Origin of the sequence: Aeromonas sp. FDAARGOS 1409, from assembly GCF_019048705.1 — a bacterium.
Taxonomy (GTDB): Bacteria; Pseudomonadota; Gammaproteobacteria; order Enterobacterales; family Aeromonadaceae; genus Aeromonas; species Aeromonas sanarellii.
The window spans coordinates 3,009,788-3,066,943 of record NZ_CP077395.1; the positions used below are offsets into that span (position 1 = coordinate 3,009,788).

A 57,156-nucleotide genomic window follows, 5' to 3' on the forward strand; every position below is an offset into this window, starting at 1 on the left:
GCCAAGACCCTGACCGACGACCAGGTGGCGCATTTCATGGCCGATCGGGTGAAGCGCCAGCAGGAGCGCCAGCACGATTTTGCCACCGAGTCGAAGGCCGAGATGATCAAGGGCTTTCGGGAGAAGATGAACGAGCGCCTGGTGTTCTGGATTGGCAAGGTGAAACCGGCCCAGGCGCCCCTCGTCAACCAGTGGGCCGAGTGGCAATACGAGATGATGGCCCCCTGGCTCGATTTCCAGGAGGCCTGGACAAAGGAGCTGGACCGGCTGATGAAGCAGCGCCAGAGTCCGAATTTCGGCCAGGAGCTGACCCGGTTGCTGCAACAGGGGGACGGGCTGATGGATGGCCGCTTCACCGGCTATACGGACCAGTCACGCCAGCGCACCATCCAGTGGCTGAGCGATCTCAGCCAGTCCATGGATCTCTCCCAGCGGGCTCATCTCTATACCCTGCTCAAGGACTATGCCGAGGACTTCGAGGGCATGACCCGCAGCCGCTGAGGGCGCGGGACCTGAGCGCAAGGGCGGCGGGCCTGCCGCCCTTGTTCTTGTGGGGCAGGCTGTGGTAGCTTGCCCTTTCTATTGTTTGGGAATTAACTTTTTGAGCCTGACTGACAACGTGAAACTGGCGGCGATGACCCTGCTCATCACCCTCGCTCTGTTGTTCTCTACCCTCTCGGTGGAGGGGCTCAGGGTTCCCGCGTCCCAGCCCTCGGCCCAGCAGGCCCACTCGCTGGCGGAGGGGGCGGCGTCTTCCGATGCAAGCCTGGCGGCCCACGGCGTCAGCGGCAGTGACGACGGCATCGTCAAGTTCGTCGGTTCCCACCAGAATCACCTGCTGCGCCTCGAGCACTCCCTGAGTCGCGATCATCAGCCCGGCAGCGTGGTCTACGAGCTGGTAACGAGCTGGTCCCAGCAGGCCATCCTGCTGTTGCTGTGCGGCCTGCTGCTCTATGCCGCCCTGTCGTATCCCCGAACCAGTTTCCGCGACAGGTTTGCCACCCTTCACCAGCGGCGCTTGCAGCGCCGGCATCTGCAGTATCGTTTCGCCCAGAGCTTCCTCGCCTGATCCCGATGGGGTCAGCTTGCCACCTGTTGCCTCATCTTCTCTCTGTTGCTGTTCACCTTCAGTGAACGGCTAGGCTGTCTTGTTTCATTTTTTTGCACGGTGCGACCCGGTGTCGCCCCCTGCCATCGCCTGACAGAGGCCGATTTCATGAGAAAAAAGAGTCATACCGTGTTGAACCGCATGAGCCTGTGGCAGTACGCTCTGTTGCTGCTGATGCTGGTCACCTTCGCGTTCTATTCCCTGCCCACCTTCTTCGGTGAGCAGCCCTCCCTCGGCCTGCACGGTCAGTCGCGCCTGAGCGACGCGCAGCGCACCCTGCTGGCCGACAACCGCATCGAGCCGCTCAAGCAGGTCGCCCAGGGCGATCGGATGGAGCTGGTGTTCGCCAGCCAGGGGGAGCAGCAACTGGCCAAGCAGTTGCTGGAGCTGCAGGGGCTGGACAGCGCCGCCCTGACCCTGGAGTTCTACTCCAACGCCCCGACCTGGATAAGCCGGCTCGGCGCAGACCCCATCAAGCTCGGGCTGGACCTGCGCGGCGGCTCCCAGCTGCTGATCGGGGTGGACGTGGACTTCGTCATCGACAACCAGACCAAGAACCTGGTGGATACCCTGCGCACCCGCTTTCGCGAGGCCAACCTGCGCGGTGCCAGCGTGATGCGCACCGCCCAGGGGAGCGTGACCGTCACCCTGCCCGACGTGGCGGGGCAGGAGGCCTGGCTCGCCATCATCAAGGAGAGCGCCGGTACCCGCCAGGATCAGTGGACGCTGACCCGCTCCGGCAACGCGCTGACCCTGGTGCTGAGCGACGCCGAGCGCACCCTGCTGGTGAACAACGCCGTGACCCAGAACCTGTCGATCCTGAAAAAAAGGATCAACGAGCTCGGCATCGTCGAGGCCTCGGTGGTGCGCCAGGGGCAGGACGGCATCCGCATCGAGCTGCCGGGGGTGCACAACCCCAGGCAGGCGAAAGAGGTGATCGGTGCCACCGCGTCCCTGGCCTTCTATGAAGCCAAGGCCGACAGCCGCTTCGTGATGGCGGATCGCAACGGCCAGTCGGTGGGACTGGCCCGCCAGCCGGTGCTGAGCGGCGAGCACATCGTCGATGCCCGCGCCAACATGGGGGAGATGGGGCAGCCCCAGGTCAACATAGTGCTGGACACCCTGGGGGGGAGCAAGATGAACCAGTTCAGCCGCCAGCACGTGGGCAAGCCCATGGCCACCGTCTTCACCGAGTACAAGACCAATGCCGAGGGCAAGCTGCGCGCCCGCAGCGAGGTGATCAACGTCGCCACCATCCAAACCGCCCTTGGCAACCAGTTCCGCATCACCGGGATTGGCAGCCTGCCTGAGGCCCAGGAGCTCGCCATGCTGCTGCGGGCCGGTGCCCTCACCGCGCCGCTGAAGATCCTGGAGGAGCGCAGCATTGGCCCGACTCTGGGTCTGCAGAACATAGAGGCGGGTTTCACCGCCCTGGCGTTCGGCATGGCGGGCATGATGCTGTTCATGATGGCCTGGTATCGCAAGTTCGGCTGGGTCGCCATCACGGCGCTGGTTGCCAACCTCCTGATGCAGGTGGGGATGCTGGCAGTGCTGCCGGGGGCCGTGCTGACCCTGCCGGGGATCGCCGGTCTGGTGCTCACCGTGGGCATGGCGGTGGATACCCATGTGCTCATCTTCGAGCGGATCAAGGACCGGCTGCGGGAGGGGGGAAGCCTTGCCAACGCCATCGACTTTGGCTATCGCTCGGCGTTTCGCACCATCTTCGATGCCAACATCACCACCCTCATCTGCGCCGTGGTGCTCTATGCCATCGGCTCCGGGCCGCTGCAGGGCTTTTCCATCACCCTGATCCTGGGGCTCATCTCCAGCATGGTGACCGGCATCTGGGGCACCCGCGCCATCATCAACCCCCTGTGGGGCAACAGCCGCGCCAAGCTGCTGAGGGTATGACCATGAACCGACTTCATCACCATGATGCCGCGCCCGTGAGTCTGCATGACCTGCGCACCGACCGCTTCCTGCCGGGAAGCCTGAACCACCTGACGTCGAGGGAAGAACAATGCTGAGAATGATCCTGGCCATGGGGCTGACCCGCTGGCGCTATATCGGGCTGTGGGCCTCCGTGCTGCTGACCCTGGCCTGCGTGGCCGTCCTTGCGACAAAAGGGCTCGCCCTCGGGCTCGATTTCACCGGCGGGATCCTGCTGGAGTTTCGCATCCAGACCCTGAAGGAGGCCCATGAGCTCAACGCCCTGATGACGGCGCCCCTAGCGGGGGTGGTGGAGCTGCACGGCGCCGGTGTGCCCGGCGAGTGGCTCATCAAGCTGCCCCCCCACGAGCTGCCCTGGGCGGCGGAGGATCTGGCGACCATGCTGGGGCAGCAACTCGCCCTGCCGGTGGAGCTCTTGCGCACCACCATAGTCGGGCCCCAGGTGGGCGCGGAGCTGTTCCAGCAGGGGATGCTGGCGGTGCTGGTGGCCTCGCTCGCCATCTCCGCCTACCTGGCGGTGCGCTTCGAGTGGCGCCAGGCCATCGGCATCCTGGTGTCGGTGCTGCACGACGGTCTGGTGGCCATCGGGCTGCTCGCGCTCTTTGACATCGAGTTCGACCTCAACGTCATCGCGGGCCTGATGGCGGTGATAGGCTACTCCCTCAACGACAGCATCGTCATTTCGGACCGGTTGCGGGACTTGCTGGGGTCGCGTACCCGCATGGGGATCCACGAGTGCTCGGACGTGGCCATCAAGGCCACTTTCAGCCGCACCATGATCACCTCGGGCACCACCCTCTTCACCGTGGGGGCCCTGCTCCTGTTCGGCGGCGACGCACTCTACGGCTTCTCCTTCACCCTGTTCGCCGGCATCCTGGTGGGGACACTCTCCTCCATCACGGTGGCCTCCACCGTGCAGGAGCTGCTGGGACTCTCCCCCCAGGCCTACCAGAAACAGGAAGAGGAGCTGGCAGAGGCGGCATGACCGCAGGCCAAGCCATGAGAAACGGGCCCTAAGGCCCGTTTTTTTATGCACGTCTGGCCGCGCGGCTCAGAAGCCGGAGCCCGGCTGGCGCAGAAATGCCACCTCCTCCGGGGTGCTCTCGCGCCCCAGGATGGCGTTGCGGTGGGGGAAGCGGCCAAAGTGCTGGATGATGACCTGATGGCGGCGGGCGAAGTCGGCGAACCCCTCGAAGGTCTCCCGGGCCGGGCCCTGTGCCTGCTCGGCGGCCAGCGCCTCGAACAGGGCCACGCTTCTGGCCTGCTGTTCCCGGGACTCCGCATGCTCGAGGGGCAGATAGAAGAAGACCCGGGCCAGCGGCGAGAGCCCCCTGTCCGCCCCGAACGACAGCCCCTTGAGGCACAGAGCCCGCGCCTTGTCGTCCTGGGCGAAGGCGGCGGGGGTGCCGCGATGGAGGTTTCGCGGCAACTGGTCGAGCAGCAGGATGAGCCCCAGGCGGCCCGCGGGGTGATCCGCCCAACCGGCGAGCTCGCCCGCCGCGGCGCTGGCCGCCAGCTCGCCGAAGCGCCGGGCCAGCAGGGCGTCGGTCTCGCTGCTCTTGCCCCACCAGAGGGGGGCCTGGCGCGCCGCACGGCGGGCGTCATCGGCATCGTCACCAAACCAGAAATCGATCAGAGGTTGCCAGGGTTGCATGGAAAACTCCTCGGGCCCGGGGCCTTGAAGTGAACATGGGGCAGGGGAACCCTGCCATGGGGGGCTGCCGCCGTGGCGGCTTCCCGTTACACTGTGCCATCTTTTGCCCCAAAGGGTGATCCCCGGATGGGCCCGTGATCCCCTGCCCCCCTCATCACCCTGACCGGGGCAGCCCGGATGTGTCCCACTGAATAGAAGGAATGCCAGATATGGCCGGAACCAGTTTGTTGGCCCTGCTCGACGATATTGCCAGCGTGCTCGATGACGTGGCGCTGATGACCAAGATGGCGGCGAAGAAGACCGCCGGGGTGCTGGGGGACGATCTCGCCCTCAACGCGGAGCAGGTCTCCGGGGTGCGGGCCGAGCGGGAGCTGCCCGTGGTGTGGGCGGTGGCCAAGGGGTCGTTTCGCAACAAGCTCATCCTGGTGCCTGCCGCCATCGCCATCAGCGCCCTGGTGCCCTGGCTCATCACCCCGCTGCTGATGCTGGGGGGGGCCTACCTCTGTTTCGAGGGGGCCGAGAAGCTGGCGCACAAGTTCCTGCCCCATGAGGCCGGGGAGGAGGCCCAGGCCGCCCCCATCCCCGACGATCTGGCGGCCTTCGAGCAGCAGAAGATCAAGGGGGCCATCCGCACCGACTTCATCCTCTCCGCCGAGATCATCGTCATCGCCCTCGGCACCGTACAGGGGTCGAGCCTGGGGCTGCAGATCGCCGTGGTGGCGGGCATCGCCCTGCTGATGACCATAGGCGTCTACGGCCTGGTGGGGCTCATCGTCAAGCTGGACGACATCGGCCTGCACCTGCTGCAGGCCCCCGATGCCAGCGCCCTGCGCCGCGCCCTGGGGCGAGGTCTGCTGGTCACGGCGCCGCGCCTGATGCACATGCTGGCCCTGGTCGGCACCATCGCCATGTTCATGGTTGGCGGCGGCATCCTGGTCCACGGCTGGCCCTTCGTCCACCACCTGATCGAGGGGGCCGCGGCGGCTGTCGCCTCCCTGCCCGGCATGGGGGCGGCCCTCGCCCTAGTGACGCCGACCCTGCTGAACGCCCTGGTGGGTGTGTTGGCTGGCCTGCTGCTGGTGCTGGCCATGACCCTGGTGAGCAAGCTCAAACCCGCCAAGTAAGGCGTTGTTGTGCGGGGCGGCCGACAGGGGCCGTCGCACCGCGCCTTCCTCGTGATTCCGGTTGCCTCGAATGGGGGCTAGGCAAGTGCCTGGCCCCCTTCGTACTATCCGGGCTGTCACCCGCCCGCAGAGGCGGGGCCCCGATATGGACGCAAACAGACAAGGACAACCATGAAACCACCCGTTTGGCAGGATGATCACATCTATGCCGCCCCCGACGATACGGCCATCGACGCCGCTTTCTCGCAGGCCGCCCGCGCCCTCACCGGGCTCGACGCCCTGCTGGCGGACCTGCCGGATCCCGCTCACCCCATCCCAGACCCCAACGCCCTGCGCCACCTGCTGCGGGCCATCCGACGCCAGGCCAACGGGGTGAAGACCCTGGCCTGGAACAGCCAGACCTATGGCTACAACCGCCTCAGCCGGGACGGTCGCGACGAGGCCGCCAGGGTGCTGCTCTCCCGGGGCCAGCAGTTGCAGGCGACCCTGGCCCAGCGCTGCAAGCCGGTGGCCCTGTTCTGGGTGCGTGCCCCCGAGGCGCTGGTGCGCACCCTGCTGCAGGATCCCGAGCTCTTCGAGCTGGCCTACCACATCCATCACGACAGGGCGCAGCAGGATCAGTGGCTGTCGCTCGAGAGCGAGCAGCTCATCGAGGGGCTGGCGGTGGACGGCCTGCAGGGGTGGGGGGATCTCTACGACAACCTGGTGGGCCGGCTGATGCCGGTGGTGGAGGGGGTTCCCATGGGGCTGGCCCAGGCGGACAACCTGCTCGCCCACCCGGACAGGGCACGCCGCGCCGCCGCCTGGCACGCCATCCAGACCGCCTGGGCCGCGGAACAGGAGACGGTGGCCGCCATCCTCAACGCCATCAACGGCTGGCGCAACGAGATCGTCCGTCAGCGCGGCAGGGGAGGCAGGCTGGATGCCCTGGCGGTCTCCTGCCATCAGGAGCACCTCACGGGCGCCACCCTGGAGACCCTGATGGCGGTGGCCGACGAGCACAAGGCGCTGGGGCGCCGCGCCCTGCGGGCCATGGCCTGTGCCCGGCAGATCACCGATTTTGCCCCCTGGGATCTCTATGCCCCGGCCCCGCTCGCCGTGCAAGGCAGGATGAGCTTCGAGCAGGCGCTGAATCTGGTGGTGGAGGCCTTTGCGGCCTTCGATCCCGAGATGGGGGCCTTCGCCCGCATGATGGCGGATCGGGGCTGGATAGATGCCGCTCCGAGCGACCACAGACGCAGTGGCGCCTACAGCACCGAGTATGCCGACCCGCCGGAGCCGCGTGTCTTCCTCACCTTCGAGGGGACCATGGACAACGTCATCACCCTGGCCCACGAGCTTGGCCACGCCTGGCACAGCTGGCTCTTGCGAGACCTGCCCCTGGAGCAGCGCGACTACCCCAGGACGCTGGCGGAGACCGCCTCCCTCTTTGCCGAGACCCTGGTGCGCGACGCCCTGCTGGCCGCCACCGACAAGGTGGAGCAGCGCCGGGCCATCGCCTGGTTGGACGGGGAGCGGGCTGCGAGCCTGCTGCTCGACATCCCCGCCCGGTTCACCTTCGAGCGGGTCCTGGTGGCGGCGCGGGAGCAGGGGTATGTGGGGGCGGGGCAGTTGCGGGAGATGATGAAATCGGCGCAGCAGCAGTGGTATGGTGACGCCCTCAGCCAGTATGACGAGCTGTTCTGGGCCAGCAAGGGCCATTTCTCCATCGCCGAGTCCGGGTTCTACAACTACCCCTATCTGTTTGGCTATCTCTTCAGCCTGGGGCTCTATGCCCAGCAGGCGCGGGCCGGGCGGGCGTTTGTCCCCGCCTATCGCGCCCTGCTGCAAGATACCGGCCGCATGAGTGCCGAGGCGCTGGTGGAGAAGCACCTGGGGGTCGACATCCGTGCGCCCGGGTTCTGGCAGGAGAGCCTGCGTTATGTGGAAGAGGCGGTGGAGCGCCTCGAGCGGCTGGTGTGAGGCCAGCCCGCGAAGTTCGTGGCCCTCGGGTCACCCCGGTTTCACGACGGGCCTGGCCCGTCCCTGACGATGAGCGTTCGATGCAACAACGAGTCTACCCACAGCAGTGGCAAAATGAGCATATCTACCCCTCCCTCGACAGCAGCGTGCTGGAGGCGGACATGAGCCTGGCCCGCGCCAGCCTGGCGGAGCTTGGCGGCTTTATCGAGGGGCTGGCGCAGGCGCAAACCAGCCTGCCGGCCCTGCAGGACTTCCTGCGGGAAGTGCGCCTGCGGGCCCGGCGTATTCGCGACATCGGCTGGAACATCGCCGTGCTGGCGGCCTGCAAGGGGAGCCAGGATGCCCGGGACGGGCTGGCCAAGCAGCAGGCCTCCCGCGCCCGCGCCCTCAACGCCGATCTGTTCAAGACGCTTGCCCCCATCGAAGATCTGATGCTGGCGCTGCCTGCGCCCGAGTTTGAGCAGCTGATGGCCGATCCCCTGCTGGGGGAAGAGGCGTACCGGCTGCGCCATGAGCGCCGATTGCAGGATCAGCGCCTGCCGGTGGAGGCGGAGCAACTGGTCATCGGCCTGGGCACCGACGGCCTGCACGCCTGGGGCAACCTCTACAACGATCTGGTGGGCAAGATCCGGTTGGTGATCGACGGCCGCGAGATGGGGCTGGCAGAGGCGAGCAACCTGCTCTCCAGCCCGGATCGGGTCCTGCGCAAAGAGGCCTTCGATGCCATCAGCGCCGGCTGGGAGGGGGAGCAGGAGACGGTGGCCGCCATCCTCAACGCCCTCAACGGCTGGCGCCTGGAGCTCTCGCGCCAGCGCGGCAAGGTTCGGACCCTCGATGCCCTGGATCTCTCCTGTCACCAGAGCCATATCGAGCGGGCGACCCTGGATACCCTGATGCAGGAGACCTGGCAGGCCCGCCACCTGGGCCAGCGGGCCCTGGGGTTGATGGCCGGGCGTCTCGGCCTCGAGGTGCTGGGGCCCGAGGATCTGTTTGCGCCGCCCCCCGCCGCCAGCCGCCGGGAGATCCCCTTCGAGGAGGCGATCGGGATCATCGCCGAGGCCTTCGCCCGCTTCGACCCCGAGATGGGCGACTTTGCCCGCATGATGGCCGAGCGCGGCTGGATCGATGCCGCCCCCACCCCGAACCGGCGCACCGGTGCCTATTGCACCAAGTTTGCCGAGCCGGTGGAGCCGCGAGTCTTCATCACCTATGCGGGCACCATGGACAACGTCATCACGCTGGCCCACGAGCTGGGGCACGCCTGGCACAACTGGCTCATACGAGACTTGCCCATGAGCCAGCGCAGCTACCCCATGACGCTCGCCGAGACCGCCTCCATCTTCGCCGAGACCCTGGTGCGCTGCGCCCTGTTCGAGCAGGCGCAGAGCCCCGAGGAGCGCCTTGCCATCGCCTGGGCGGAGGCCGACGGCGCCGCCACCTTCCTGGTCAACATCCCGGCCCGCTTCGACTTCGAGCGCGCCCTGGTGGCCGAGCGGGAGTCGGGCTATGTCTCGCCGGCGCGGCTCAAGGCGCTGACCGACGAGGCCTGGGGGCGCTGGTATGAAAAGAGCCTCAGCCGCTATCACCCTATGTTCTGGGCCGCCAAGGCGCACTTCTCCATCGCGGGCTTCGGCTTTTACAACTACCCCTATCTCTTTGGCTATCTGTTCAGCCTCGGGGTCTATCAGCAGCTGATGGGCCGCCAGGCGGCGGGGGAGGAGAACGTAGCCGGGGCCTATCGCGCCCTGCTGCGGGACACCGGCCGCATGAGCGCCGAGGCGCTGGTGGAGAAACACCTGGGGCAGGACATTCGCCAGAGCGCCTTCTGGCAGGGGAGCCTGGCCCTGGTGGCCGGCGCGGTGGAGCGCTTCGCCCAAAGCGGCGGCTGAGTCACGACAGACCCGGTTCCCGCCATGTTCCTTGCAGGGGCATGGCGGGGCAAAGGGTTCTGCCCCGCGGTTTTCCGGCCCGGACGGGCGTGATCCAAAGCAAGAAAGTCAGATGTTTTGGTGGCGCAAGGCCCTGTCGCTGGGGTAGTTTCGATAGAACCGACACAGTTTTTGAGGTCTTGTCCATGATCATCTATCTGCATGGCTTTGATGCCACCAGCCCCGGCAATCATGAAAAAGTGCTGCAGTTGCAGTTTATCGATGATGATGTGCGCTTCGTGCACTACAGCACGGTTCATCCCCGCCACGACATGAGCCACCTGCTCAAGGAAGTGAAGAAACAGCTCGACATGAGCACGGACCCCAAGCCCCTCATCTGCGGCGTGGGGCTTGGCGGTTACTGGAGCGAGCGGATCGGGTTTCTGTGCGGCATCAAGCAGGTGATCTTCAACCCCAATCTGCACCCGGAAGAGAACATGCAGGGCAAGATCGACAGGCCGGAGGAGTACGAGGACATCGGCACCAAGTGTGTAACCGAATTTCGTAATAAAAATTCAGGAAACTGCCTGTGCATCCTTTCCGTTCAGGATGAAATCCGCGATAATCGGGACACTGAACGTGAATTGAAGAACTATTACGACATCGTATGGGATGAGCGCGAGACCCATAAGTTCAAGAACATCTCGCACCATCTGCAACGGATGAAGGCCTTCAAGGAAGCCTGAGCCATCACGTCAACCGATTTCGTTTTAGGGAGCCAATGGCTCCCTTTCGTTTTGAGGAACCAAGGAAAATCATCATGATGAATATTGTCGTTGTAGGCGGTGGCGCCGGCGGTCTCGAGCTTGCGACCAGCCTGGGTCGCAAGCTGGGCAAGAAGAACAAGGCCAAGGTCACCCTGGTGGATCGCAACCGCACCCACCTGTGGAAACCCCTGCTGCACGAAGTGGCCACCGGCTCCATGGACGCGGGCATCGACGCCCTGAGCTACCAGTCCCACGCCAAGAACCACGGCTTCGAATTCCAGCTCGGCAGCCTGACCGACATCAAGCGCGACGAGAAACGCATCGTGCTGGCCCCCATCCACGACGACAGTGGCGCCCTGGTGGTCAACGAGCGGGAAGTCCCTTACGACATCCTGGTGATGGCCATCGGCTCCGTCTCCAACGACTTCAACACCAAGGGCATCAAGGATCACTGCATCTTCCTGGACAGCCCCTCCCAGGCGCACCGCTTCTACAACAGCATGATGAACCGCTTCCTGCAGTTCGCCACCGAATACCAGCCCGGTGACAAGGTGAAGATCGCCATCGTCGGCGGCGGCGCCACCGGCGTCGAACTCTCCGCCGAGCTCTACAACGCGGTGGAGCAGCTCTATGCCTACGGCTTCAAGAATCTCACCACCGACAGCCTCAAGGTGACCCTGGTGGAAGCGGGCCCCCGCATCCTGCCGGCGCTGCCGGAGCGCATCAGCGGCTCCGCCCACCAGGAGCTGGTGAAACTGGGCGTGGACGTGCGCACCGCCACCATGATCACCGAAGCGACCGCCGAGGGTCTGCACACCAAGGATGGGGAGCTGATTGAAGCAGACCTCATGGTGTGGGCCGCGGGCATCAAGGCGCCGGACTTCATGAAGGAGATCGCGGGCCTCGAGACCAACCGCATCAACCAGCTGGTGGTCCACGAGACCCTGCAGACCACCCGTGACGAGAACATCTTCGTCATCGGCGACTGCGCCGCCTGCCCGCAGCCGGACGGCAAGTTCGTGCCGCCGCGCGCCCAGTCCGCCCACCAGATGGCGACCCAGGCGTTCAAGAACATCCTGGCCAAGATGAACGGCGGCGAGATGAAGCCCTACCGCTACCACGATCACGGCTCCCTGGTCTCCTTGAGCCGCTTCTCCACCGTGGGCAGCCTGATGGGCAACCTGATGCGGGGCTCCATGATGGTGGAGGGCTACATCGCCCGCATCGTCTACATCTCCCTGTACCGGATGCACCAGGTGGCCCTGCACGGCTACATCAAGACCGGCCTCATCATGCTGGTGGGTCGCATCAACCGGGTGCTGCGCCCGAGCATGAAGCTGCACTGAGTGGTATTGGTAGACACTCAGATCAGAAGGAGAGGCCAGGGCCTCTCCTTTTTTATGGCCGAAGCGGTGCGGCAGATCCCGAAGTGGCGCGGCAGGGGGATGTCCCTTGGCGACGGTTTGGGGTAGTCTGAAACCCGTTTTCACCCCAAGGAGCGCAAGATGATCCTCTCAACCACCCCCACCCTGGAAGGCAAGAGCATTCGCGAGTACCGCGGCATCGTCGTGGGCGAAGCCATCCTCGGCGCCAACATCTTCAAGGATCTGTTCGCCGGCATCCGCGACATCATCGGCGGTCGCTCAGGTGCCTATGAAAAGGAGCTGGCCCGGGCCCGGGAGATCGCCTTCGAGGAGCTCAGGGAGCGTGCCGCCGCCCTGGGTGCCAACGCCGTGGTCGGCATCGACATCGACTACGAGGTGGTGGGCCAGAACGGCAGCATGCTGATGGTCAGCATCAGCGGCACCGCCGTGGTGGTGTGAGCCCGTTTTCACCCCTTGCCAGCCAGCGCCCCGAGCCGATCCTGAGATCGGCTTTTTTGTGCGTGTTTTCCACTGGTCTGGTGAATGAGAGATGGATTAGGATGAGACCTCTTACCTGGGTTTTCCCGGCGCCCCCTCTTGGCTACAGAGATCTATCCATGACCTTACTCAGGCCGCCGGGGCTCAAACCCGGTGACACCATAGGTTTTTTCTCTCCTTCCAGCGCAGCGACCGCCTGGGCCCCCCACCGTTTCGAACGCGCACAGCACTTCCTGGCCGCGCAAGGCTTCGGGCTCAAGGCCGGCAGCCTGACCGGGGAGCAGGATCACTGGCGCTCCGGCTCCATCGCGGCGCGGGCCGCCGAGCTCAACGCGCTGATCCGCGACCCGCAGGTGCGCGCAATCATGTCGGTCATCGGCGGCAACAATTCCAACTCCCTGCTGCCCTATCTGGATTACGAGGCGCTGAAACGGGATCCCAAGATCCTCATCGGCTACTCCGACGTGACGGCGCTGTTGCTCGGCATCCACGCCAGAACCGGGCTGGTCACCTTCTACGGTCCGGCGCTGGTGGCCTCGTTCGGCGAGTTGCCCCCGCTGGTGGACGAGACCCTGGCCGGCTTCCTGCCGATCTGCATGGCCGGTGGTGCAGAGGTGCCCCACCGGCTGCCGACACCGACGCACTGGAGCGAGGAGCGGCTCGATTGGGAGCACCAGACGCGTGCCAAACGGTGCCATCCCAATCGGCTTCACTCGGTGGGGACGGGCAGGGTGCGGGGCCGGCTGATGGGCGGCAACCTCAACACAATGGCGGGGATCTGGGGCTCCCCCTATATGCCGCAGATTGAACGCGGGGATATTCTGCTGCTGGAAGACAGCCTGCTGTCCGCCGAAACCGTTGAGCGATCCTTCGCCCACCTCAAGCTGTGCGGGGTGTTCGATCGCATCGGTGGCCTGGTGCTCGGCAAGCACGAGCTGTTCGACGATAGGGGCAGTGGCAGGCGGCCGCTGGATATCCTGCTGGAGGTGGTGGGGGAGCCGGGCTTCCCCATACTGGCGGAGTTCGACTGTGCCCACACCCACCCCATGCTGACGGTGCCGCTCGGCATAGAGGTGGAGCTGGATCTCGACAGGCAACGTCTCAGCCTGTGTGAACCCTGGCTCCGTTAGTCGGAAGAGAAAAGCAAAGAGGCCGCTGCAGCGGCCTCTTTGCTGTCTGGATATAGCATCAAGGCAGGGCATCGGCCCGGAAGCTGGCGCGGATCTGCGGCACCAGGGGGGAGGGGTCGAAGCCCTTCTCCTCCCCGAGCACAGGGTGCAGCAGGGGCTTGTCCTCTATGGGGGTGAAGTCCCCCGCCAGCAGCGCTCGGGTGGCCTGACCCATCTGGTAGAGCTGGCGCACCGGGGCGAACTGGCGGGCGAGATCGAGCCCCTCATCGGCGCGGGTGAAGGCCATCATGGGGATCTGGTAGGCGGCGTCCCGGGGCGGCTTGGCGCCGTGGATGCCCTTGCCCGCCGACATCAGGAAGGGTTGGTGATCCCCGAAGGCCACCACCAGGTAGCGCTTGCCGGAGCGATCGAGCGTCTTGAGCAGCCGCTCCAGGGAGGCCATGGCATCCACCACCCCGGTGTAGTAGGTGTTGAGCAGCTGCCGCTCCGCCGGGCTCTGATCCGGGCAGGCCCGATCGATCTGCTGGGCCCGATAGCGATCCCCGTCGAAGGGGCCGTGCCCCTGCATGGTGACCGCGTAGGCGAAGAGGGGCCCGTCGTCCTGCGCCGTGCGTTTCAGCAGGTGATCGATGAGGGCATCGTCCGAGATATAGAGCCCCTTGTGCTCCAGGCTGGTGAAGCGGGTGTCGAACCAGCGCTCCTCGTAGCCGAGCGACGGGATCGCCTTGGCACGGCCCCAGAACTTCTCCACATAGGGGTGGGCGAACAGGGTCTGGTAGCCGCTCTGCTTCGCGCTCTGGGCCAGCCCGGGCACCTGGTTTGACAGGTAGTAGTAGGGCACCACCCCCTGCTTGAGCAGGCCCGCCGGCAGCCCGGTGTTCATCTCGAACTCCGCCAGCACCGTCATGCCCCCCGTGGTGGGGGAGTGGATGGTCTTGTGCCACTGCGCCACCCCGGCGGGCAGGTTCAGGGTGGGGGCGGGGGCGCAGATCTTGCCCTGCCAGTCGAGCCAGAGCGACTCGTATTGCAGCACTATCACCAGATCGAAGCGCGGTGGCTGGCCCAGGACCGGCTGGCTGAGCTCGGGAGTGCGCTCGTTGATCTGCAGGGGGTAGCGAAAGACGTTGCCGCTTTGCAGCATCTCGTCCACCAGGTTGAACAGGTAGAGGCCGGGACCGGCACGGATGATGTCCCTGTGGTAGTTCACCGCCCTGTCGACGTAGCGGATGTTGGCCCCGAGCAGCTTGTTGCCGGTCTGGGTGGCGAACACGCACAGGGCGAAGAAGGCGGCGGTGGCGGCGGCCGTGCGCAGGATCCAGCGGGACAGGGCGAAGCGCCAGCACAGGTACAGCAGCCCCAGCACGGCCAGCACCGGCAGCACCGGGTGTTGATCCAGCAGGATGTGGAGCAGGGCCAGCAGGTTGCCGAGATCGTCCCCCCCGAGCGGCACCCCGTAGATGGCGATCTTCATGAAGTTCGCCAGCAGGCCTATGCCTGAGAGGGTGGTAAAGACCAGCCCCATGTAGAGGTTGAAGCCCGCCAGGGCGCACAGGCTCCAGCCCAGCACCATGCTGCCCCAGGCGAGATAGTAGTGTTCAGGCCGAAAGCCGGACCAGAACAGAAACTCCCCCAGCTTGAACACCACGAAGCCGTGCAGCAGCACGAAGGTGAGGTTGCCGAGCAGCAGGCTGCCGAGGATCCGCGAGCGGTAGCTGCGGCGCAGCCGCGGCATCAACACCCTGAGCATGGCGGCGCTCATCAGCAGCACCAGCAGCAGGCTGGTCATCAGATAGGTCAGGTTGAAGCCGCGCTCCGGCAGGGTCTGCAAGATCTGGCTGTACTCCCCGCTCTGCGGCCGATCTTTCAGCAAGAGGCCGATGCGCAGCTGATAGCGGCTGTCCAGGGCATCATCCGGCGCCCGCAGCGCACTGTTGAGATCCAGGGTGCAGCGCTCCTGGCGGCACTTCTGGCGCTTCTCTGCCGCCTGGCTCAGCTGATCGATGCGAACACCCCTGTCGTTGAGCAGCTCCACTCGCACCTTGTCCCCCTCCTGCAGCGGCTTCAACAGTTGCCACTGGCTGCGTACCACCAGATAGAGGCCACGGCTGTCGCTCTTGTAGAGCAGGCTGTAGCGGGAGAGGGTGGCGATGGGCTGATCCGCTGGCCCCAGGATCAGCGGTTGCGCCCGCCCGAGCCAACCGACGGGGTTGAGCAGCGGCAGGGCCAGGGTCAGCAGCAGCAGGGCGGTCAGTCCCCCAAGCAGCCATCCGGCCAGGGGCCGGGACGGGGAGGGGCAGTGACCGGAGACGGGGGCATTCATAGGGGCTCATCCTTGGAGCGGGCACGGCAGCAACGCTGCATCTATTTTGACCAGATGGTGAGGGGCTTGTTCCTCGATGTCAATTCAATGACAAGGGGATGAATATTTCGTGACGACCGTGACTTGCAAAATGTGATCCCGATCCGCCAGGGGGGCTCATTCTGTGATGAAAGCGTCATCATGGGGCTTTGCCGCTGGTCTGCCGTCGTACCGCTGTTTAGTCTCAGAGCAACGGTTGGAGGTACATGTATGAATCCCAAGGTTGCGGCGCGTCAGGCCAGGTTGCTCCAGATGCTGGAGAACAAAGAAGAGATCCGGATCGGGCGGGAGCGGGACTGTCCCTTACCGCTGGCCCAGCTCATCAGGCTGACCGAGGATCACCCGGCGGTGATCAGGGCCTATGGCCACGGACTCACCGCCGAGGTGTTTCATCTCAAGGTGGAGGGCCATCACTGGTGCCTGAAACGGTGCCGGCAGGACTCCCTGGTGGCCAATGTGGACGGCAAGACCGCCTTTCTCACCGAGCTGGAGCGCCGCCGGGAGATCGAGTCCCTGCGGGAATTGCACCCCACCATCCTCTCCAACGTGGTCTGTACCAGCTTCGGCTCAGCCCGGGCCGGGGTGCTGGTCTCCCCCTGGCTGCGGGGCGAGCCGGTGCGCGAGCTCTGCAAGCGCAACCTGGCGCAGATGCTGGCGGTGGAGGCCGAGCTGGCACGCTGGGGCTGGTTTGACTGGGATCCGAGCCCGGGCAATCTGCTGGATGACGGCCAGCAGATCTCGGTGTTCGACTTTGGCTACATGTGGCCCTTCGATCCCCTGTACGAATTCAACTCCAATGGCCTCACCGACCCCGGCTTCCACGTGCCGGAGCGGCTCGAGACCCGCACCCTCTCCGGGCTTTGGCTGGATGTGGCCGACCCCCTGCCGCTGTTTCGCCACTGGCGCGAGCTCTGCCTCGCCTGGGCGAAGGGGGAGCTGCAATACTTGTCGCGGGAGGGGGCGAGCGCCCCCGTGCTGGCCCGCATGCAGGGGCTGGTGGGGGAGTGGAGTGCGGCGCTGGCAAGCGACGAGGCGCTGGCGGCCAACTGGTGGCGCGACATGTACCGCAGCCACCGGCTCGACATCCAGGACGATCTCAGCGGCAAGAGCTGCGGCCCGCTCACCCTGCGCCGCCTCGACTGGCTGGAGCTGGCGGTGCGGGATCACTTCCCGGCGCTTGCCGAGAACCTGGAGCACGATGAGGCCGGGCTCGGTCAGGCCGGTCTGTTGCAGCGGCTGGGGGGGCTGCGCGAGCAGATCCGGGCCAACCTGCTGCCGCCCGCGCGATCCTAGGGCATACCTGCACGACAAGAGGGGCGCCGCGGCGCCCCTCTTTGTTGTCGGTCTCGTGGTGGCTCCAGAGAGGGAGGATGGATGTCCCTCAAGCCCCTGCTCCCGCGAGGGAAGCAGGGGGGCCCGCCAGGTTTTGTACTGGCCAGGAGAAGAGCGTTGCTCAGTCGAGCAGCTCCCGGTGCAGGCAGTTGACGATGTGGCCCGCCTCGTCCTCTTTCACCAGGAAGCAGAGATTGTGGGCGCTGGCGCCGTAGCAGATCATCCGGATGTTGTGCTCGCGGATGGCGTCGAACACCTGGCTGCCCACCCCGGCCGCCTCGCTCATGCGGTTGCCGATGAGGGCCACCAGGGCGAAGCCGGTCTCCACCTCCACCTTGCACAGCTGGCCGAGCTCCGCCAGCACCTTGTCATTGAGGATGGGTTCGCCGTTGCTCTGGCTGCCGGTGTGATCCAGGGTCAGCGACACGCTCACCTCGGAGGTGGTGATGAGATCCACCGAGATGCGGTGGCGGGCCAGGATGCCGAACACCTCGGCCAGGAAGCCGTAGGCGTGGAACATGTTGAGGCTGTGCAGAGTGACCAGCACTTGGTTGCGGCGCAGGGCCACGGCCCGGAACAGGGGATTGGTGCTGGTGCTGGCGCGGATCCAGGTGCCGCCGGCGGCCGGATCCCTGGCGGAGCCGACGAACACCGGGATGTCCTGGCGCAGGGCCGGTTGCAGGGTGGCCGGGTGCAGCACCTTGGCGCCGAAGGTGGCCATCTCCGCCGCCTCCACGAAGCTGATCTCGGGGATGGGGCGGGCCCGGGTGACCAGGCGCGGATCCGTGGTGTAGATGCCGGGGACGTCGGTCCAGATCTCTATGCTGCCTGCGTCCAGCGCCTCGGCGAGCAGGGCCGCGCTGTAGTCGGAGCCGCCGCGGCCGAGGGTGGTGGTACGGCCGTCGCCATCGGCGCCGATGAAGCCCTGGGTGATGACGAGGTGGTCACCCAGCAGGGGGCCCAGCGTGGCTTGGCAGAGGGCGCGGGTCGCCGCGAGATCCACGGTGGCCTTGCCAAAGCGGCTGTCGGTGCGCAGCAGCTGGCGCGCATCCTGCCACTGGGCCTTGACGCCGCGCTGGTGCAGCAGCTCGGTGAACAGCCGGGTGGACATCAGCTCGCCGCAGGCGATGAGCCTGTCCGCAAGCTCGGCGTCGGTGTGCTGACAGGCCTGGCGCGCCATGGTGCGGATGTCGCCGAGCTGGGCGTGAATGAGGGCGCTCACGTCGCTCGGGTTGCCGAGCGCGGTCAGGATGGCCTGCTGGATCCCGGTCAGCTTGTCGAGCAGGGTGTCCTGCCCGGCTTCGTCCAGTTCGCCCTGGGCCAGGCTCACCAGCAGGTTGGTGACGCCGGCGCTGGCGCTCAGCACCACCACCCGGGTCGCCGGATTGGCCAGCACCACGTCGGCGCAGTGGTTCATGGCCGCGGCATCGGCGACGCTGGTTCCGCCAAACTTGGCGACGTTGATGAGGTTCATTGCATACTCCTGTCTCAAGGTGAAAATCCGGTTTCATCGGGCAAAAGAGAGGAGGAGGCAAAAAATGGCAGGAAAACGTGAGGATCCCGGCCAGAAGCACTCCACCCGTGGTGCCCATCCCGCAAGGATCCTGCTGGATGCCTGTGGGATGCACACGACCGATGACAACCCGGGGGATTCAGCCCCCGCAGCCGACGTGGCGGTGTCCAGTCACTCGCCTCGTCTCGGCGCTGCTCCCCCTGACCCAAGTTCGCAGGACGCTGGTGTCCTCCCTTGGGCTGCCTGGGCAGCGCTCCTCTTCTGGTGCCACCCTGGGGTGGCGTGCATGTACAAATACCCTGCACTGGATTGCACTGTCAATCGAGTTTGTAAAAAAGTACACAATTGACGGCAACCAGACACAAGATCAACAAGTTACGAAATGGTCTTGGACAAAACCTTGGAGCGGCGCTGCCAGTTGTAGAGGCGCTGGCGCGCCACCGGCAGATCCTCCACCTCCAGGGGATCGAAGCCCCGCTCCCGGAACCAGTGGATGGAGCGGGTGGTGAGCACGAACAGGCGGCGGATGCCGAGCCGCTTGGCCCGCTCGGCCACCTTGGCGATCAGGGTGTCGCCCCGGTTGGAGTTGCGGTACTCCGGGTGAATGGCGACGCAGGCCATCTCGGCCATCGCCTCCTCCATAAAGCAGTAGAGGGCGGCGCAGCCGATGATGAGGCCGTCGCGCTCTATGATGGTGAACTTGTCTATCTCCATCTCCAGCTGCTCCCGGGAGCGGCGCACCAGTATGCCTTCCTCCTCCAGGGGGCGGATGAGATCCAGGATGCCGCCGATGTCCTCTATGGTGGCGGCCCGCGCCCGCTCGGCGCTTTCGCGCACTATCTGGGTGCCGAGGCCCTCGCGGCTGAACAGCTCCTGCAGCATGGCGCCGTCATCCTGATAGCTCACCAGGTGGGAGCGGGGCACGCCACCCCGGCAGGAGGCGATGGCCGCGCGCAGGTAGCGGGCGGTGCCGGACATCTCTTCCCCCGCCTGCTCCAGCTCCGCCAGCAGCTCCTCGGCCTGCTCGGGGAAGAGCTCGGAGATGGCCTCTCCGTGTCTGTCCATGACCCCCTGGGTGCTGCTGAAGCAGATGAGCTTGTCCGCTTTCAGATCCACCGCCACCCGGCGGGCTACCTCTTCCGAGCTCAGGTTGAAGCTCTCGCCGGTGACCGAGCAGCCGATGGGGGAGATGAGCACCAGGCCGTGCTGATCCAGCTGGCGGGTGATCCCCTCCACGTCGATGCGCCGTACCCGGCCGCTGTGGCAAAAATCGATGCCGTCGTCGACCCCCAGCGGTTGGGCGGTGACGAAGTTGCCGCTCACCACGCTGATGCGCGCCCCCTGCATGGGGGTGTTGGCCAGCCCCATGGAGAGCTGGGCCGTGATGTCGTATTGCAGACCGCCGCACACCTGCTTGATGATGGCGAAGCTCTGGTCGTCGGTGACCCGGACCCGCCTGTGGTACTGGGCCTGGATGCCGGCGCGGGCCAGGGCCTCGTCATTTTGCGGCCGCGAGCCGAACACCAGCACCAGGCGAATGCCGAGGGTCTGCAGCAGGGCGATGTCGCTGACGATGTTGGCAAAGTTGGGGTGGCAGATGGCTTCCCCGCCGATCATCAGGACGAAGGTGGCACCCCGATGCACGTTGACATAGGGGGTGGACTGCCGAAAGGCATGGACCAGGCTGGGTTCGCGTTCACGCACGTGTTTCATTCCATAAAAAAGCAGCAATTCGCTCAATATATGAAAATTAATTCACAAATCAAGACTAAATATTGCATTGGTGTTTTTTTGCCGTGATTTTGACCAGGGGGAGGGAGAGGGGCCGCGAGGCGCACCGGAGGGCGGCCCCCGCCGCGGGAGGCCGCCCTCGGTTGATCCGGGCTAGGAACCTGTTATCTTCGGTGTTCCTTTTCGTCAGCCGCATCGCGCGGGGTTTTATACAAGGACAGGGTATATGGAGCAGATTATTTCACCGGCAGAGGCCCTGCCGGGACGGCGGGAAGCGCTGGAGATTGGCCAGCAGCACGCGGTAAACGGTCATCCGACCCAGGGGCCCTGGCCCGAGGGGATGGAGCTGGCCTGGTTTGGCATGGGGTGTTTCTGGGGCGTCGAGCGGCTGTTCTGGCAGCAGCCCGGGGTCTATTCCACCGCCGCTGGCTATCAGGGGGGGCTGACCCCCAACCCCACCTACAAGGAGGTGTGCAGCGGGCTGACCGGCCACGCCGAGACGGTGCAGGTGGTGTTCGATCCCAGGGTCATCGGCTATGGGGATCTCATCAAGCTGTTCTGGGAACACCATGATCCGGCCCAGGGGATGCGCCAGGGCGGCGACATCGGCACCCAGTACCGCTCGGTGATCTTCTATGCCGACGAGAGCCAGGAGGCCATCGCCCAGCAGAGCCTGGCCGCCTACCAGCAGGCCATGACGGCGAGCGGTGACGGGCGCACCATCACCACCCGCATCCTGCCGCTGGCGCCCTTCTACTACGCCGAGGATTATCACCAGCAGTATCTGGAGAAGAACCCGGAAGGCTATTGCGGCCTGGGGGGCATAGGCGTCTGCCTGCCCCCCAGCCTCAATCGCTGAGGCGTCGTCGTGCAACACGGGGCCAGCGGGCCCCGTGTCACATTTTTGAAAGAAGGGTGAAATAAATATCGAGAAAATACCGTCTGGCGGGGAACTAAACTGAACCAGGGCTGACCAACAGGTTAGCTACCATGGATGGAAGCCAAGACCAGACACCTTTGTTGCTCCGATATTCATTCAACTGACAAGCGCGATGAATTGACAATGCTAGCAAGCAGGGCTGCCCGATGAGGCGGCCCTTTTCATTGGCGTCTCGCCTCATTGGCGTCTCGACGCGGCACGGACGAGGGGCGGGAAGGGTCTAGCCTATGGTGTTGTCGAACAGGTTCTTGATGAGATTGATGAACTCGTCGAGGAAGGCGTGCTGGGCCGGGGTGGGGGCGCGTAGCCAGACGGCGGAGAGCACCTCCTCCAGATCGGCCACCACGGCATCGGCCTCCTGCATGATCATGAAGCGCACCTTGGGGTCGAGCTGGGGATTCTGCTCGCAGATGGCCATCAGGTTGTCGGCCACCCGGCTGCTCACCAGATCCTCTATGGTCTGGGTGCCGCTGCCCTGCTGCTGGCTCTCGAACAGACCCAGACTCTCTACCAGATACTCGATCAGCGCAATGTAACCGTCGCTCTCTACCACCATATGGTCGCCCTTTATTCAATGCCTTGGGGAAATGGTGGGTATTTTAGTGGCTGGCCCCCGCTTGGCAAGCGGCAGTAGAGGCGATGGCGGATAAAACGGACGCCGCCACGGTCCACCGTCTCCACTCCGGCCAGCTCGAAGCCGTGGCGCAGGAACAGGGCGAGGCTGAAGGCGCTCGCCTCCGTGGTCAGGAGACGCAGTCCCAGCCGGACGGCGTGCTCGAGCACCGCCTCCAGCAGCAGGGTGCCGATCCCCTGGCGCTGATGATCCGCGCTCACGTAGAGCAGGCTGAGGTGGCCGTCATCGCTCAGGGTGGCGAAGCCAAGGGGCGTCTCCCCCCGTTCGACGACCCAGCCGTGGTGCTCGCGCAACTGGCTGGCGAGGCCAGGGTGCTGGGCCCCCCTGGCCCATTGCTCCACCTGCTCCTGGCTGTAGTGCTCCGGGCCCAGGCGGCGCACCGACTGCTCGAACAGGGTCAGCAGCGCGGGGATGTGCTGCTCCCTCAGGGGCCTGATCCGGGCGGGCGCGGTGTTTTGTGTCTGCGGCATGGTTGTTATCCTGCCTTTGCTGATAAGGTCGGCGCCTGTGGCCGCTTGGCTTTGGGCAAGCCCGCCACCACGCGCTGGTAGGAGTGCACTATCCAGCCCTGCCAGAGCTCGTCCGGCAGGCTCTCGCTCAGGGTCACCGTGTTCCAGTGCTGCTTGTTCATGTGCCAGCCCGGTTTCACCTCGGGGTGGATCTCCCTCAGCAGCAGGGCGAGCTCGGGCTCGCACTTGAGGTTGATGCGAAGGGGCTCGGCCTGCCAGTCCACCAGGGCGAACATCTTGCCGGCGATGCGATAGACCAGGATCTCCGGGCCGAAGGGAGCATCCTCGGTGGCGCCGGGCTGGTTGAGCAAAAATTCACGCAATTGCACGAGTGTCATGGAGGACTCCGCTCTGGTCCGATCATGGAGGAAGCATGTTCACCGGGGTGAGCCATCTGTTAATATGCGCGCCGAGTATACCCCCCATCACCCCGGGAGCCCACGAGATGTTGTACCACAAGACCTTTGAACTGGGCCCCGATCGGGATTGGGTGGTGTTCGTGCACGGGGCGGGCGGCAGCTCCTCCATCTGGTTCAAGCAGCTGCGTGCCTATCGCGAGCACTTCAACGTGCTGTTGCTCGACCTGCGCGGCCACGGCCAGTCCAACCAGTTGCAGCAGGTGGTGAAGGGGCATTACAGCTTCCGGGCGGTGACCGAGGACATCTTGCGCCTGCTCGATCACCTGCGCATCCCCTATGCCCACTTTGTCGGCATTTCGCTGGGTACCATCCTCATTCGCCACCTGGCGGAGCTCTGCCCCGAGCGGGTCAAGAGCATGGTGCTCGGCGGCGCCATACTGCGCCTCGACATCCGCTCCCGGGTGCTGGTGCAGCTGGGCCGCCTCGGCCAGCACTTCCTGCCCTACATGTGGCTCTACCGCCTGTTCGCCTTCATCATCATGCCGCGCCAGCACCATCAGGAGTCCCGCAACCTCTTCGTGCGCGAGGCCAGAAAGCTGTGCCAGAAGGAGTTCAAGCGCTGGTTCCGTCTCGCCACCGAGGTGAATCCCCTGATGCGCTACTTTCGCGAGCGGGCCCTGCCCATTCCCACCCTCTACGTGATGGGGGAGGAGGATCACATGTTCCTCGCCCCGGTGCGCGAGCAGGTAGCCCGCGACCCTTACAGTTGCCTCGAAATCATCGAAAAGTGCGGCCACGTCTGCAACGTGGAGCAGCCGGATCACTTCAACCGCCAGTCCCTGGCGTTTCTCTCCCGTCAGGCGGGGACACAGCCTGCCACCTGACTCCAGGCGTTGCCGCGAGCCTGCTCACACGAAGTAGTGGGCGATGTCGAGGTAGCGCTGGCGGATATGCTCGATAAGCAACCTTATCTTGCGCGGCGGCTGGCGGGTGAAGGGGTAGACGGCGTAGATGCCGAGCTTCTTGCCCACCTGATCGGGGAAGAGATCCACCAGCTCGCCGTTCATCAGATCGTGATAGACCAGACAGCGCGGCACATAGACGATGCCGCGCCCCCCCAGCGCCGCCTTGCGCAGGGCACCGGCGTTGTCGGTTGAAAAGCTCCCCGACACCGACACCAGATAGTTGCCCTCTTCCCCCTTGAAGGCCCACTCCGAGGCCCCCGTGCTCTGGTAGGCGTAGCGCAGGCAGTTGTGGGTGAGCAAGTCTGACGGCTCCCGCGGCGCCCCGAAGCGGCGCACATAGGCGGGGGCGGCGCAGATGACCCACTGGGAGTCGAGAATGTGGCGGGCAATCAGGCTCGAGTCATCCAGATAGCCGGTGCGAATGACCAGATCGAATCCCTCTTCCACCAGGTTGACGAAGCGGTTGTCGAGCGACATCTCCACCGTGAGCCCGGGGTGCTGCTGGCAAAAATCGGCCACCGCATCGGCGAGCAAGAGCTCCCCCGAGATGGTGGGCACCGACATCCGCACATGACCGCTCACCTTTTCACCGAATCCCGCCACCGCGTCGAAGGCGTCCAGTGCGGCGGCCTTCACATTTTTGGCACCTTGATAGAGCGCCTTGCCCGCCTCGCTCAGGGTGAGCCGGCGGGTGGTGCGATAGAGCAGCTGGACCCCGAGTTCTTCTTCCAGGCGTCCGATCCGCTTGCTAACCACTGAATTTGTCAGGGAATTTTGTTCAGCCACCTTGCTGAAGGAGCCGGCCTCCACCACCTGGGCGAAGAGAATGAGGTCGTCGGTACTGGCCATATTTGTCGATTTTAGGAATGAATGTTGTTCATTATTTCCATATATCGCGAAAAAGGAACAGGGTAAGGTCACGTTCGCTTAACAAAACAACAACAAGGTGCGCCCGTCGCACGACCTCTGGACAAGGATGCAATGATGACAGACACCCTGTTGGCCCTGGTGGCCTTCTCGCCGATCGTGGTGGCCGCCGTGCTGCTGGTCGGCCTCAACTGGCCCGCCAAGCGCGCCATGCCCATCGCCTTTATCCTGACCGTATTCATCGCCCTCTGGGGCTGGCAGATGAGCCCGACCCGGGTGCTCGCCTCCAGCCTGCAGGGGCTCATCATCACGGTGACCGTGCTCTGGATAGTGTTCGGCGCCATCCTGATGCTCAACACCCTGAAACACACCGGTGCCATCGCCGCGATCCGCGGCGGTTTCACCAATATCTCGCCGGACCGGCGCATCCAGGCCATCATCATCGCCTGGTGCTTCGGTGCCTTTATCGAGGGAGCCTCAGGGTTTGGCACCCCGGCCGCCATCGCCGCCCCCCTGCTGGTGGCCATCGGCTTCCCGGCGCTGGCCGCCGTGCTGCTCGGCATGATGATCCAGTCCACCCCGGTGTCGTTTGGTGCGGTGGGTACCCCCATCCTGGTGGGCATCAACAAGGGGCTGGATAACCAGGCCATCGGCCACACCCTGAGCGCCGGCGGCAGCAGCTGGGACATCTACCTGCAGCAGGTGACCACCAACGTGGCCCTCATTCACGCCACCGTCGGCACCCTGATGCCGGTGCTCATGGTGATGATGTTGACCCGCTTCTTCGGCCGCAACCGCAGCTGGACCGAGGGGCTCTCCATCCTGCCCTTCGCGATTTTCGCCGGGCTCGCCTTCACCGTGCCCTATGCCCTCACCGGCATGCTGCTCGGCCCCGAGTTCCCGTCCCTTATCGGCGGCCTGGTGGGGCTGGCTCTGGTGGTGACGGCGGCGCGCCACGGTTTTCTGGTGCCGAAGAACACCTGGGATTTCGCCCCCGAGAAAGAGTGGCCCGCCGAGTGGCTGGGCTCCTTGAAGCTCGATCTCAAAGAGGCTGCCGGCCGCCCCATGTCGCTCATGCTGGCCTGGCTCCCCTATGTGGCGCTGGCCCTCTTGCTGGTGGCGAGCCGGGTGAGCCCGGAATTCAAGGCAAGCCTGTTGTCGGTGAGCCTCGCCTTCACGGATCTGCTGGGTGAGAAGGGGGTCAGCGCCTCCATTGAGCTGCTCTACCTGCCGGGGGGCCTGCTGGTGTTCTGCGCCCTGCTCGCCACCCTGATTCAAGCCCGAGCCCTGGCGCCCCTCGGCTGCGCCGTGAGCGAGTCGAGCCGCACCCTGATCGGCGCCGGTTTCGTGCTGATCTTCACCGTGCCCATGGTGCGCATCTTCATCAACTCCGGCGTCAACGGGGCGGATCTCGCCAGCATGCCGGTGACCACTGCGAATTTTGCCGCAGGGCTCGTCGGGGAGTTCTTCCCGGCCCTGAGCGCCACTATCGGCGCGCTGGGGGCCTTTATCGCCGGCTCCAACACGGTGTCGAACATGATGTTCAGCCAGTTCCAGTTCGAGGTGGCCCAGACCCTGGGGGTCTCCACCGCCGCCATGCTGGCGCTGCAGGCGGTCGGTGCCGCGGCCGGCAACATGATTGCCATCCACAACGTGGTGGCGGCGTCGGCCACCGTGGGCCTCTTGGGGCGCGAGGGGGCGACGCTGCGCAAGACGGCGCTGCCGACCCTCTACTACCTGCTGGCCACCGGCCTTATCGGGCTGGCGCTCATGTACAGCTTCCACGTCTCGGACGCACTGCTGCAGTTGAAGTAAAGGAGAGCAAGTGATGAAGGTAATGCGGGTCTATCCGGCCAAGCCGGCCGATGTCTATCTCTACGCCACCTGTCTGGTGGACCTGTTCGACCCGGTGGCGGGGCTCGATGCCATCGCCCTGATCGAGCGGGAAGGGATAAGGGTGCACTTTGTCGAGAAACAGACCTGCTGCGGGCAGCCGGCCTACACCTCGGGTCACGAGGAGGAGGCGCGCAAGGTGGCGCAAAGTCAGATGGCGCTCTTCCCCGAGCCCTGGCCGGTGGTGGTGCTGTCGGGCTCCTGCGGCGGCATGATGCACCATCACTACCGCCGCCTCTTCCCGGACAGCCCCGAGGTGGCGGCGTTTTGCGAGCGGGTGTTCGAGCTCACCGAGTTTCTGGCCCGGGTCTGCCGGGTGCGCTGGCGCGCCGTGGGGGAGGCGAACATCGTCATGCACACCTCCTGCTCGGCCCGGCGCGAGATGCAGGTGCACACCACGGCCCGCAGCCTGCTGGGGCAACTGGGCGGCGTCACCCTGCACGAACAGGCTTATGAGAGCGAGTGCTGCGGTTTTGGCGGCACCTTCTCGGTGCGCCACCCCCACATCAGCCAGGCCATGGTGGAGGACAAGACCCGCCACCTGCTGGCGACCGGCGCCGACACCCTGGTGAGCGCCGACTGGGGGTGCCTCTTGAACATCAAGGGATCCCTGGCCTATCAGGGCAAGACGCTCCCCGCCACCCATCTGGCCAGCTTCCTGCTCGCCCATAGCGAGCCGGTATCAGACAAACAAGGGGCTCAGGCCCTGCAAAAACAGGGGGCCCATCATGAGTGATCACGCCAAGTATTCGCCGCGCCGCTTCCACCCCCAGGCCGAGGCGGCCCTGGCCGACCCCGTGCTGCGCCAGAATTTTCGCGGCGCCATGGATTACCTGCGCGGCAAGCGGCGCGACGCCTTCGCCGACCCGCAGGAAGAAGCGGCGGTGCGCGATGCGGCCGAGCAAATTCGCCAGCGCTGCCTCTCGCGCTTGCCGGAGCTGCTGGAGCAGCTCGAAGCCAACTGCGAGCGCAACGGCATCCGGGTGCACTGGGCCCAGACACCGGCCGAGGCCAACGCCATCATCCTTCGCATCGCCCAACAACACGGGGTGAGCAGCATCGTCAAGGGCAAGTCCATGGTGAGCGAGGAGGTGGGCTTCAACCACGAGATGGCGCGCCACGGCATCCGCTGCCTTGAGAGCGACATGGGGGAGTTTATCGTCCAGCTCGACGGCGACACCCCGTCCCACATCATCATGCCCGCCATCCACAAGAACAAGCAGGAGGTGAGCGACACCTTCGCAAGCAACCTGGAAGGCTTCACCCCCACCACCGACGTGGACGAACTGATCCAGACCGGACGGCGGGCCCTGCGCGAAGAGTTTCGCCGCGCCGGCATGGGGCTCTCCGGCGTCAACTTCGCGGTGGCCGAAACCGGCAGCCTGTGCCTCGTCGAGAACGAGGGCAACGGGCGCATGTGCACCACTGTGCCGAAAGTGCACGTGGCCATCACCGGCATCGAGAAGGTGGTGGAGTTTTTCAGCGACGTGCCGCCCCTTTACAGCGCCCTGACCCGCTCGGCCACCGGCCAGGCCATCACCACCTATTTCAACGTCATCAGCGGCCCGCGCCGGGCAGGGGAGCTGGACGGCCCGGACGAGGTGCACCTGGTGCTGCTCGACAACGGCCGCAGCCAGGCTTACCGGGACGAGGAGCTGCGCAAGACCCTGCAGTGCATCCGCTGCGGCGCCTGCATGAACCACTGCCCGGTTTACACCCGCATCGGCGGTCACGCCTACGGCACCATCTACCCGGGCCCCATCGGCAAGATCATCTCTCCCCATCTGCTGGGTCTGGAAAGCACCCAGGATCTGGTCACGGCCTCGAGCCTGTGCGGCGCCTGCGGCGAGGTGTGCCCGGTGCGCATCCCCATTCCCGACATGTTGCAGCGCCTGCGCCGGGAGGCCAAACACGACGCACAGCCCGGCCACGAAACGCTGGCGGGGCAGGGGGCGGCCAGGAGCCGGCTCGAAACCCTTGCCATGCAGGGCTTTGCCTTCGCCGCCACCCATCCGCGCCTCTATCACGCCGCGACCGGTGTGGCCGGTCGCCTGCGTGGGCTGATGCCCAAACACTTAGGCCCCTGGACCCAGTGCCGCGAAGCCCCCAAACCCGCCCCCCAGAGCCTGCACGCTCTGCTGCGCCAGAAGAAGAAGGAGTTCTGATATGTCGAGCAAAGAGGCTATCTTGAACCGCCTGCGCGGCGCCGCCACCCCCATTGCCCACGCACAGCACGCCTGGCAGCCCTGGCGCGGGGAGGATGAACAGGCGCGGCGCGAGCGCTTCCTTAGCATGATCACCGCCAGCCACGCCGAGATCCTCACTGTCCAACAGGCAAACCTGGCCCGTGATCTGAGCGCCTGGCTGGATGAAGAAGGCGTGACGAGTCTGGCCTGTGGTCAGGGCGGCCGCTGGCAGGCGGCGGTCGCGGCCGCCTGCGCCGGGCGCTCTGTGCTGACCCCCTCTGGCGAGTTCGCCAGCTGGAAAGACGAGCTGTTCGACGTTTGTCAGGCGGGCATCACCCACTGCGCGGGCGCCATCGCCGATACCGGCACCCTGGTGTTGCTGCCGGATAGCGGCGAGCCGCGCACCTTATCCCTGGTGCCCCCCTGCCATATCGCCCTGCTGGCGGCCTCCACCATCGCCGACAACCTGGCGGGGCTGGTGGCGGCCGGGCGCTGGCAGCAGGCCATGCCCACCAATCTGTTGCTGGTCTCCGGACCCTCCAAGACCGCCGACATCCAGCAGACCCTGGCCTACGGCGCCCACGGCCCGAGCCGCCTGCTGGTAGTGCTGGTGGAGGATTGCTGATGCGCTGGAACCAGTTTGATGCCGCCGTGCTCTCGCGCATCCCGCCGGAGCGGCTGGTGAGCGACCCGGATCTGCGCCTCGCCCACGGCACGGACGCCAGCTTCTACCGTCTGGTGCCCGAGCGCATCGTGCGCCTCGACTCCCTCGATGAAGTGCGCTTTGTGCTGGGGGTGTGCCGCGAATTGGGCCTGCCGTGCACCTTTCGCGCCGCCGGCACCAGCCTCTCGGGCCAGGCCCTGAGCGACTCTGTGCTCATTACCCTGACCGACAGTTGGCGCGGCCACCGCATTTTGGACGAGGGGGCCCGTATTGCCCTGCAACCCGGAGTGATCGGCGCCGATGCCAACCGCTATCTGGCGCCTCTGGGGCGCAAGATTGGGCCGGATCCGGCCTCCATCAACGCCTGCAAGCTCGGCGGCATCGCCGCCAACAACGCGAGCGGCATGTGCTGCGGCACCGCCCACAACAGCTATCACACCTTGCACGCCATGACCCTGCTGCTGGCCGATGGCACCGTGCTGGATAGCGGCGATCCCAAGAGCCGCGCCGCCTTTGCGGCCAGGCGCCCGGAGCTGCTGATGGGGCTCGCCGCCCTGCGCGCCGAGGTGCTGGCGAATGAGGTGCTTGCCGCCAAAATTCGCCACAAGTACCGGCTCAAGAACACCACCGGCTACGCCATCAATGCCCTGCTCGACCATGAGGATCCCATTGATATCCTCACCCACCTGATGATCGGCTCGGAGGGGACCCTCGGCTTTATCGCCGAGGTGGTGCTCGACACCGTGCCCGAATACCCCCACAAGGCCTCGGCCCTGCTGGTGTTTCGGGACGCCGAGCAGGCCTGTCTGGCCACCTCGCGCCTGAAAAGTGCGCCGGTGGCGGCGGTGGAGCTGATGGATGGGCGCTCCCTTCGCTCGGTGGCGGGCAAGCCCGGCCTGCCGGACTTTATCAAGACCCTGGACCTGGCTGCCTGCGCCCTGCTTGTCGAGGTGCATGGGGAATCGAAAGAGGAGCTGGTCGATCGCTGCGAGCAGGTGACGGCCATGGCGGCCGAGTTTGTTCAGGTCGCTTCTGTGCCTTTTACCACCGACAGCGCCGGGCTCTGGGCCATTCGCAAGGGGCTCTTCCCGGCGGTGGGGGCGGTGCGCACCACAGGCACCACCGTCATCATCGAGGATGTCGCCTTTCCCATCGAGCGTCTGGCCGAAGGGGTTGCGGGGCTGCAACAACTGTTCGATCGCTTTGAATACGCTGAAGCCATCATCTTCGGCCACGCGCTGGAGGGGAACCTGCACTTCGTCTTTACCCAGGGGTTCGATGATCCGGCGCAGGTGGCCCGCTACGGCGCCTTTATGGATGCGGTGGCCGAACTCGTCGCCGTGCGCTTTGGCGGGTCGCTCAAGGCCGAGCACGGCACCGGCCGCAACATGGCCCCCTATGTGGAACTGGAATGGGGGCCGGAGGGGATGGCGCTGATGCGCCGCATCAAGGCGCTGCTCGACCCCGATGGCCTGCTCAATCCCGGCGTCATCATCAACGACGACCCCAGGGCTCACCTGGCCCACCTCAAACCCATGCCGGCGAGCGATGCCATCGTCGATCCCTGCATCGAGTGCGGCTTTTGCGAGGCGGTCTGCCCCTCGCGCACCCTGTCGCTCTCGCCGCGCCAGCGCATCGTGCTCTATCGCGAACTGGCCCGCCGCAATCGTGCCGATGAGCCCTCCAACCAGCTGGCCCGGCTGTTTGACTATCAGGGCATCGACACCTGCGCCGCCACCGGGCTCTGCGCCGATCGCTGCCCGGTCGGCATCAATACCGGTGCGCTCATCAAGAAGCTGCGCACTGACAAATACCGGCGCTTCGTGCCCATCGCCCGCTGGAGCGCCGATCACTTCGCCGGCGTCACCCGCACGGCTCGCGGAGCCCTCGGCCTCAAAAGGATTGCCGGCAAGCTGTTGGGGGACAAAGCGCTGGCCGGATTGGTGAACGGGGTTCGCCATCTGAGCGGCCAGCGCACACCCGCCTGGCTGCCGACCCTGCCGGGGCCGAGCCGCTACCGGTGGTCGCAAGGGGAGGGGAGCAATGATGGATCCATCGAGCGCGCCGTGGTCTATCTGCCTTCCTGCGCCAGCCGGGTATTCGGCCAGCAGGAGGATGCCCCGTCACTGCCGGACGTGGTGCAATCCCTGCTCCGTAAGGCGGGTTGCCGGGTCATAGTGCCGGCGAGAGTTGAGGGGCTCTGCTGCGGCATGCCCTATGACAGCAAGGGGATGGTCGAGGTGGCAGCTGCCAAGCGCAGTGAGCTGGCGGTGGCGCTGTGGCAGGCAAGCGAGCAGGGGCGCTGGCCCGTGCTGCTCGATACCAGCCCCTGCGTGCAGCGACTGCTGTCGGGGGCGCTCGGCAAGGGGCTTCGGGTGTTCGAGCCCTCCGCCTTTGTGCTGGAACACCTGCTACCCCACCTTGAGCTGACCCCCATCGACGAGACCGTCATGCTCCATATCACCTGCAGCAGCCGGCGCATGGGGCTGGGGGAGACGATGCTGGCGGTGGCCCGCGCCTGCGCCCGTGAGGTGATAATCCCTGAGCATATCCAGTGCTGCGGCTTTGCCGGCGACAAGGGGCTGATGACCCCGGAGCTCAACGCCGCGGCGCTTGCCAGCCTGCCAGCCCAGGTGCCCAGCGATTGCCGTCAGGGTTTCAGCAACAGCCGCACCTGCGAAATGGGGCTCAGCCAGCACGCCGGCATTCCCTATCACAGCATCCTTTATCTGGTGGATCAGGCGGCGAGATAAAGAAAGCCCCGGCAGAACAAGTTCTGACGGGGCTTTCTTTGTTGGAAAAATAGGAGCAAGAGTCTGACGTCTATTTTTAACGCCTATGGCCGCTAGCTGCTTCACACCAAGTTCTCATTATGTAATGTTCAACTCAGCCAGGATGCAATAGACACTAACCCTACTGGAATAACGATCATCATTGCTAGAACACCAAGGCAGCCGCTACCCCGGCTTGATGATGAGTGGAAATTATTACTTGTGTTTTCTCGGTTATTCAACCATTCAGCATGGCAATTTGAGCAATAGAGTTTTATTGTGCCCGTATTCCAAGCACGAATGGTGCGATTGTCAAACGGAGCATTGCAGCGACAGCGAGAACAGGTAAAAAATTTGTTTGAAGGTTTTTTTGGACGACTAAATAGAGCCAGTGGTATTATTGCAAAAAATGCAATTGGAAGTGATGTTGTAAGGTCTTTTTCTTTAAAATAGTTAAAGCCAGCTAACGTTATCAAAACTATAGCCAGGATTAAAAAAACATAATCCAGAGGTGTTTTTCTGACTGGTTCAAGGATGATTTTTTTATCACTTGACCCTCCCTTAGCACGATGGCTTTGTTTGGAAGGCTGTGTGATAGGACGAAGAGTCCAACCTTCATAGTAAACTTCTGTAGCTCTCACTCGTCGCTGACTATCGGTTTCAGTCTCAAACAATACCTCGTCATTAATCTGTGGCCTTCTGTCTTTGGGGCTTACAGCAGAAATATGAAAGAATGTTTTTTCTGAACCATCTTCTGGCGTAATAAATCCAAAGCCCTTGTCATCATTCCATTGAGTAATTTTTCCTTTCATTTTCTTCCCTGGGTGTCGAATGTTGAATTGACTGTGTTAATGTTCGAGGGATTGACAAAGAAAGTGATTTTTTATTCTTGTGTCCCTAGATGCTTTCTATATAGAGAAAGGTCTCACTGTGATTTTTATATCGTATACCACATTCAATCTTGATGTTGTGGATATATGACCCCCTGCCTAACTATCAGACAAAGATGTTTACTGGTGTCCAGTCCTATTTCATTACTCATTAAATCACACGGCTACCGCACGGAATATAGCCTCCGTTGTGCTGCGGTTAACCGATTGAAGAGGTACGAACCATCGCCGCTCCCTGGCTGCCTTTAGGGCTATGAGGGTCGCATGGACAGGGTACCAAGTGCAGCAGTCTATGTTGAGCAAAACGTTTTACTTTGGGTGTGGTTTGGTGAGTATTTTTGATGGGGATCAGAAATTGGAGGGGGCAGGAAATTTGGTGATGGCTGTTATTGGGAGGCTGTCTCAGAACCAAACCGTAGAGATGGTAACGGGGCGTAGACTTCGCCCCGCAACACAAAAAAGAGACGCAGCGAGAAAATGGGGGAGGCCTTGGGTTCAATACCCCGTCATCTCCAGATAACCGACGCCCTTGGCGTCTCCCGAGACGGAGACCGCCCCTTCCCAGTAGTCAAAACGCCCCGTCATGGCCTGATTGGGTTGGCGGGCCTTGATGACGAGATTCAAATCGGCGGCTGCCAGCTGCCACTCGATGGGGTAGGGCTGCCCCTTGGGGCCGCGCCAGGTCTTGCCGGGGGTGAGGTGGATCTGCTCTGGGTTCAGCACCCGGCTGCTGCCGTCCCGCTCGATCAGGATGCCGTAGCGGTTCTCCGGCTCAGTGCGGCCCGATTTGGTGCGCAGGCGAAACAGCATCAGCTCGCGGCCATCGTCAAATTGCAGCGAAAACCAGTCCCAGCCCGATTGCCACTCGGCCAATACCGAGCTGCTCCACTCGTGATCAAACCAACCCTCACCGCTGACGTTGCGGGTCTCCCCATCCAGGGTCAGGGTGCCGGTTATGGTCAGGCGCGGGTAGGAGTAGTAGAAGGAGGCGTTGCCCGGGCTCTTCTCGCTGTAACCCTGTTTGCCCTGTAGCACCGCCGGCTTGGCGGCGCTCACCTTCACATCAAGATCTCCCGCCTTGCTTTGCACCTTGAGGGTGGCGGGAAAGAGCGCTTCCCCTTGGGAGGCCAGCACCCACTCTTTCAGCCAATACTCACCGCCGCTGGCACCGGCGAGGCCCGGCCCCTGGCGGCTGGTGCGCTCGTCCTGCTGGTGGCTGCCTTTGCTCACATCCGTGATGGCGAACTGGGCCAGCCAGAGCTGGGGTGTGAGCCAGGGGTTGTCGGATTTTATCTCCTGCTCGATGCCTTGCCTGAACAGGGTCCACTGCATGCCGTAGCCGCGTCCCTGCTCGTCTTTCAGGTTGCCGGTGAGATACCACCACTCGGAGCGGTAGTCGGGGTGGGCGCCGTGATCCGCGGGCAGGCGGATGGACTGACCCGGCAGGGCCTTTTTGAAGTGATCGCTGCTGCCACCCAGGATGGCGCCCAGATCGTTGGCACTGATCCCGGTGCCATACAGGGTGCAGATCAGCGCCAGCGAGCAGATGTTGAATGTTTTCATACCACTCTCCTTGCGGCGTACCAGGAGGCGAACGCGCCAAAGACGGGAGCGAGCAGGAGCGCCGTGACGGCGTGCAAGGGGGCGGCCTCGAAGGCCAGCCGCCAGCCGAAGGCGCGGGGGTTGACCACCTCGATGAGCACCCAGGCAAGGCCATAGCCCACCGGCAGGGCCAACAGCGCGGTGAGCAGCCCCAATCCCGCCCCCTGCCACACCAGTAACCGGCGGCAGTGGCGGGGGCTCAGGCCAAGGCTCTGCAGGGTCTGCAACTCGCCGCGCCGGGCCAGCCCCAGCACCATAAAGGCCGAGCCGATGCCGACGAAGGCGATCCCCAGGATCAGCAATTTCAGCAGCTCGGTCACCACAAAGGTCTGGTCGAACACCTTAAGGGCTGCGGCGTGGATGGCGGGGGCGGGCAAGAGGCTCACCCGCTCGCCAAAACGGGCACGCAGCCGATCGCTCAGGCCCTCGGGGTCCGTGCTGAAGAGGGCGAGGGATTGCACGGCCCCGTCCTCGAAGGCGTGCAGTATCTGCCCCTTGTCGCTGCCGTAATCCTGATAGACACCGGTGACGGTGAGTGCCCTTGGGCCCTGTTCGCCGGTGACTTCGAGTGTCTGCCCCACCCTGACCCCTAGGCGCACCGTGAGCGGTTCGCTCGCCAGCACCTCGTCGGGGGCGGCGGGCCAGCGCCCGGCCAGCAGCGGATAGGCGGTTTTGAGCTCGGGGATAAAGTCCATCTGTGCCCACTCGATGGGCTGCCCCTGCCAGCGGGCGGGATGCACGGCGCGGCGGGAGGCGGCGCGCACGTCTGGCGCAGCAAGAATGGTGTTGAGAGTCTGCTCGCCCAGGGCGCCGCGGTTGCCCGCCACCCCTCTGGGGGCGCTGACATAGAGATCGGCGGCCAGACGCTGGCCGAGCCAGATCTCCACGCTCGAGCGAAAGCTCGACACCATGACCCCGATGCCGATGGCCGCCGCGATGGCCAGTTGCAGCGCCATCACCGCGATGGCGGTGCGATCCAGATGGTATTGGGTCTCGGCCACCGCGAGCCGGGCGGTAAGGGGGCCGCCGGGGCGGGATCTCAGCCGTCCCAGCACGGCGCGCAGCACATCGGGCAGGGCGAGCGCCATGGCCAGCAGCCAGCCGCCGGCCACGAAGAGGGCGCCGCCGAGCCCCGTTTGCGGCAACAAGAGGCAGAGGGCGCACAGCAGCAGGATGGCGATGGCCAGCCCCCGGCGTTGCCAGGGGTGAGCCGGCGGGCGGCTGTTTCCTTCCCGAAGCGCCAGGGGGGATTGGCGCAGCAGCGCCCACCAGCCGGGGAGGTTGGCGGCAAGGGTGCCAGCCAGGCCTATCAGCAGCGCCTTGATGAGGCTGGTCGGGGAGAGGCGCAGCATATCGATGGGGTTGGGGCCGTAGAGGTCGGCCAGCGCCTGGGTGAGCTGCCCCATCAGGGTCAGGGCCAGCAGGCTTCCCAGCAGCAGCCCGAGCAGGATGCCGAGGGTGGCGAGGATAACAAGCTCCAGGATGAGCCAGCCAAGCACCCGGCGCGGCGGCATGCCGAGGATGATGAGCTGGGCCAGCTGGGGGCGGCGCACGCTCTGCACGAAGCGCTGGGCGTTGAACACCAGAAAGAGCCCCACCGCCATGGCGAGCAGGGAGAGCGCCGTAAGGTTCAGCGCCAGGGCATCGCCGAGCTGGCTGACATCGAGGGCCGGGCTGATGGGTTCGAGCCAGAGCGGCTGATGGGGGAACTCGGATCCCTGCGCGGCCTGCAAGGCACTTTGCAAGGCAGTGGCCTGCGCGTCGCTCAGCTTGAAGACGATGCGATCCAGCCTTCCGGCCTTGCCAAGCAGGGGCTGGGCGAGGCCGATGTCGGTCACCAGCAGCCGCTCCATGGGGATGGCGCCGGGCTCGAAGGTGCCCGCCAGGGTGAGGGTGAGGGGGCGCTTCGACTCGTCGCCCAGCACAAAGGTCCGCGACTGGCCCGGCTGCCAGTCGAGACGTCTGGCCTCGGGGGCCGCGAGCCAGACGCTGTCGGCGCGGCTTAAGGAAAAATCGGGTTCGCGTGTCGGCTGCTCGCCAAAGAGTCGGCGCAAGGGGCCGGGGTTGAAGAGATCCATACCCAGGAGCTGGAAGCTGCGCCCCTGCGCGTCCTTGAGCCAGGCGTGCAGCTCGGGCATGGCATCAAGGCCCGGCTGGCTTCGCACCAGGTGCACGTAGAGCCGCTCATCCAGCCCGCCCCGGGGCGCCAGCCGGTAGTTGGCCTCCCCGGCGAGCTGGCTGCGGGCGGCGACGAAGTTGGTGCGGGCGCTGTGGTTGAGCAGCTCGATGGCCACCACCAGGGTGACCCCGAGGGTGAGCCCGGCCAGGCTCATCAGCAGTAGCCAGGGGTGGGCGCGATAGAGGCGCAGCAGCGCCTTCAGCGGCAGCATGGCGCCCCCGGGCGGCGGGCGTCACTCATGGCGGTGCCCCTTGATCTCGACCAGCCGGCCCCCCTCCAGGCGCAGCACCCGATCCGCCAGGGCGCCATAGCCCGGGTTGTGGCTCACCAGCAGGAGGCCTGCGCCGGTATCGCGCACCGCCGCCATCATCAGGGCCATCACCTGCTCGGCGTTGTGCTCGTCGAGACTCCCGGTGGGTTCGTCAGCGAGCAGCCACCGGGGTCTGTGCATGAGGGCCCGGGCCAGCGCCACCCGCTGGCGCTGGCCGCCGGAGAGCTGCTCCGGCCAGGCGTGGCGCTTGTGGCTCATGCCAAGGCGCTCGAGCAGGGCATCGAGGCGTGCGTCGTCCCGGGGCAGGTGATTGATCTCCAGGGGCAGGCGCAGGTTCTCCTCCACGGTCAGGGTCGGCAGCAGGTTGAAATCCTGATAGACGATGCCGAAATGGCGTCCGCGCAGCCGGGCCCGCTCGTCCGCAGGCTGGGTGTCGAGACGGGTCTGTCCCAGCCAGATCTCCCCCTCGTCCGGGGCGATGAGGCCGGCGATGAGGTTCAGCAGCGTGGACTTGCCACAGCCGCTTTGCCCCAGCAGCAGGCAGGTTTCCCCGGCGGCGAGCTGGAGATCCAGCCCCGCAAACAGGGGGAGCGTCTCGCCGCCGCTGGCGAAGCGTTTACTGAGGTTGCGCAGGCTAAGCATGGGATAACCGGTTGATGGTCAATGGCTTTCACAATGTCAGTCACTATGCCAGTTAGTGATCGCGCCTGCAAAAGGGATGAGGATCCTCGCTGGATCCCGCTCGCCTGTGGTGGTTAGAATAGGGCCCTCCATGGGTCACAGGATGAGCAAGGATGTTACACAAGCAAGTCAGTTTTATCGTCGACAGCAAGGGCGTCAAGCAGGCTGCCGTGGTTCCCATCGATATCTACAACGAGCTGATGACCCTGCAAAAGGCGCTCTCCGACAACAAGCCGGGGGAGCGCGAGCTCTACCACTTCAACGGCAAGGGGGCCGAGGCTCACGGTTATCCGGTGGGCAAGCGGCAGAACCCCGGCTTCATGGTGCAGGCGGGCTCCACCGCCAACGGCGAGGATGCCGCCTCCCTGCGCGAGGCGGTGATCGAGCTGCGCCAGGAGCTCCTGGGCAAGGGGGTACTCAGCCCTCGCCCCGAAGGGGGCTTCGTCTTCACCGCCGATCAGCTGTTCAACAGCCCGAGCCTGGCCGCCAGCCTGGTGGCGGGCAACAACCGAAGCGGCCTGGATGCCTGGCAAAACAGCGCAGGCTACACCCTCAAGCAATCCGGCTTTGGCAAGAAGGCGCCCTGACGACGGGGCCCGGTGCCGGGCCTCGCTCCCTTGATGTGAGCGCCCGCCCTGGGCAGGTCAGATGGCAGGGGGAGGGCGGCTTCCCTCTGTGCTGCTAGCCTCAATGCCAGACGGTTCTCAAGAGAAGCACCCATGTCTGGACTCCTGCGCCTCGCCCCCCTGCCCGTGTTGGCCCTGTTCTGTGCCCCCGCCTTCGCCGAAGGCGGCCCCCTCAACCTGACGCACACCGCCATCGGCCTCTTTGCCCTCGCCCTCTTCGCCCTGGCCTATGCCCTGGTGATGGCCGAAGAGTACCTGAAGCTGCGCAAATCCAAGCCCGTGCTGGTGGCCGCCGGCATCATCTGGATAGTCATCGGCCTGGTCTACGCGGGGCAGGGGCTGAGCCCGCTGGCGCAGGCGGGCTTTCGGCAGACGCTGCTGGAGTATGCCGAGCTGATGCTCTTTTTGCTGGTGGCCATGACCTATGTGAACGCCATGGAGGACAGGCTGCTGTTCGCCGTGCTGCGGGTGCGCCTGGTGCAGGCGGGCTTCAGCCTGCGGACTCTGTTCTGGCTCACCGGTTTTCTCGCCTTTTTCATCTCCCCCGTGGTGGACAACCTCACCACGGCGCTGCTGATGTGCTCCGTGGTGCTCAACGTGGCCAACGGGGAGCGCCGCTTCATCAACCTGGCCTGCATCAACATAGTGGTGGCGGCCAATGCGGGCGGCGCCTTCAGCCCCTTTGGCGATATCACCACCCTGATGGTGTGGCAGGCGGGCAAGGTCTCCTTCACGCAGTTTCTGCTGCTCTTCCTCCCCGCCCTGCTCAACTTCCTGGTGCCGGCCAGCCTGATGAGCCTGATGGTGCCACGCCTGGTGCCCGCCATGTCCGGAGAGGCCCTGGTGCTCAGGCGCGGGGCCCTCACCATAGTGCTGCTCTTTCTCCTCACCATAGTGACCGCCGTCGCCTGCCATCATTTTCTGGCGCTGCCCCCCGTGCTCGGCATGATGACGGGGCTCGGTTACCTGCAGTTCTTCGGCTTCTACCTGCGCAAGACACAGCCCGTCACCCTGGCCCGGGAGCGGGCGCTCTACGCGCGCACCGGTGACGAGGCCCGGTTGCTGCGCCTCGGCTCCATCGTGCCGTTCGACGTGTTCAACAAGATAGCCAAGGCGGAGTGGGACACATTGCTCTTCTTCTACGGGGTGGTGATGTGTGTCGGCGGGCTCGGTTTCATGGGCTATCTGGCGCTCGCCTCCCAGCTGCTTTACCAGGGGGATCCGACCCTGGCGAACGTCACCATCGGCCTGCTCTCCTCCCTCATCGACAATATCCCCGTGATGTATGCCGTGCTCTCCATGGAGCCGCAGATGAGCACGGGGCAGTGGCTGCTGGTGACCCTGACCACCGGGGTGGGGGGCAGCCTGCTCTCCATCGGCTCCGCCGCCGGGGTGGCCCTGATGGGGCAGGCCAGGGGCATGTATACCTTCGTCGGCCACCTCAAGTGGTTGCCCGCCATACTGCTTGGCTATATGGTCGGCATAGGGGCGCATCTGTGGCTCAACAGCGCCCTGTTCTGAGGGATTTGAGGAGGGAAGATGGGACAACTGTTCGGGGGGCTCTCGCCGCGCCATATGGCCTTCATCGAGGCGCAGAAGATCTTCTTCGTCGGCACGGCGGCGGGCGAGGGCACGGTCAACGTCTCCCCCAAGGGCGGGGACTCGCTGCGCGTCCTCGATGCCAACACCCTGTCCTGGCTCAATCTGACCGGCAGCGGCAACGAGTCGGCGGCCCATGTGCTGCACAATCCGCGCATGACGGTGATGTTCTGCGCCTTCGAGGGGGCGCCGCTTATTCTGCGGGCCTATGGCCGGGCGCGGGTGCTGCACCGGGGGGACGGCGACTGGGCGGCAGCGCTGGCACGCTTTCCCCCAAGCGTCGCGGCTCGCCAGATCTTCCTGCTGGACATTGAACGGGTCCAGGCCTCCTGCGGCATGTCGGTGCCCCTGTTTGACTATCAGGGGGACAGGGAGGATCTCGCCAATTGGTCGACCCGCCAGGGGCAGGAGGGGATCGCAGCCTACTGGCGCAAGAAGAACCAGGTGAGCCTGGATGGGCTGGAGAGCGAGATCCTGGTGCGCAGCGGGTTGCCGCCGGCCCCCTGAAGGTCAGCCCGCCTCCATGCAAGAAGCCCCGTCCGTGGACGGGGCTCCTTTTTGGGACTGCAGCGACGCCGCCTCAGGCGCTGCGCTTGCCGGTCAGCAGCCAGTAGCAGAGCGCCGAGCCCAGACCGCAGCCGGCGATGGCGACGGCCATGGGCAGCGGGGACTCGGGCGGATTGAGGTTGACCAGCACGCCCACCAGGGCACCGATGCCGAAGCGCAGGGTGCCCGCCAGCGCCGAGGCGGTGCCCGCAGACTGGGGGAAGTGGCCCATCAGGCCGGTCATGGCGTTGGCCCCCACCAGGCTGATGTGACCGACGAAGAGCACCACCGGGATGACGATGCCCCACAGGCCCCCGGTCTGGCTCCAGGCGTTGTAGATGAGCAGGGCCCCGGCCAGCGGCAGCACCGTCAGGCCGTATTGCAGCATGCGCTCGGCGCCCACCCCCTTCACCAGGCGGCTGTTGACGAAGGTGACCACCATCATCAGCAGGATGTTGAGGCCGAACAGCCAGCCGTAGTGCTCGGTCGGCACCTTGAAATACTCGATATAGACGTAAGGGGAGGCGCTCAGGAAGGCGAACATGCCCGAGCTCGACAGGGCGCCGCACAGCACATAGCCCATGGCGCCGCGGTGGGAGAGCACGCCCCAGTAGTTGCCAAGCACCTGGCCGAGCCGCAGGGGCTGCTTGTGCTCGGGCTTGAGGGTCTCCTCTATCTTCCACTGCATCACCACGCAGATGAGCAGGCTGATCCCCACCAGCAGCCAGAAGATCACCCGCCAGTCGGCGTGAGCGCTGATGTAGCCCCCCACCACGGGGGCTACCAGGGGGGCGAGCGTCATCACCAGGATGACGAAGGACATGGCCCGGGAAAACGCATCCTTCTCGAAAAGGTCGCGCAGCAGGGCGTTGACCACCACGGATCCCGCCGCTCCGCCGGCGGCCTGCAGCATGCGCCAGGCGAGCAGTTCGGGCAGAGAGTCGGCCATGGCGCAGCCCACGGAGGCCACGGCAAACATCGTCAGGCCCGCCAGGATCACCGGCTTTCTGCCGAAGCTGTCGGCGAGCGGCCCGTAGAACAGCTGACCGATGGCAAAGCCCCCGAGGAAGGCGCTGATGGTGAGCTGGGCACCGTCGATGCTGGTGGCCAGATCCCGGGCAATGGCCGGAATGGCGGGCAGGTACATGTCCACCGCGAGCGGGGTCAGCCCCGCCAGGGCACCGAGCAGAATGAAGAGAAAACGGGGGGAGAGGGAGCTGGCTTGAGGCATAGAGTATCCGTGTCGTGGGCAAGAGGCCAAGGGAGCAGGTGATCAGTCTATCAGCTTTGGCGGGCTTGGGCAGGCTCATCCTGCCCAGGCGCCGCTCGGGGGGCGGGGCGGCAGAGCAGCAGGAGCCAGGCCAGCCACCCGAGCAGCGAGAGGGCATTGCCCGCCCGCTCCGGCCAGCGGGCCGCAAGCCTCAGCGTGAGGCTGTGGCTGCCCGCCGGTACCCAGACCTGCATCAGCCCCTGGGGATTGGCGCTCACCGTCAGCATCAGGCGCTCGTCCAGCCAGGCCTGCCAGCCGGGGTAATGGTACTGGTGCAGGACGAGCCGGGTCGGCACCCTGGCTGTCACCCTGAGGGCCAGCTCCCTGGGCTGCCAGCGATCCAGCTCCCAGCGGGCCCCCGGAGGCTCGGCGCTCACCGGGGGCTGGAACTCCTCCTTCCAGGCCAGCAGGGTCGGGGCAAACATGCCCCCCGGAACCTGCCTCGGCCTGTATTCCCGGGCGCTGCGCTTGCTGTCTAACTCGAACGCCATGGCCGTCCGGGTGGGGGCCTGGGTGAGGGGGGCGTGGCGCACGTAGGCCAGGGTGGAGAGAAGCGTCAGCAGGAGCAGGCCCCACCAGAGCCCCTGCCAGGGGCGATGGGACGGGGTGCTCAGGGCCACCACGGCGGCCGTGGCGAGGGCAAGGACAAGGTTCAGCCGCCAGGGAAACTGCACCCGCTGCAGGGGGGGCAGCAGGCTCCAGAGCGGTTGGCTCGGGGGCAGCATCATCAGGAAGGCGGCGACCCCGATCGCCCCCCAGCAGGCGATCTCGGGGTGACGTGGCTCCCGGGCGGCGGCCCAGGCGAGCAGCAGCAGGGCCATGGTCAGCACGCTCTGCCACGCCAGGTGGCCGCGAAAGCGCCAGTCCCCCCAGCCCGAGGGCAAACGGTCGAGGAAGTTGCGCCTATAGTCGAACATGCCGCCGCGCATCAGCTCCATGGAAATGGCTCCCTGATCCGCCAGGGCGGGCAGCAGCAGGGTGGCCGCCATGCAGAGCGCCAGCCCCTGGGCGCAGAGGGCGAGCCAGCAGGGACGCAGGGCACGGGTGCGCCAGGCGAACCAGAGGGCGCGCAAGCTGACCAGCCCCATCATCAGCAGCAGGCTGGGCAGGTGGGAGAAGGCCAGCAGCGCCAGCCCCAGGATCAGCAGGGGGAGCCCCTTGCGTCGGCCGCGATGGGCGAGATCCTGGCCAAGCAGGATGAGGGGGGCCCAGGCGAAGGCCCAGAACTCCGCCAGGGCGAAGCGGGCATAGAGATCCATGGCGACGTGATAGGGCAGGATCAGGTAGAGCAGGCTCACCGTCAGGGCCCGGCCAGGGGAAGTGGTGGCACGCAGCCACAGATAGGCAAACATGCTGGAGAGCAGCAGCGCCAGGGTGGCGCTGCCGAGCAGGGGGTAGACGGCCTGCTGGGCGGGGGCAAGCGGGCCGGCAAACAGGGCGCTGGCGTAGTAGGGGAGCGGGGGATAGAAGAAGAAGGTGGGACTGCCGAAGCCGCCGTTCATGGCCATCAGCCAGCGGGGATAGAGCTCCCCCTGCCAGAGCTGGTGGGCAAAATAGTGGCCGGAGAGGAGATGATGAAACAGATCGTGCCCCTGGCTGCCCCCCTGCAACCAGAGCGGCAGCATCAGCAGTGCGCTGGCCAGTGTCAGCACCAGGGCTGCCAGTCCCCACTCCTTGCCTACCTGCATGCCTCTTCTCCCCGCCTCTCCCATGCGCAGTGAGTGTAGTCGAGCCGGATGACACCAGGATGCGCCGCCCGGCGGGCTATGGACGCGGGATGGCGAGCCAGAGGCCGGGCTCGGCGTGAAAACGGGGGGCAAACCAGACGGCGTCATAAGGGCCGGGCAGATCCCCTGCCGCCAGAGGGCGGCGGCTGAGGCGACAGGCCCCTCGTGTGAGCGCAAGCCTGGCATCCCCCTGGTACCAGCCGTCGGTGACCGGCAATGCCGTGGTTTCGCGCAGCAGCCTCACCCCCCACTGGGTCACCAGGGCCGGGCACGCCTGCTCGGCCAGCCTGGTGGCCCGGGTCATGGCCGGCGCGGCCGGCGGGGTGAGGGTGCAAAGCAGCAGCAAGAGAGCCCCCACCATGGCCGGCCGCTCGCCCCGGTGTGGCAGCCTGCCCGCCAGCAGCACAAGGCCGAACAGGGTAATGGGCGCCAGATGGCGGGGATTGTCCGGGTTCTGGCCAAACAGGGTCCAGAGCAGCAGGGCAAGCCAGTAGAGGGACCAGCAGGGGAAGAGGGCGGCAGTCTTGCCTTTTGAGCGCTGCCAGAGCGGTAGAACCAGCAAGGCCCCCATCATCAGGGGCCAGAGCGGAGTCAGTTGATCGTTGAAGGTGTTCGTCCAGCTTAGCAGCCGATCGCCGTGGGCCGCCGCCGTGTTGCCCCACAGGGTGAAGTGACCGTCGGTAAAGCGGCGCCCCTCGCTGAAATAGGCCCAGCCATCGGCCTGCCAGACAAACAGCAGGCAGGCTAGCCCCACCAGCGCGATGGGAAGCACAAACCTGATGCGCGTTCCCTTCTGCGCCATCCCGAGCCAAAGGGGCAGCAGGGCCAGCACAAAATAGGAGGGACGCAGCGCCAGCATGAGGCCCAGCAGCAGACCCGCCAGTGCTATCTTGCGCTGTTGCAAAGCCAGCAGTGTCCCCAACCAGGCGGCCAGCGCCGGCCCGTCCGAGAGGCCGGAGAGCGCCAGCGTCGGGGTGAGCGGCAGGGCCAGTACCAGCAGCCAGACCGGCGCCAGCAGGCTGGGCCGTTGCCACAGCCTGACCGCCAGCAAGGCGGTGAGCGGCGCCAGCAAACTGCTCCCCAAGAGGCTTGCCCACTGCACCGCACGGGCGGGCTCGTCCACCAGCAGATTGATCAGCCGCGCCAGCCAGATAAAGGCGGGGTAGCCCGGAAAGTGGGGAGAGAACTCCAGCACGCTGAAGCGCACCACCCCGTGGGCGAAGTTCAGGGCGTCGTCGGAATCGAGGGCCACCGGGAAGGCCAGCAGCCAGCCGAGCCAGACCCCTTGCAGCAGAAGCAGCAGGCAGGGGCGAATGGGGAAGCGCAATCGGCCGTGGTGACGCCCCCCTTCCCCCCTTGCGGGAGAAGGGTCGGGGATGAGGGGGGCCGTCGTCATCAATGAGAGGTCATCAAAGCGGCGCCAGCACGGCCATCAGCGCCTTTTCCGCCTCGGCGAAGGCGGTCGGATCGGCAGGCTTGGCGCCCACCCCGAACACCCCCGGGTTGCCGATGGCATCCAGCACCCTGGCCAGCGCCTGATCGGCGGCCTTGCGATCCCCTTCACCGAGGGAGGGGAGGATGAGGTCCAGGAAGCGCTTGCTCTTGACCACCAGCACCTTGGCAGTTTGGTAGTCGCCAAGGTTCTGGCCGGCCCCCTCGAGGCGGCGCTCTATTTCGGCCTTGTAGGCCCGGTTGAGCAGGGCCGCGGTCGCCGCGGCGTCTTTGGCCTTGATGGCGGCCGCCAGGGGCGCTTGCAGTTCCACCTTGTGGTGCTCTTCCAGATAGGTCAGCTCCTCGGCGATGTCGCCCAAGGTGGTGCTGGCATCCTTGCCGTCAGTGGCGGCGCCAAGCAGCGCCTCGCGGGCGTCGATCAGCGGCTCCTTGCCGGCGGCGGCGTAGGAGTAAGCCTGCGCCTGCCCGCTCAGGGTCAGCAGCGGGCCCGTCAGCAACGCGAGGGCGATCAAGCCGTGGCGTATGGTCATCCTGTTCTCCTTGTTGATTTGTCCTGGCGGCATGGCGCCAGTCCTGATCCGTTGGACCCCACCCCGACCCTCCCCTTGTTAGGGGAGGGAGCAGATCGCCTTGCCGACAACGTCGGTAAAGCACCTCCCCATTTCGAAGGGGGAGGCCGGGAGGGGGTTGGCTTACGGCGTAGGCCTCAGGCCACGCTCTGGGTTTCGATCACGGTGTTTTCGTTGCGATGATTGAAAATGGCGTGGCGTCTGTCCACCCCGTCGATCACCATGTCGGCGGCCATCATCCCCATCTCCATGGCGGTGTCGGTGAAGATGTAGCGAAATGTCCCCTGACGGCCGGTCATGATGAGGTTGGTGATCGGCATCAGCGCTTGGATGGCTTCGTTGCGGCGGGCCTGATAGCCGAGATCCATCAGCGGATAGGCGTATTCGCTGCGAGCCTCGAAGGTCTCATCGCCAAGTTTCTGGGTATCGACGCCGAGGCTGGCGAGATCGGCGGTGACCCGACCGCGCAGCTCGGCCAGCGGCGCCTGCCAGGTGGCACCCCCCGGATTGCAGGGGATCTCCAGCATCACGGATGTTTGCCCCTGGGGCGCCATAAAGGGGCTGCGCCGGCGCGGCTCCTGCAGACGGGTGGCCAGAATATGGGGGTCGGAGAGGTACTGCCAGGTGTTGTCCGACAAGTTCTCCTGTTTGAGCGGCATATTGACGAAGCGAAGCGACCGGTAGTGCAGATCGCACGGCAAGCCCAGATGCCGGCAGGTGAGCGGCAGCGGCAGGGTGGAGATCACCTGATCGAAGGCGGCGCTCTGTTCAATACCCTCCTGTTGCCAATAGACCCGTTCGATGCGGCCATCGACCTGCTCGAGGCGGGTGATGGTGGCGCCGGTCTTGAGCAGGGCCCCCTCTGCCACCAGCCGCTCCCCCAGGGTGGTGAAGATCTGGCCGAAGCCGTACTTGGGGTAGCGATACTTGCGGGCATAGGTGCGCACCGAGAGGCTGCCGCTGCGTCTTGGCAGCAGTCGGCGCGCCACGTCCTTGAGATCGATCAGGCTGATGCGCTGGCCGGCCCAGTCGGCGGAGAGCTTGTCCGGGTTGATGCCCCAGAGCTTCGCCGTATAGCCCTCGAAGAACTGGCGATAGAGGGTGCGGCCAAAGTGGCTCTGGATCCACTCGGCAAAGCTCGCCTTGGCGAAATCGGTGGGCTTCTTGGCAAAGGGCAACAGCAGCAGATCCTTCACCGCCCCGGCCATCAGGGCGAGCGGCGCCGTCTTGAGCAAATTGGGCAGGTTCAAGGGGTAGTCATAGGTGCGCCCGCCAAAGCGGATCACGCTCTTGCGCATTGCGTGGAGCAGATCGTCCCCCATCAGCTCGTCGATAAAGGCGAGCAGCTCGGGGTTCTTGGTGATGAAGCGGTGGCCGCCGTAGTCGAAGCGATACTCGCCGTCGCGCCCCTTGAAGGTCTGGGTGGCGCACATGCCGCCGACGACCGGCTCCTGCTCGAACAGGGTGACCGTAAAACCGGCCTGGCGCAGGCGCCAGGCGGCCATCAGACCGGCAGGGCCGGCGCCCAGCACCGCAATGTGCTTCTTGTTGTTGTTGTCGTTCATGAGTGTTCCGAAACGGCGTGATAGCTGGGGGAGCGCGCCTGTGCGCGGCTCCCGAACAGAGTGTGATCCCGGGCTCAGCCCCTGGCCGGGGCGGCGCTCCCCTGCGGGCGATAACTGCGATGCCAGAGGGTGACGAAGATGGCCAGATAGGCGCCCCAGGTCAGCAACTGCAGGCCGGCCGGCGAGGCATTGTAACCAAACAGGGCGCGCAGGAAGGTGCCGAAGACCCCCTGATCGTCGAGCACATGGCTGATGTTGAACACAGGCGTGGTCCAGAAGGTGATGACGTCCGCCGCCTGCAACATGTTGACGGCGGACGACAGCAGCCCCGCGGCGATGATGATGATGAGCAGGCCTGTCCAGCGGAAGAAGGGGGCCAGCGCCACCTTGCGGGTGGAGCGCAGCAGCCCCCACACCAGCACCACAGAGACCAGCAGTCCCGCCAGTGCGCCCACCAGCCCCTCGTGCAGATCCACCCCTTGCCCGGAGTAGACCAGGGCCGAGAAGAAGAGCACGGTTTCAAAGCCTTCGCGCATCACAGCGAGGAAGGCGAGCAGCACCAGACCAAACAGGTTGCCACCGTCGATGGCGGCATCGATGCGCGCCGTCATGGCCCCCACCTGGGACTTGGCCTGCTTCTGCATCCAGATAGCCATGTAGGTGAGCACCAGGGTGGCAAACATCAGGATCCCCGCCATCAAGAGGTGGTTGTAACGCTCGCTCTCGAACTGGCTCACCACCACCTGGAACAGGAAGGCGACCACAAGGGAGGCGACCAGTCCCAGCCCCACCCCCAGATAGATGAGCTTGTTGTAGCGGCTCGCCCCCAGCTTGGCGAGGTAGGAGAGGCAGATGCCGACCAGCAGGAAGGCTTCCAGCCCCTCGCGCAGGGTAATGAGAAAACTTGCGAACATCAGGATTGAGGCTCCGTATCGGGCGTAACGGGGAGGGGCTGCAGGGTCAGTTGCAGCCGATTGAGTTGCACTATGGGTGGCTCCGGCAAGCTCGGTTCGGCGGCGCGCACCGCATCACTGACCCACTTGGGGTAGGTGCGGAAGTTGAGTCTGATATCGGCCTTGAAGGGCCCCTGGGCATCCGCCGGCAGCGGCCAGGCTTCATCGCGCCAGCCATCGGCCGGGATGCGGGTATCTTCCAGCAGTTTGGCATAGCGCCAGAACTTGAGCCCCACCGGCTTGCCCTCGGCGTCGCCGAACACCTTGCGAAACAGCCGCGCATCGTCGGGCACGGCGCCATCTACCGGCTGGCCGCTTTCAAGCACCAGCTTGCCGCTGGCGTCGGTGACGGTCAGCTCCAGCCAGAGTTCACGGAAATCGGCCACCCCGGTGGGCAGGGCGTGGCCTGCGCCGACGTTGGCGACCCGCACCACCAGCGCGGGCTGGCCGCTCTGGTTTTCAATGCGGGCCGAGAGGGTGGCGCTTGAGCGCAAGAGCTCCAGACTCTCCTGCTCAAGCGTTGCACTTCTCAGCCCCACCAGCTGATGCTGGGCGCCGGTAAAGTTGTGGCGATAGAGCCGTTCTTTCACTGTGCCGTTTTCGGTGGACTGGCCCGCCACCGGCGCGCCGCCGTTGCCCGGCTCCGGGTTCATATGGCAGTCGATGCAGGTGCGCCGCTTGGCGGGATCCTCCGCCTTGGCGAAGCTGGAGTTTTCCCACTCGCCCCAGGTGTTGACGATATTGGCGCCGGTGCCCGGGGCAAACTCGTTGTGGCAGGACTTGCACAGGGCCGCGTCCCGGTAGAAATCCTTCTGGTAGGATGCCTTGTGCATGGCGGGGCGGGCGTTGATCTGCCGCTCGGCCAGCCAGTGCTGGAGGCTGCCCCCCGGGGCATCCTCGAACACATAGCTCTCGCGGTCTTTCAGATTCACGGTGAAGGCGCTGTTGCCGCCGGCATCCTCGAGCTTGGTGATGCGATGGCAGAGCACGCAGCCGGTCCCTTCCTCCACCACGGGTTCGCCTTTCTGATGGGCGGCAATGAGCGAGGCACCGCCCTGCTCGAACATGTGGGAGCCCTTGGGCAGATCAGTCTGGCCGTTCAGCACCTGCTGGGGCATGTGACAGCCCTGGCACCACTGGCCGAAGGCCTCGCCCTCGGTCTCCCGGGCCAGCGCCTGCACCACCTTGTAGTAGGGGTGGGAGTTTCCCATCAGCCGGTGGTTGCTCTCGCTCCAGTCCTGGAACGCTTGGCTGTGGCAGTTCTGGCAGGAGGCGGAGTTGAGCCACTCTTTCGGGTGAGTGGTCGGCGCCTTGGCGGGATCCGAGCGCGGGGCATCGAGCCGCAGCCAGTTGGCAAGATAGGGGAGGTTGCCATCGGCGGTGATGAAGGCGTGCAAGTCCTCCATCATCGCCTTCACCTCGGGCTGGGGCCTTGCGGGGTCGACCAGTTCTGCGCCATCGCGGGTGTCGTGGCCCATGCCGCCCTGGGTCTGCTGGGTCATGCGCAGGTATTCGCCGACAAAGTCCCCCGCCACCATGTTGGCAAGGTTGGCGTGGCCGTTGATGGCGTTGTCGCCGCTCTGCTGGCGATGTGCCGCCATCAGATGACGGTTGGTGAAGTTGAACCCGTCCAGATGGCAGGAGTTGCAGCTCATCCAGTTGTCCCCCGCCATGGGGAAACGTGAGTTGGAAGCTGTGTTACCCAGATTGAACAGCCGCTCGCCGCGCTTGAGGGGCTCGGGGCGGGGATCCGTCTCCACCAGTTTGGCGAAGTGGGGCACATCCACCGTGACCCGGGCGAAGGGGCCGCTGCCGCCGCTATTGAGACGGGTGAGATCCTGCCCCATGGCGTTGTGCACCAGGATGTGGTCGCCATCGATCAGCAGATCGCGCGGATTCTGGCCCGGCAGGTGGCGAAGGAGCTGGGTCGCCTTGGCGCCCCCCTGAAACTTCTTGCGGCGGTGGCGGTTGTTGTTGGATTTGCCGCTGCGGGAGAGGTCGAACACCAGCAGATCTTCCGAGCCCGCAAGGGTCAGATAGACCCGCTTGCCGTCGGCGGCGAAGCGCGCCGCGAAGGGGTTGGAGACGATCTGGCTGCGGTTGCCGACGCTTGGCAGGTTGATCTGCAAAAAGAGCTGCTTGCGCTCGTCGACCCGCTCCTTCTCTTCATCGAGATCGATGATGGAGACAGCCGGGAAGACGGTGCTCTGAAACTGGAAGGGGTGGTCGAAACTCCACAGCACATGGGGCAGCCAGGCTTCTCTGCCATCGGGGGAGAGGGCGATGCCGTCCAGCAGGCGCGGCAATCCCTGGGAGTCGCTCGGGGTGTTGCTGTGGGTTTCCGCCAGGGTGATGAGCCTGGGCTTGGGCAGGACGCTCTCTAGCAGAGAGGTACCCTTGGCGCCGCTGCCCAGTTTGGCGAGATCATAGATGGCGAGCTGGCCGGTCATGGCGTGGGTGAGCAGCAGGCGATCGTCGTCGGTCAGGGCCAGCCCGCGGGGTGTCTCGGCGGTCTTGACATCCAGCTGGAGGTTGCCCGCGCTGTCATAAGCCTGAAGGCGGCCCCCCTCGAACAGCGTGACCCAGAACCAGCGCCGCCTGGGGTCGAAAATGACGCCATAGGGTCTATGGCCGGTGGGGATCGCCTTTTCCAGGTCGAGATCATCATCCAGCAGCAGCAACCGATCGCCGCTGTAGTCGGTCACCAGCAGGGTGCCGTTGTCTGCGCGAGCCAGCTGGCGCAGATCGCCTCCCAGCTGCACCTCCTTGAGTCGCTTGCCGCTATCACGCTCAAGCAGGGTGACGGAGCCTGCGCTCTGGTTGGCGGTGACTAGGCGCGGAGCACTCCCCTCGTCATAGGCAATCATGGCGGTGCCCATCTCCTGGGCCGAGGCGGTCCCCAGCAGCAGGGTGGCGAACATCAGGGATAACAACAACTTCAACATAAGATCAGGTGCGCCATGTCAGTATGGTCCAGCGCCAGGCGTGGCGCAGCACCAGGGGCGTCAACGCGAGCGCGCTCAGCCAGTGGGCCCAGCTGGCAAGGTTGCCGAGGCTATCCCCCGGGGTGCCGTGCAGCACCAGCACCAGTCCGCTTGCCAGACAGACCAGCAGCAAGGCTTCGATGATGCGACCCGTGGTGCGCAGAAAAGGCTTGCGGCTCTTGCGCAGCAGGCTGCGATGGGAGAGCCAGAAGGCGCCAAACAGCAGGGGAAACAGGGTGAGCGAGAGGGCGACGTGCAAAAACAGGTTCCAGCGCGCCAGGGACCAGGTCGGCGTCAGGGGTTCCCACAGCAGCAGACCGGAGAAAAACATCAGGTAGAGGGCTCCCTCGGCCGCCTGATGGTGATAGGCCAGCCATTGCCAGCATTGTCGCGGTGAGAGGGAAAGACTCGTCATGGGTGCTCCAGCACCCGGGCGCTTCAGCCCGGGGCGAGCAAGTTTACAATGCAGTAAGGGTAATGAAAAGAGTTATCAATTCGGCTCTTGATGAATAGACCCTGAATGGCGCCGGGCCCTATTTGTGCTCCGCCAGCCGCTCGGTCACCGCATAGATAAGTGCCGCGGTGGAGAAGGCCAGAAACACGATGACCGACCACTTCATCTCAGTCTCGTTGCCGGTGCCGTCGTCGAGGAAGGCCTTGAGCACCTCGATGCCGGCGATGGTGACCAGGGAGTTGATGACGATGAGCTTGAGGGACGCGAAGTTGATCTTGCTGAGCCAGTTGTCGCCGAGGGCCGCTCGCTGCTCCGGGGTCTTGATGAACTGCACATAGCCGCAGATGGCCACCAGGATCAGCATTTGGGCCACCAGTACGAAGTCCACCAGGGTGAGTACCCCAGTGATGAGATCCAGGTAGTGGATGTCGATGATGTCGCGGCACAGCACATAGAGCTGCATGGCGAACTTCACCATCAGGAGGGCGACACAGATCAGGATGCAGACATAGAAGGGGAACATCATCAATCGGCTGCCGTTGAGCATGACGTTGAAGCGGCGCATGGGAAACTCCATCGAAAAGGAAGGCAGCCAGAATATCCGGAAAGAAAGGAGCGGGAAAGCGCCTGGGCGCTCCCCGCCCGGCCTAGAGGGGAAAGGTGGGGAGGCCCCGAAACAGCTGCTGCAACCCCTCGCCCCAGGCCTTTCGCAGCGCCACGAAGTGGGGGTTCTGTTCGGTGATGCGGTGCAGGTGTGCCGCCGAGAAGCTTCCCTCGGCATAGACCAGGGCGTCCAGGGGCAAGCCCACCGACAGATTGCTGCGCAGGGTCGAGTCGATGGAGATGAGGGCGCACTGCAGGGCGGTCTGAAGCGGCGTCTCATGGTGAATGATGCGATCGAGGATGGGTTTGCCGTACTTGCTCTCACCAATCTGGAAGTAGGGGGTGTCGGCGCTCGCCTCGATGAAGTTGCCCTCCGGATAGATGTGGAACAGGCGGTGGCGCTCCCCCCGGATCTGCCCCCCCAGCAGGATGTTGCAGCCGAAGTTGATATGGCCCTGCTGCTGACCCCCATCCCGGCTGATGACGGTGCGTATGGTCTGGCCGATGAGGGCGGCAGCCTCGTAGAGGCTGGGGAGGGCAAGGAGCTCCTGCCCCTGTGTCAGCAGGCTGATGACGCTCTGGGTGGTGGCCAGATTGCCCGCGCTTTGCAGCACCAGCACCCTGTCTTCCCCGGTGAAGAGGTGCAATTTGCGGAAGGTGGCGATGTGATCCACCCCCGCATTGGTGCGCGAATCGGACGCAAACACCATGCCGTCTTGCAGGCACATGGCGACGCAATAGGTCATGACCGCGCTCCCGCCAGGACTCTCCCGGCCTTCATTGCTGCTGTCCATCCAGGCGGGTCACCTGCGCCTGGCTCTGCAACTGCTCGCACCCGCCGCCATAGCGCACGCCGCGCACCGGACAGGCATCCAGATAATCCATGCCGACCGCGAGCTTCAGGTGCTCGCTGGTGGAGCTGGTGAGATTGGTGACGTCGAAGGTGTGCCAGCGCGCCTCAATCCACACCTCGGCCCAGGCGTGCATCGCCACGTGGCTGTTGTCCTGGCTGTAGAGGTAACCGCTCACGTACCGGGCCGGCAGGCCGGCGTGGCGGCAGCAAGTCAGGAAGACATGGGTGTGGTCCTGGCAGACGCCGCTGCCCGAGGCGAGGGCCTCGTCGGCGCTGAAGGTGGCGTCCGTGCTGCCGGGCTGATAGGGCATCAGCACCAGGATGCGTGCCATCAGGCTCTGCAAGTCGGCCAGGGTCGGCTCCTCTGGCAGGCAGGCCTTCGCGAGATCCTGCAGGGCCGGGGTCGGGCGGGTGAGGGCGGTGGGCCTCAGGTAGCTCAGGGGGGAGATGAGAGAGCTCTCTTCATCCTCCGGGGCGTCGTCGCGGATCTCCACCTCCCCGTGGGCGCGGATCAGGATCCCCTCGTGGGGGGACTCCAGGCTCAGCACGTGCAGTATGTTGCCGTAACCGTCCGTGGTGCAGGTGGCCTCCCCCGGCAGCTCCAGCTCCCAGGAGAGGATCTGCTGGCGGGCCGTGCTGTGGGGGGTCAGGCGCAGGTACTGGGTGCTGCGGCGCACCACGTCGGCATAGTGGTAGCGGGTCTGGTGATCGATGATGAGTCTCATAATACCTCCAGGTAGGCGGCGTGGATGCTCTGGCCGATGGCGCCGATGTCGCTGAGGAAATCACTCAGGTACTCCTGCATGCCGAGGGCAAAGACATCGTCGATGGTGCCATAGGTCAGATGGGCGTTGAGTATGGTGGTGAGACGCCGTGGCGTCTGACCGGCGTTGCCCTCGATCTGGGCCAGGATCAGCTCCATCTCGTCGAGGCAGGCCCGCAGGGAGCGCGGCACTTCATTGCGCAGGATCAGCAGCTCGGCGATGGAGGCGTGGGAGAGCGTCTTGTAGAAGGTCTGGTGGGCCTCGTAAGCGCCCACCGAGCGCAACAGGGCGTTCCAGCGGTAGAACTCGCGCACGCTGTCCTCGTCCTCCCGGATCACCTGATACTTCACGGTCAGGATGCGCGCCGTGTTGTCGGCCCGCTCGATAAAGGTGCCAAGGCGCAGGAACCAGAGCACGTCACCGCGCATGATGGTGCCATAGGTGGCGCCGCGAAACTGGTGGGAGCGCTCCTTGATCCAGTCGAAGAACTCCTGGGCCTGGCCGCTGGAGAGGCCCGCCTGGCGCCGCCGGCGGATCTCTATCCAGGCGGCGTTGATGCTCTCCCACACCTCACCGGGGATCTTGCCCCGCACGGCGTGGGCGTTGTCCCTGGCCATGCGCAGACAGCTGAAGATGCTGACCGGGTTCTCCTCGTCGAAGCAGAAGAATTGCAGCAGGTTCTCCATGTTCACCTGGCCGTAGCGGGCCAGGAAGGGCTCGTGGGTGCCGCTGATGGTGAGGGGCGCCACCAGCTCGCTATGATCGGCGTCGATGGAGGGCATCAGCGACATGGTCTGGGTGACGTCCAGCATGCGGGCCGTGTTCTCCGCCCGCTCCAGGTGGCGGGACATCCAGTAAAGTTCGCTTGCGGTGCGGCTCAGCATGGGCTGCCCTCCATGACCCAGGTGTCCTTGGTGCCACCGCCTTGGGAAGAGTTGACCACCAGGGAGCCTTCGGTGAGGGCGACCCGGGTCAGGCCGCCCGGTACCAGGCGCAGCTCCTGCCCCGTGAGGACGAAGGGGCGCAGGTCGATGTGGCGGGGGGCGATGCCGGCGTCGACGAAGGTCGGGCAGGTGGAGAGGGAGAGGGTCGGCTGGGCGATGTAGTTGTCCGGCCGAGCCTTGAGCAGCTCGCGAAAACGGGCCAGCTCCTCGCGACTGGCGCAGGGGCCGATGAGCATGCCGTAGCCACCGGCGCCATGGACCTCCTTGACCACCAGCTCCTCCAGATTGGCCAGCACGTGGGAGAGGGCCGCCGGCTCGCGGCACTGCCAGGTGGGGACGTTGTTGAGGATGGGCTCTTCCCCCAGATAGAAGCGGATCATCTCCGGCACATAGGGGTAGATGGACTTGTCATCCGCCACCCCGGTGCCGATGGCATTGGCCAGCACCACGCCGCCGGCGCGGTAGACCGACAGCAGTCCGGGCACGCCGATGAGGGAGTCCGGGTTGAAGGCGAGGGGGTCCAGGAAGTCGTCGTCGATGCGGCGATAGATGACATCCACCCTTTTCAGCCCCGTAGTGGTGCGCATCAGCACCTGACCATCCTTGACCACCAGATCCGCGCTCTCCACCAGCTCTACCCCCATCTGCTGGGCGAGGAAGCTGTGCTCGAAGTAGGCGCTGTTGAAGCGCCCCGGGGTCATCACCACCACGCAGGGGTTGTCCACCGGGCTGCTCTCGCGCAGGGTCTGGAGCAACAGGGCCGGGTAGCGCTCCACCGGCGCGATGGGCTGGTTGTGAAACAGCTCCGGGAAGAGGCGCATCATCATCTTGCGGTTCTCCAGCATGTAGGAGACCCCGGAGGGGGTGCGCAGGTTGTCCTCCAGCACATAGTAGTCACCGTCGTGGTTGCGGATGATGTCTACCCCGGTGATGTGGACATAGGTGTCCCGGTGCAGGTCGACCCCCTGCATGCAGGGCTGGTACTGGGCATTGGTGAGGATCTGGGCGGCCGGGATCACTCCCGCCTTCAGGATGCGCTGATCGTGATAGATGTCGTGCAGGAAGGCATTGAGGGCGGTGACGCGCTGGCGGATCCCCTTGTCCAGATGTTGCCACTCCCGGGCGGGAATGATGCGGGGAATGCTGTCGAACGGGATGAGGCGCTCGGCGCCGTCCCCATCCCCGTAGACGTTGAAGGTGATGCCGACCCGGCGAAACAGCAGATCGGCCTCCTCACGCTTGCGCTCTATGCTCTTCTCGTCGGTCTGGTGCAGCCACGACAGGTAGGCGTGGTAATGATCGCGAAACTGGTTGTCGGTGAGCAGCATCTCGTCGTAACAACCGGGTCCGGGGGGCTTGATGGGTAGCATAGGCAACTCCTTGTGACGTCCCTGATCTCAGGAATTGCAAGGGGTGTGCCAGCCAATTGAGTCGCTGCCGAGGCCTGTATCATTAAATTTTTATAGAAAAAATCATATGGATGACTCTTCTGTCATCAGTGGATGGCCGAGAGTGCACCAGAGTGGTACCCCATGGAGGGTATGCCTGCGCCATCTTGTGGCGGCAAGACCCGACGGCAAGGGACGAACGCATCGGGAGGCGGGCGCGGGAGGCGACCGCCCTTGCCCCGAGGCGTGGCAGGGGAAATGAAAAAGCCCAGCCATAAGGCTGGGCTTTGGAAGATGGCTCCCTCGACAGGACTTGAACCTGTGACATACGGATTAACAGTCCGCCGTTCTACCGACTGAACTACGAGGGAATTGGCTCCTCCTACTGGACTTGAACCAGTGACATACGGATTAACAGTCCGCCGTTCTACCGACTGAACTAAGGAGGAATTGCCTGTCTCGTCGAGACGGGGCGGATATTAATGGCCTGAGGGACGGGTGTCAACCCGATGGCTTGCGTAAAAAATGGCTTTTTGGCCTGTTTGTCCAAAACTTGGTCGCTGTGGACTATTTTCAGCACAATCAGCAGCTTGAGATGCCCTTGCGGGAACATGCACGCCTGTGCGTCCCCTCCTTCATCCAGAGGTGCAGGTCAGGGTTTTTCTTGGGAGGAACAGCACGGATGGCGGCCGCAGTTGGCGGGAAACGGCGCGCAAATACAGGGGATAGGCGACAATATTGCGTGCTCATGTCCATTTCTTGATCCCGCCCATCGAATTATCGGGCCGGCTCGGGTATGGTTGCTCAGGATACCATCGCCGCGTCGACAGCTCTGCCGGCCCTTGATGATGATCGGGTGCCGGTTCACCCCGGCCTTTGTCTCCTTCTTCTGGTATTACCCTAGACATGCACAATCAAGCTTCCTTACAAGGCGTGAAGCTGGCTATCGCATTGCGCCAATCCTGCATCGACGAACCCTATGGCGTGGCGCGCTTCGGCCGCGACCTCATCGCCGGCATCACGGTCGGCATCATCGCCATCCCGCTCGCCATGGCGCTGGCCATCGCCAGCGGCGTGCCGCCCCAGCA

48 protein-coding genes, 2 tRNA genes and 1 riboswitch (2 of these 51 only partly in view) are annotated in these 57,156 nt (G+C 65.0%); of the genes, 23 read left to right on the plus strand and 27 right to left on the minus strand.

The annotated features are described in order from the left end of the window. From I6L39_RS14320 to secF, 4 genes are all read left to right on the plus strand, one after another. A protein-coding gene (locus I6L39_RS14320) for a DUF6279 family lipoprotein (protein WP_042075201.1) crosses the window boundary here: on the plus strand, positions 1-501 show its 3' portion. Its footprint begins 360 nt before the window's first position; 501 of the gene's 861 nt are visible here — the last part of the coding sequence; its start codon lies beyond the left edge, outside the window; the stop codon is at positions 499-501. A gap of 100 nt (positions 502-601) precedes the next feature. Further along, positions 602-1,069, plus strand: coding sequence for a hypothetical protein (locus I6L39_RS14325; RefSeq protein ID WP_216990014.1), 468 nt, complete (start codon positions 602-604; stop codon positions 1,067-1,069). 147 nt (positions 1,070-1,216) lie between these two features. Beyond that, the gene (gene secD, locus I6L39_RS14330) at positions 1,217-3,019 is read left to right on the plus strand and encodes a protein translocase subunit SecD (protein ID WP_216990015.1); all 1,803 of its coding nucleotides are present in this window, start codon (positions 1,217-1,219) and stop codon (positions 3,017-3,019) included. Between the two features lie 109 nt (positions 3,020-3,128). Further along, on the plus strand, positions 3,129-4,043 hold the full coding sequence (gene secF, locus I6L39_RS14335) for a protein translocase subunit SecF (RefSeq protein WP_216990016.1): 915 nt from the start codon (positions 3,129-3,131) through the stop codon (positions 4,041-4,043). 66 nt (positions 4,044-4,109) lie between these two features. On the opposite strand, the gene I6L39_RS14340 is transcribed toward secF, so the two are convergent. Further along, on the minus strand, positions 4,110-4,712 hold the full coding sequence (locus tag I6L39_RS14340) for a DUF924 family protein (protein WP_216990017.1): 603 nt from the start codon (positions 4,710-4,712) through the stop codon (positions 4,110-4,112). A 209-nt stretch (positions 4,713-4,921) separates the two neighbouring features. Between I6L39_RS14340 and I6L39_RS14345 the strand changes: the two genes are divergently transcribed. The 7 genes from I6L39_RS14345 to I6L39_RS14375 all read left to right on the plus strand — a co-directional run bounded on the left by I6L39_RS14345 (position 4,922) and on the right by I6L39_RS14375 (position 13,425). Beyond that, complete coding sequence (locus I6L39_RS14345) at positions 4,922-5,836, plus strand: DUF808 domain-containing protein (RefSeq protein ID WP_216990018.1); 915 nt, start codon at positions 4,922-4,924, stop codon at positions 5,834-5,836. A 171-nt stretch (positions 5,837-6,007) separates the two neighbouring features. Continuing rightward, positions 6,008-7,798 carry a M3 family oligoendopeptidase gene (locus I6L39_RS14350; protein ID WP_216990019.1) on the plus strand — a complete coding sequence of 597 codons (1,791 nt, stop codon included), beginning with the start codon at positions 6,008-6,010 and terminating at the stop codon, positions 7,796-7,798. Between the two features lie 80 nt (positions 7,799-7,878). Next, positions 7,879-9,687, plus strand: coding sequence for a M3 family oligoendopeptidase (locus I6L39_RS14355; protein ID WP_216990020.1), 1,809 nt, complete (start codon positions 7,879-7,881; stop codon positions 9,685-9,687). Positions 9,688-9,872: 185 nt separating this feature from the next. After that, positions 9,873-10,412, plus strand: a complete 540-nt coding sequence (gene ycfP / locus I6L39_RS14360) for an alpha/beta hydrolase YcfP (RefSeq protein ID WP_010674358.1) — start codon at positions 9,873-9,875, stop codon at positions 10,410-10,412. Positions 10,413-10,486: 74 nt separating this feature from the next. Then, entirely contained in the window at positions 10,487-11,779 is a 1,293-nt protein-coding gene (locus tag I6L39_RS14365; RefSeq protein WP_216990021.1) for an NAD(P)/FAD-dependent oxidoreductase, read from the plus strand. A 159-nt stretch (positions 11,780-11,938) separates the two neighbouring features. After that, entirely contained in the window at positions 11,939-12,256 is a 318-nt protein-coding gene (locus tag I6L39_RS14370; RefSeq protein WP_042075218.1) for a heavy metal-binding domain-containing protein, read from the plus strand. A 158-nt stretch (positions 12,257-12,414) separates the two neighbouring features. Further along, entirely contained in the window at positions 12,415-13,425 is a 1,011-nt protein-coding gene (locus I6L39_RS14375; protein ID WP_216990022.1) for a S66 peptidase family protein, read from the plus strand. 58 nt (positions 13,426-13,483) lie between these two features. On the opposite strand, the gene I6L39_RS14380 is transcribed toward I6L39_RS14375, so the two are convergent. After that, entirely contained in the window at positions 13,484-15,745 is a 2,262-nt protein-coding gene (locus tag I6L39_RS14380) for an LTA synthase family protein (RefSeq protein WP_216990023.1), read from the minus strand. 249 nt (positions 15,746-15,994) lie between these two features. Here I6L39_RS14380 and I6L39_RS14385 point away from each other — a divergent pair, with 249 nt between their 5' ends. Beyond that, positions 15,995-17,077, plus strand: coding sequence for a hypothetical protein (locus I6L39_RS14385; protein ID WP_216990024.1), 1,083 nt, complete (start codon positions 15,995-15,997; stop codon positions 17,075-17,077). Positions 17,078-17,237: 160 nt separating this feature from the next. Here I6L39_RS14385 and lysC read toward each other — a convergent pair whose 3' ends face one another. Then, positions 17,238-18,590, minus strand: a complete 1,353-nt coding sequence (gene lysC / locus I6L39_RS14390) for a lysine-sensitive aspartokinase 3 (RefSeq protein WP_216990025.1) — start codon at positions 18,588-18,590, stop codon at positions 17,238-17,240. 86 nt (positions 18,591-18,676) lie between these two features. Beyond that, positions 18,677-18,898: riboswitch (Lysine riboswitch) on the minus strand. A gap of 106 nt (positions 18,899-19,004) precedes the next feature. Beyond that, positions 19,005-20,333 carry an amino-acid N-acetyltransferase gene (gene argA / locus I6L39_RS14395; RefSeq protein ID WP_042075580.1) on the minus strand — a complete coding sequence of 443 codons (1,329 nt, stop codon included), beginning with the start codon at positions 20,331-20,333 and terminating at the stop codon, positions 19,005-19,007. Between the two features lie 253 nt (positions 20,334-20,586). Between argA and msrA the strand changes: the two genes are divergently transcribed. Next, complete coding sequence (gene msrA / locus I6L39_RS14400) at positions 20,587-21,219, plus strand: peptide-methionine (S)-S-oxide reductase MsrA (protein ID WP_042075228.1); 633 nt, start codon at positions 20,587-20,589, stop codon at positions 21,217-21,219. Between the two features lie 301 nt (positions 21,220-21,520). On the opposite strand, the gene I6L39_RS14405 is transcribed toward msrA, so the two are convergent. From I6L39_RS14405 to I6L39_RS14415, 3 genes are read right to left on the minus strand one after another with little or no spacing between them, the layout of a single operon-like run. Continuing rightward, positions 21,521-21,856, minus strand: a complete 336-nt coding sequence (locus I6L39_RS14405) for a DUF3802 family protein (RefSeq protein WP_216990026.1) — start codon at positions 21,854-21,856, stop codon at positions 21,521-21,523. A gap of 11 nt (positions 21,857-21,867) precedes the next feature. Then, positions 21,868-22,404, minus strand: coding sequence for a GNAT family N-acetyltransferase (locus tag I6L39_RS14410; RefSeq protein WP_216990027.1), 537 nt, complete (start codon positions 22,402-22,404; stop codon positions 21,868-21,870). 5 nt (positions 22,405-22,409) lie between these two features. Beyond that, a complete protein-coding gene (locus I6L39_RS14415; RefSeq protein ID WP_216990028.1) occupies positions 22,410-22,781 on the minus strand; it encodes an MmcQ/YjbR family DNA-binding protein in 372 nt (123 codons plus the stop codon). Between the two features lie 107 nt (positions 22,782-22,888). Here I6L39_RS14415 and I6L39_RS14420 point away from each other — a divergent pair, with 107 nt between their 5' ends. Continuing rightward, the gene (locus I6L39_RS14420) at positions 22,889-23,686 is read left to right on the plus strand and encodes an alpha/beta fold hydrolase (RefSeq protein WP_216990029.1); all 798 of its coding nucleotides are present in this window, start codon (positions 22,889-22,891) and stop codon (positions 23,684-23,686) included. Positions 23,687-23,710: 24 nt separating this feature from the next. On the opposite strand, the gene I6L39_RS14425 is transcribed toward I6L39_RS14420, so the two are convergent. Continuing rightward, complete coding sequence (locus tag I6L39_RS14425) at positions 23,711-24,688, minus strand: LysR family transcriptional regulator (RefSeq protein WP_216990030.1); 978 nt, start codon at positions 24,686-24,688, stop codon at positions 23,711-23,713. A 63-nt stretch (positions 24,689-24,751) separates the two neighbouring features. On the opposite strand from I6L39_RS14425, the gene I6L39_RS14430 reads away from it, so the two are divergent. The 5 genes from I6L39_RS14430 to I6L39_RS14450 are packed head-to-tail and all read left to right on the plus strand — an operon-like array spanning position 24,752 to position 32,130. After that, positions 24,752-26,449, plus strand: a complete 1,698-nt coding sequence (locus I6L39_RS14430; protein WP_216990031.1) for an L-lactate permease — start codon at positions 24,752-24,754, stop codon at positions 26,447-26,449. 13 nt (positions 26,450-26,462) lie between these two features. Beyond that, a complete protein-coding gene (locus I6L39_RS14435; RefSeq protein WP_084202572.1) occupies positions 26,463-27,263 on the plus strand; it encodes a (Fe-S)-binding protein in 801 nt (266 codons plus the stop codon). Further along, the gene (locus tag I6L39_RS14440) at positions 27,256-28,692 is read left to right on the plus strand and encodes a LutB/LldF family L-lactate oxidation iron-sulfur protein (RefSeq protein WP_216990032.1); all 1,437 of its coding nucleotides are present in this window, start codon (positions 27,256-27,258) and stop codon (positions 28,690-28,692) included. Before I6L39_RS14435 ends, I6L39_RS14440 begins: the two co-directional genes overlap by 8 nt. 1 nt (position 28,693) lies before the next feature. Next, positions 28,694-29,338, plus strand: a complete 645-nt coding sequence (locus tag I6L39_RS14445) for an LUD domain-containing protein (RefSeq protein WP_216990033.1) — start codon at positions 28,694-28,696, stop codon at positions 29,336-29,338. Continuing rightward, on the plus strand, positions 29,338-32,130 hold the full coding sequence (locus I6L39_RS14450; protein ID WP_216990034.1) for an FAD-binding and (Fe-S)-binding domain-containing protein: 2,793 nt from the start codon (positions 29,338-29,340) through the stop codon (positions 32,128-32,130). Before I6L39_RS14445 ends, I6L39_RS14450 begins: the two co-directional genes overlap by 1 nt. A gap of 128 nt (positions 32,131-32,258) precedes the next feature. Here I6L39_RS14450 and I6L39_RS14455 read toward each other — a convergent pair whose 3' ends face one another. From I6L39_RS14455 to I6L39_RS14470, 4 genes are all read right to left on the minus strand, one after another. After that, entirely contained in the window at positions 32,259-32,960 is a 702-nt protein-coding gene (locus tag I6L39_RS14455; protein ID WP_084202573.1) for a cold shock domain-containing protein, read from the minus strand. Between the two features lie 573 nt (positions 32,961-33,533). Beyond that, positions 33,534-34,601, minus strand: coding sequence for a lipocalin-like domain-containing protein (locus I6L39_RS14460; RefSeq protein WP_216990035.1), 1,068 nt, complete (start codon positions 34,599-34,601; stop codon positions 33,534-33,536). Further along, positions 34,598-37,030 (minus strand): FtsX-like permease family protein, encoded by a 2,433-nt coding sequence (locus I6L39_RS14465; protein ID WP_216990036.1) that lies wholly within the window; start codon positions 37,028-37,030, stop codon positions 34,598-34,600. Before I6L39_RS14465 ends, I6L39_RS14460 begins: the two co-directional genes overlap by 4 nt. 21 nt (positions 37,031-37,051) lie before the next feature. After that, positions 37,052-37,732: an ABC transporter ATP-binding protein gene (locus I6L39_RS14470; protein WP_209791758.1), complete on the minus strand. Its 681-nt coding sequence runs from the start codon at positions 37,730-37,732 to the stop codon at positions 37,052-37,054. A 152-nt stretch (positions 37,733-37,884) separates the two neighbouring features. On the opposite strand from I6L39_RS14470, the gene I6L39_RS14475 reads away from it, so the two are divergent. The 3 genes from I6L39_RS14475 (at position 37,885) to I6L39_RS14485 (ending at position 40,503) form a co-directional block, all read left to right on the plus strand. Beyond that, positions 37,885-38,358 (plus strand): DUF4357 domain-containing protein, encoded by a 474-nt coding sequence (locus tag I6L39_RS14475; protein ID WP_209791760.1) that lies wholly within the window; start codon positions 37,885-37,887, stop codon positions 38,356-38,358. A gap of 132 nt (positions 38,359-38,490) precedes the next feature. Continuing rightward, a complete protein-coding gene (gene nhaD / locus I6L39_RS14480) occupies positions 38,491-39,918 on the plus strand; it encodes a sodium:proton antiporter NhaD (protein ID WP_216990037.1) in 1,428 nt (475 codons plus the stop codon). A gap of 18 nt (positions 39,919-39,936) precedes the next feature. Continuing rightward, positions 39,937-40,503: a pyridoxamine 5'-phosphate oxidase family protein gene (locus I6L39_RS14485; RefSeq protein ID WP_216990038.1), complete on the plus strand. Its 567-nt coding sequence runs from the start codon at positions 39,937-39,939 to the stop codon at positions 40,501-40,503. A 73-nt stretch (positions 40,504-40,576) separates the two neighbouring features. On the opposite strand, the gene I6L39_RS14490 is transcribed toward I6L39_RS14485, so the two are convergent. The 15 genes from I6L39_RS14490 to I6L39_RS14560 form a co-directional block, all read right to left on the minus strand. Further along, on the minus strand, positions 40,577-41,773 hold the full coding sequence (locus I6L39_RS14490) for a Bcr/CflA family multidrug efflux MFS transporter (RefSeq protein WP_216990039.1): 1,197 nt from the start codon (positions 41,771-41,773) through the stop codon (positions 40,577-40,579). Positions 41,774-41,823: 50 nt separating this feature from the next. Beyond that, a complete protein-coding gene (locus I6L39_RS14495; RefSeq protein WP_216990040.1) occupies positions 41,824-43,500 on the minus strand; it encodes a hypothetical protein in 1,677 nt (558 codons plus the stop codon). A 76-nt stretch (positions 43,501-43,576) separates the two neighbouring features. Continuing rightward, positions 43,577-44,842, minus strand: a complete 1,266-nt coding sequence (locus I6L39_RS14500) for a hypothetical protein (protein WP_216991807.1) — start codon at positions 44,840-44,842, stop codon at positions 43,577-43,579. Positions 44,843-44,948: 106 nt separating this feature from the next. Continuing rightward, positions 44,949-45,521 carry a hypothetical protein gene (locus I6L39_RS14505; protein ID WP_216991808.1) on the minus strand — a complete coding sequence of 191 codons (573 nt, stop codon included), beginning with the start codon at positions 45,519-45,521 and terminating at the stop codon, positions 44,949-44,951. A 176-nt stretch (positions 45,522-45,697) separates the two neighbouring features. Further along, positions 45,698-47,125 carry an FAD-dependent oxidoreductase gene (locus I6L39_RS14510; protein WP_216990041.1) on the minus strand — a complete coding sequence of 476 codons (1,428 nt, stop codon included), beginning with the start codon at positions 47,123-47,125 and terminating at the stop codon, positions 45,698-45,700. A gap of 74 nt (positions 47,126-47,199) precedes the next feature. Beyond that, positions 47,200-48,039, minus strand: coding sequence for an FTR1 family protein (locus I6L39_RS14515; RefSeq protein ID WP_216990042.1), 840 nt, complete (start codon positions 48,037-48,039; stop codon positions 47,200-47,202). Then, positions 48,039-51,023 carry a YncE family protein gene (locus I6L39_RS14520; RefSeq protein ID WP_216990043.1) on the minus strand — a complete coding sequence of 995 codons (2,985 nt, stop codon included), beginning with the start codon at positions 51,021-51,023 and terminating at the stop codon, positions 48,039-48,041. Before I6L39_RS14520 ends, I6L39_RS14515 begins: the two co-directional genes overlap by 1 nt. A gap of 4 nt (positions 51,024-51,027) precedes the next feature. Next, positions 51,028-51,477 carry a hypothetical protein gene (locus I6L39_RS14525; RefSeq protein WP_045525119.1) on the minus strand — a complete coding sequence of 150 codons (450 nt, stop codon included), beginning with the start codon at positions 51,475-51,477 and terminating at the stop codon, positions 51,028-51,030. A 118-nt stretch (positions 51,478-51,595) separates the two neighbouring features. After that, positions 51,596-52,081 carry a YqhA family protein gene (locus I6L39_RS14530; RefSeq protein WP_216990044.1) on the minus strand — a complete coding sequence of 162 codons (486 nt, stop codon included), beginning with the start codon at positions 52,079-52,081 and terminating at the stop codon, positions 51,596-51,598. Between the two features lie 82 nt (positions 52,082-52,163). Beyond that, complete coding sequence (locus I6L39_RS14535; protein ID WP_209791770.1) at positions 52,164-52,865, minus strand: peptidase; 702 nt, start codon at positions 52,863-52,865, stop codon at positions 52,164-52,166. Between the two features lie 31 nt (positions 52,866-52,896). Next, positions 52,897-53,697, minus strand: coding sequence for a transglutaminase family protein (locus I6L39_RS14540; RefSeq protein ID WP_043155628.1), 801 nt, complete (start codon positions 53,695-53,697; stop codon positions 52,897-52,899). Further along, positions 53,694-54,620 carry an alpha-E domain-containing protein gene (locus I6L39_RS14545; RefSeq protein ID WP_216990045.1) on the minus strand — a complete coding sequence of 309 codons (927 nt, stop codon included), beginning with the start codon at positions 54,618-54,620 and terminating at the stop codon, positions 53,694-53,696. Before I6L39_RS14545 ends, I6L39_RS14540 begins: the two co-directional genes overlap by 4 nt. Next, complete coding sequence (locus I6L39_RS14550) at positions 54,614-56,050, minus strand: circularly permuted type 2 ATP-grasp protein (protein ID WP_216990046.1); 1,437 nt, start codon at positions 56,048-56,050, stop codon at positions 54,614-54,616. The genes I6L39_RS14545 and I6L39_RS14550 overlap by 7 nt, the downstream gene beginning before the upstream one ends. Before the next feature lie 313 nt (positions 56,051-56,363). After that, positions 56,364-56,439 (minus strand) — tRNA-Asn (locus I6L39_RS14555). A 2-nt stretch (positions 56,440-56,441) separates the two neighbouring features. Then, a tRNA-Asn gene (locus I6L39_RS14560) sits at positions 56,442-56,517 on the minus strand. Between the two features lie 457 nt (positions 56,518-56,974). On the opposite strand from I6L39_RS14560, the gene dauA reads away from it, so the two are divergent. Continuing rightward, positions 56,975-57,156: the start of a C4-dicarboxylic acid transporter DauA gene (dauA, locus tag I6L39_RS14565; protein ID WP_216990047.1), read on the plus strand. 1,555 nt of this gene lie beyond the right edge of the window; the window shows 182 of its 1,737 coding nt (coding positions 1-182); its start codon is at positions 56,975-56,977; the stop codon falls past the right edge of the window.

Bases quoted from the DNA above. Each gene is read 5' to 3' on its own strand.
- secD (WP_216990015.1), top strand. From the start codon at position 1,217: ATGAGAAAAAAGAGTCATACCGTGTTGAACCGCATGAGCCTGTGGCAG.
- secF (WP_216990016.1), top strand. From the start codon at position 3,129: ATGCTGAGAATGATCCTGGCCATGGGGCTGACCCGCTGGCGCTATATC.
- I6L39_RS14340 (WP_216990017.1), bottom strand. From the start codon at position 4,712: ATGCAACCCTGGCAACCTCTGATCGATTTCTGGTTTGGTGACGATGCC.
- I6L39_RS14345 (WP_216990018.1), top strand. From the start codon at position 4,922: ATGGCCGGAACCAGTTTGTTGGCCCTGCTCGACGATATTGCCAGCGTG.
- I6L39_RS14350 (WP_216990019.1), top strand. From the start codon at position 6,008: ATGAAACCACCCGTTTGGCAGGATGATCACATCTATGCCGCCCCCGAC.
- I6L39_RS14355 (WP_216990020.1), top strand. From the start codon at position 7,879: ATGCAACAACGAGTCTACCCACAGCAGTGGCAAAATGAGCATATCTAC.
- ycfP (WP_010674358.1), top strand. From the start codon at position 9,873: ATGATCATCTATCTGCATGGCTTTGATGCCACCAGCCCCGGCAATCAT.
- I6L39_RS14365 (WP_216990021.1), top strand. From the start codon at position 10,487: ATGATGAATATTGTCGTTGTAGGCGGTGGCGCCGGCGGTCTCGAGCTT.
- I6L39_RS14370 (WP_042075218.1), top strand. From the start codon at position 11,939: ATGATCCTCTCAACCACCCCCACCCTGGAAGGCAAGAGCATTCGCGAG.
- I6L39_RS14375 (WP_216990022.1), top strand. From the start codon at position 12,415: ATGACCTTACTCAGGCCGCCGGGGCTCAAACCCGGTGACACCATAGGT.
- I6L39_RS14380 (WP_216990023.1), bottom strand. From the start codon at position 15,745: ATGAATGCCCCCGTCTCCGGTCACTGCCCCTCCCCGTCCCGGCCCCTG.
- I6L39_RS14385 (WP_216990024.1), top strand. From the start codon at position 15,995: ATGAATCCCAAGGTTGCGGCGCGTCAGGCCAGGTTGCTCCAGATGCTG.
- lysC (WP_216990025.1), bottom strand. From the start codon at position 18,590: ATGAACCTCATCAACGTCGCCAAGTTTGGCGGAACCAGCGTCGCCGAT.
- msrA (WP_042075228.1), top strand. From the start codon at position 20,587: ATGGAGCAGATTATTTCACCGGCAGAGGCCCTGCCGGGACGGCGGGAA.
- I6L39_RS14405 (WP_216990026.1), bottom strand. From the start codon at position 21,856: ATGGTGGTAGAGAGCGACGGTTACATTGCGCTGATCGAGTATCTGGTA.
- I6L39_RS14410 (WP_216990027.1), bottom strand. From the start codon at position 22,404: ATGCCGCAGACACAAAACACCGCGCCCGCCCGGATCAGGCCCCTGAGG.
- I6L39_RS14415 (WP_216990028.1), bottom strand. From the start codon at position 22,781: ATGACACTCGTGCAATTGCGTGAATTTTTGCTCAACCAGCCCGGCGCC.
- I6L39_RS14420 (WP_216990029.1), top strand. From the start codon at position 22,889: ATGTTGTACCACAAGACCTTTGAACTGGGCCCCGATCGGGATTGGGTG.
- I6L39_RS14430 (WP_216990031.1), top strand. From the start codon at position 24,752: ATGACAGACACCCTGTTGGCCCTGGTGGCCTTCTCGCCGATCGTGGTG.
- I6L39_RS14435 (WP_084202572.1), top strand. From the start codon at position 26,463: ATGAAGGTAATGCGGGTCTATCCGGCCAAGCCGGCCGATGTCTATCTC.
- I6L39_RS14440 (WP_216990032.1), top strand. From the start codon at position 27,256: ATGAGTGATCACGCCAAGTATTCGCCGCGCCGCTTCCACCCCCAGGCC.
- I6L39_RS14445 (WP_216990033.1), top strand. From the start codon at position 28,694: ATGTCGAGCAAAGAGGCTATCTTGAACCGCCTGCGCGGCGCCGCCACC.
- I6L39_RS14450 (WP_216990034.1), top strand. From the start codon at position 29,338: ATGCGCTGGAACCAGTTTGATGCCGCCGTGCTCTCGCGCATCCCGCCG.
- I6L39_RS14455 (WP_084202573.1), bottom strand. From the start codon at position 32,960: ATGAAAGGAAAAATTACTCAATGGAATGATGACAAGGGCTTTGGATTT.
- I6L39_RS14460 (WP_216990035.1), bottom strand. From the start codon at position 34,601: ATGAAAACATTCAACATCTGCTCGCTGGCGCTGATCTGCACCCTGTAT.
- I6L39_RS14465 (WP_216990036.1), bottom strand. From the start codon at position 37,030: ATGCTGCCGCTGAAGGCGCTGCTGCGCCTCTATCGCGCCCACCCCTGG.
- I6L39_RS14470 (WP_209791758.1), bottom strand. From the start codon at position 37,732: ATGCTTAGCCTGCGCAACCTCAGTAAACGCTTCGCCAGCGGCGGCGAG.
- I6L39_RS14475 (WP_209791760.1), top strand. From the start codon at position 37,885: ATGTTACACAAGCAAGTCAGTTTTATCGTCGACAGCAAGGGCGTCAAG.
- nhaD (WP_216990037.1), top strand. From the start codon at position 38,491: ATGTCTGGACTCCTGCGCCTCGCCCCCCTGCCCGTGTTGGCCCTGTTC.
- I6L39_RS14485 (WP_216990038.1), top strand. From the start codon at position 39,937: ATGGGACAACTGTTCGGGGGGCTCTCGCCGCGCCATATGGCCTTCATC.
- I6L39_RS14490 (WP_216990039.1), bottom strand. From the start codon at position 41,773: ATGCCTCAAGCCAGCTCCCTCTCCCCCCGTTTTCTCTTCATTCTGCTC.
- I6L39_RS14495 (WP_216990040.1), bottom strand. From the start codon at position 43,500: ATGCAGGTAGGCAAGGAGTGGGGACTGGCAGCCCTGGTGCTGACACTG.
- I6L39_RS14505 (WP_216991808.1), bottom strand. From the start codon at position 45,521: ATGACCATACGCCACGGCTTGATCGCCCTCGCGTTGCTGACGGGCCCG.
- I6L39_RS14510 (WP_216990041.1), bottom strand. From the start codon at position 47,125: ATGAACGACAACAACAACAAGAAGCACATTGCGGTGCTGGGCGCCGGC.
- I6L39_RS14515 (WP_216990042.1), bottom strand. From the start codon at position 48,039: ATGTTCGCAAGTTTTCTCATTACCCTGCGCGAGGGGCTGGAAGCCTTC.
- I6L39_RS14520 (WP_216990043.1), bottom strand. From the start codon at position 51,023: ATGTTGAAGTTGTTGTTATCCCTGATGTTCGCCACCCTGCTGCTGGGG.
- I6L39_RS14525 (WP_045525119.1), bottom strand. From the start codon at position 51,477: ATGACGAGTCTTTCCCTCTCACCGCGACAATGCTGGCAATGGCTGGCC.
- I6L39_RS14530 (WP_216990044.1), bottom strand. From the start codon at position 52,081: ATGCGCCGCTTCAACGTCATGCTCAACGGCAGCCGATTGATGATGTTC.
- I6L39_RS14535 (WP_209791770.1), bottom strand. From the start codon at position 52,865: ATGACCTATTGCGTCGCCATGTGCCTGCAAGACGGCATGGTGTTTGCG.
- I6L39_RS14540 (WP_043155628.1), bottom strand. From the start codon at position 53,697: ATGAGACTCATCATCGATCACCAGACCCGCTACCACTATGCCGACGTG.
- I6L39_RS14545 (WP_216990045.1), bottom strand. From the start codon at position 54,620: ATGCTGAGCCGCACCGCAAGCGAACTTTACTGGATGTCCCGCCACCTG.
- I6L39_RS14550 (WP_216990046.1), bottom strand. From the start codon at position 56,050: ATGCTACCCATCAAGCCCCCCGGACCCGGTTGTTACGACGAGATGCTG.